This window comes from Kamptonema formosum PCC 10802 (assembly GCF_000332335.1).
Classification (GTDB): domain Bacteria; phylum Cyanobacteriota; class Cyanobacteriia; order Cyanobacteriales; family Oscillatoriaceae; genus Oscillatoria.
Map to the genome: position 1 here is coordinate 3,510,042 of NZ_KB235948.1, position 47,395 is coordinate 3,557,436.

Consider the following 47,395-nt stretch of genomic DNA (forward strand, 5'->3'; position numbering starts at 1 on the left):
TCCCTTGTGGCCCTGATTTGGGGCCAGCCCACCGTTACAGGAAGATTTGTGTACCATTGGTACACAACTTGGGAAGCCAATGTGTCAAGTGAGCGCCGGCTGCCGGTTGAATCCCATCCCTTGTGGCCCTGATTTGGGGCCAGCCCACCGTTACAGGAAGATTTGTGTACCATTGGTACACAACTTGGGAAGCCAATGTGTCAAGTGAGCGCCGGCTGCCGGTTGAATCCCATCCCTTGTGGCCCTGATTTGGGGCCAGCCCACCGTTACAGGAAGATTTGTGTACCATTGGTACACAACTTGGGAAGCCAATGTGTCAAGTGAGCGCCGGCTGCCGGTCGAATCCCATACCTTGTGGCCCAGATATGGGGCCAGCCCACCGTTACAGGAAGATTTGTGTACCATTGGTACACAACTTGGGAAGCCAATGTGTCAAGTGAGCGCCGGCTGCCGGTCGAATCCCATACCTTGTGGCCCTGATTTGGGGCCAGCCAGCCGTTACAGGAAGATTTGTGTACCATTGGTACACAACTTGGGAAGCCAATGTGTCAAGTGAGCGCCGGCTGCCGGTCGAATCCCATCCCTTGTGGCCCTGATTTGGGGCCAGCCCGCCGTTACAGGAAGATTTGTGTACCATTGGTACACAACTTGGGAAGCCAATGTGTCAAGTGAGCGGCGGCTCTCGGCTGCCGGTCGAATCCCATCCCTTGTGGCCCTGATTTGGGGCCAGCCCGCCTTACAGGAAGATTTGTGTACCATTGGTACACAACTTGGGAAGCCAATGTGTCAAGTGAGCGCCGGCTGCCGGTTGAATCCCATCCCTTGTGGCCCTGATTTGGGGCCAGCCCGCCGTTACAGGAAGATTTGTGTACCATTGGTACACAACTTGGGAAGCCAATGTGTCAAGTGAGCGCCGGCTGCCGGTTGAATCCCATCCCTTGTGGCCCTGATTTGGGGCCAGCCCGCCGTTACAGGAAGATTTGTGTACCATTGGTACACAACTTGGGAAGCCAATGTGTCAAGTGAGCGCCGGCTGCCGGTTGAATCCCATCCCTTGTGGCCCAGAGTGGGGGTGAGCCCCGCCCCTAGAAGAAGGACTGGTAAGGGCCATCACCGGCACTGGCGTCAGGGAACCTGGAACGAAAGAATCATATAGCGGCTCAGCCCAAAACGGCTCAGCCACTCTTGACCCGCCGTTACCTTGTCCATCTCTATTTCTCCAGCCTCCCGGTACAGTCGCCGTATGAGTGGGTAAGTCGGCAAAGTATTGCCGGTGATATCCTCTTCCCACAGGGGCAAAAATCCCGCCCCTTTGCCGAGATTCCGGTAATCCGCCAGGGTGCAATAACCTATCACATCGCCGTAGGTGCGAATTACGGAGGCTGTTGCGAATTGACTCCCGAATTTCATCAAAGGCAGAAACGCCCGCACCGGCACAAAGTCGCACAGGGCTAGTCTCCCTCCCTTTCGCAGCACTCGCCGCGCTTCTTGAAAAAAGCGCTCCCGGCTGGGAAAATGAAATATGCACTCCACCGCCAGCACCAGATCAAAGGAACCGTCCTCAAAAGGCAGCTGGCAGGCGTCTGCTTCCACAAACTCTATCTGGTTGCCGGTGCGCGGCTTCACTTGCTCTCTGGCTCTTGCAATCTGGCGGGGATCAATATTCACCCCGACGAGTCCCACGCTGGAAAAACGCTCGTTCAGGCTGGCAATTGTGCCCCCAAAACCGCACCCGCAGTCGAGGATGCGCTGTCCATCACCGGCACCACCGGCATCACACACCCGCCGGCACAATCTCTCCGCAGCCGACGCAAAGTCCGCTACGGTCCCATCCGCCACCGCCGGATAATCCCAATACCCCCAGTGTGCGTGCCGCCCAAATGCCAGCAGCGCGTCTGGGTTGCCTTTGCGGAATTGCTCAAATAGCTTGTCGAAGTACGGCAGCTGAACGTTTGTTTTTGCCATGAGGGTGTTTTAAATTTGAGATGAAAATGGTTAAACCTAACCAAAGAATAACTAATCAATCGGAATTTATGTCATTGCTTAACTTATAAGGCTTACGCGACAGCTTCTATAGGATTAAGTATGATAAAAATTCGGGTTGATTGCTTAAGGAAGTATCTTCGGGTTTTGGCAGGAATAAATTGCCCTATTCCAGCAAAAGGCCCTTGGCCGCCAGCCACTCCCGGCTGTACAGGCGCGACTGGTAGCGCGCGCCGCCATCGCAGAGGACAGTGACGATGGTGTGACCCGGACCCATTTGTTTGGCCAGCGCCACAGCCGCCCCGACGTTAATGCCGACGGAACCGCCCATAAACAGCCCGTCTTTTCGCAGCAGCTGGTAAATTACTCGCACTGCTTCCCGGTCGTCAATCTGGATGGCGTCATCCGCCGGTGCCCCCTCCATATTGGCGGTCACCCGGCTGTTGCCAATGCCTTCAGTGATAGAATTGCCTTCTATTTTAATTTCTCCGGTTTTGACGTAACTGTAAAGCCCACTGCCGGTTGGGTCGGCGACGACGCATTTAATGTTGGGATTCTTTTCTTTCAGGAACATGGCCACACCGGCATAGGTGCCGCCGGTGCCGGTGGCGGCGACCCACCCGTCAACTTTGCCGCCGGTTTGCTGCCAAATTTCCGGCCCGGTGGTTTCGTAATGGGCCTGCCGGTTGGCCAAGTTGTCAAACTGGTTCGCCCAGATGGCGTTCTCCATTTCAGCCGCCAGTCTGCCAGAGAGTTTGACATAATTGTTGGGGTCTCTGTAAGGCACGGCTGGGACAGTGCGCACTTCCACACCCAGGGTCCTCAGGGCGTCGATTTTCTCTTGAGATTGCGTGTCTGGAATCACAATCAGGCATTTGTAGCCCCTGGCGTTGCAGATGTGAGCTAAACCGATGCCGGTGTTGCCGGCGGTTCCTTCCACCACAGTCCCGCCCGGTTTGAGCGTGCCTTTTTCTTCCGCGTCTTTAATAATGTACAGCGCTGCCCGATCCTTGACGGAGCCGCCCGGATTGAGAAATTCCGCCTTACCCAGGATTTCGCAGCCGGTTTCCTCGCTGAAGCTGTTCAGCCGGATCAGCGGCGTGTTGCCAACAGTCCCTACAAACCCATCTTTGATATCCATTTGTATAGCCCCTAAGTGCCTCCCTAAACCAGATTATGCAATTTTAGGGATCAATTCAATCGAATGGGTGGCGCAACATCACCCCACTGCCGGCAGTCCCGCCAGCGCCATCGCCACTTCTTCAGCGCTGTATTCAGTATCGCGCAACTTCCCGGCCTGATAGTCCATATACGCCTGCAAGTCGAAGTGACCGTGACCGCACAAATTGAACAGGACAGTCTTGCTGGTGCCCTCCTCCTTGCAGCGCAGCGCCTCATCGATGGCGGCTTTGACCGCGTGGTTGGCTTCCGGTGCCGGCAAAATCCCTTCCGTGCGGGCAAAGGCCACACCGGCTGCGAAACAGTCCAGCTGGGTGTGCGCTCTTGGCTCTATCAAGCCTAGCTCAACAATGTGGCTGAGCAGCGGTGCCATCCCGTGGTAGCGCAGTCCACCGGCATGAATCCCTTGCGGGACGAAGGAACTGCCCAGGGTGTGCATCTTGACAAGTGGCGTTAAATGTGCTGTGTCGCCATAGTCGTAGGCGTATTTGCCTTTGGTCAGGGTTGGGCAAGCGGCGGGCTCCACTGCGACAAATCGCACCGGCGGCGTCTCGTCCCGCAGTTGAGCGCCGATGAAAGGAAAAGCAATACCGGCTTTCGTTGCTGCCGCCGCCGGTGCACCCGACGATAATATCGGGGCAGTCCCCCGCAAGTTCGAGTTGCGCTAGGGTTTCTAAACCTATGACAGTTTGGTGCAGCAAAACGTGATTGAGGACGCTGCCGAGAGCGTATTTCGCGGTTTCGTCTTGCGCAGCAATTTCAACTGCTTCGCTGATAGCAATTCCCAAGCTGCCGGTGCTGTCGGGATGCTGTTTGAGAATCTCGCGACCGGCAGAAGTTTCGCCACTCGGACTCGCTACGACTCGCGCCCCATAAGCTTCCATAAGAGCGCGGCGGTAAGGCTTTTGCTGGTAGCTTACCTTAACCATATAGACGAGTATTTCTAAATTGAACAGTGCGCCGGCAAAAGCGAGAGAGGACCCCCACTGACCGGCACCGGTTTCCGTGGTCAGGCGCTTGACGCCTTCCTGTGCGCTGTAATAGGCTTGAGGGACGGCAGTGTTGGGTTTGTGGCTGCCGGCTGGGCTAACGCCTTCGTATTTATAATAGATTTTGGCTGGAGTGTCGAGGGCTTTTTCCAGCTGGCGGGCGCGATAAAGCGGTGCCGGTCGCCACTGCCGGTAAATGGATAGCACCGGCTCGGGTATTTCTATCCAGCGTTCCTGGCTGACTTCTTGCTCAATGATGGCGGCGGGGAACAGGGGCGCTAAATCTGCCGGTGCGATTGGCTGACCTGTACCCGGGTGAAGCACCGGCGGCACCGGCGCGGGCAGATCCGCTTGAATATTATACCACGCTGCCGGGATTTTGTCTTCTGGAAGGATGTATTTAACAGTATCTGTTGGCTGTCCCATTTGCGCCGCTCTTTACTCGATGTTCATCTATTTTAAATTACGGGGTGCCGGTCGGAGCCAGTTTATAAAGCAACTGTCAATCCGGATTTAGGCATCAACCCACCAGAACAGGACCGGGCTGCCGTCTGGCGGGCTGCGCCGGACTCAGCATTAGTAGGGCGGGGCTGTCGGAGATGTTGGCGGGAGACAGGAGATCTCGCGGTCCTCAGTTGGAGGAACTGTGGCCCAGAAAGCCGGAGTCTTAAAGAAACGGGGTTTCTCAGTACCTCACTAATAGGAGAAAGGCTATCTTGATAAACTAGCCCCCAGTCTTTTCTGCTATTAATATTATTTATATTTTTTTACGGTCTGAAACGATCAGTCATGTTCCAAATTTTATATCCTCTGATTCGCGCTGTCCAGCCGTTTTTGGTGCCGGTTTGCTTTGTCTCGGCTTGGGTATTAGTGCTTATGTTGGGTTGGGGCCTCTGGTCTGCAGTGGCGGACGGAGTGGCGCGCAGCAAGCGCATGCACCAAATTCCCTGCGCTAATTGCGCCTTTTTTACCAACGACTACCGGCTCAAATGCCCGGTGCGCCCCACGATTGCCCTGACTGAGGAGGCTATCGGCTGTACCGACTACCGGCAAAACAATAAAATTGCCTAAATCTCAAACCTGCCCAGAAACCGGGTTTCTTGTTATTTTGCCTGTTTTCCAGCTTTTCACCTGTCTGTGACCCGGTTTCTGAATCTATCACTCGCTGGCATCTATTGCAAGTAAAACTTTCAACACTCCGGGGCTCCCGGCGAGATCGAAGGCTTCTAGCCCCTGACTCAGGGGGTAGAGGGCGTGAATTAGGGGGTTGACATTTATCTTGTTTTGTGCTAAGAGCTGGAGGGCGGCGGGAAAGGGACCGCAGCGGGAGCCAATTAAGGTGATTTCGTCTACGACGAGGGAGGAGGCGTCGAAGGTGAGATTGCCTTTGTAGGTGCTTTTGAGGACGAGGGTGCCGCGCGATCTCAAGGCGCGGCGGGCGATCGCAAAGCCTTCTGGGTTGCCGGTGCATTCGACTGAGATGTCGAATGCTCTGTCTTGCACTGCGTCTGCAAAGTCGGTTTTGATGCCGAGGGCTTCCAGGTTGGCGAGTTTGTCGCGGTGACGCCCGATCGCTAGCAAGTCGCAGCCGGTTAGCGCTAGGGTTTGGGCGACAAGCTGCCCCAGTTTGCCGTCCCCAACGACGAGCACTCTGTCTGCAGGACTCACCGGGACTTGCTTTTGGATTTCCAGCGCTGCAGCAATGGGTTCAGTGAAGGTGGCTGTGTCTGTATCTATATTATCTGGCACGGGGTGCAGGTTTACGGCGGGCAGGGTGAGATATTCGGCGAATGCGCCGTGCCGGTTGACGATGCCGAGTACGGTGCGGTTGAGGCAGTGGGTGGGGATGCCGGTGCGGCAAAACCGGCACTCGCCGCAGGCGGCGTTGATTTCTCCGACGACGCGCCGGTTGAGCAGGTGTTCGGGTCCGCTTTCGACGACGCCGACAAATTCGTGTCCGAGGATGCCGGTGTAGGGGTAGTATCCTCTGAGCAGTTCTAGGTCGGTGTTGCAGATGCCGGCACGCAAGACTCGCACGAGCGCTTCGCCGGGTGGGGGAACGGGTGCCGGGATGCCGGTGCGCAGTTGCAGTTGGCTGTTTTCTAGCCAGAGTGCTTTCATCAGGGGGTTGGGAGGGGTTATGTGTTTTTTTATTTTAACCGCCAAGACGCAGAGAGCGCCAAGGAAGAAAAGAGGGGGCTGTTTGTTCGGTAGGGGCGGGTTTAGCAGCGATCTTTGCTGTGCGGTTTGTGTTTCGGATGAACCGGCACCTGTAGTTGTGCCAGGGCGGGTTCAGTCATATTTTCTGTTGTGCCGGGGCGGGTTTAGTCATTTTTGACGCTGTGCGGTTTGTCCTTCGGGGGAACCCCTACCTACAGTTTATAAACTGGCTTTCAGTAAAACAAATTAGCTTTTTTTCCCTGTTTTGATAGCCGGCATATTGTTGGAATTTATCGGATAGCCAAGTTTCTTCGCGTCTCGCCTTGGCGTCAAAAAAGGCAAACATCAGAACTGTCGCTATCAAGTGCGACAAGCTGAGTTGAAAGATTGCTCAACTGAATGCCGCCAAAATTATCCGGCTGTACAGCAGGTGGCGCACGACGCTTTCCGATGCCGATTTTAACAAGTTTGCCATCCTCTTTCGGGTGGGGTAAGGGTGTCAGGTTGCTTTATAAATCCAGGAATCCTTTACCGATGAGTGTCAGCGTCCCTAGCCCCAAAACTGCGATAGCGACCCAGATTATATACCACAATTTGGAGTCATCGTCAAGAGTTATAGCAGCAGTCATATTGATTAGAACTATAGAAGCTTCGGGAGCGGAGGAGCAAGGGAGGCCGGAATGTCCGTTTCCTAAATGCTTACTGCTATATAGACGTAGGGCAGGCGTCCCGCCCCCCCTGAAGGTCTAATGTTCTAACCTAAGTGCATACTGCTATAATTGGGCGGGCCGGCACCATAAACCCGATTTCGTAGGGGCGCGTCCCGCCACGCCCCTACCGAGTTTATTCGGAACACACTAATGTGAGAACATCTATATTAAGATTAGTCTGATTGGGAGCTCTGACGACCTGGCAGGTGACGGAGCAAGGTACGACCACCTGGGAAAAGACGTATCTCACCGTCCTTGCGCCTGGGGGCTGCACCGAACTCCCGCCGCTGGTGGGCCGGTACACGCGCACTGTGCTGCTGCTGTTAAGTGGCATTATCTCCTGCCCGTTAGGTGTCGAGGGAAGGTTCGCATAGGTGTTGTTGAGATCGAAGACTTTCATGCAGGTGTCGCCAGCCGGCGGGAGCGTCGCTTTCCCCCTCAACCTGGGCTGAGACGCTGCTTGAGCCGCAACACCGGCATTCAGGGCAAGGATACCGGCAAATAGGGCTGTCAAGGGTTTTAACATATGTCAATATCTGCGCTGTGTGTGAAAATTTGATAGGATTTCTATTATACAGGTACAGGCGGATGATTGCAATCCAAAAGTTCTGGGGGGAAACAATTCTTTCCAGCCGGCAGTTGGGATGGCAGCAGGAGTTGCCATTCCTGATAACTTGGTAAAGGCAGTTTACCCACCCTTAAGTTAAAATCTAGCCTGGTGACGATATTTCTGCTGGGCGTGTTCCAGAAGGGGCTGGGGATGATGTCAGTCCTGACGCTGGGAGTGCTCAACCGGGTGATGATTGCAGAGCTGAGGGTGCCGGCACTAATGGCCACCGCCACTCTGGCTGCCGCTGATTTTGTCGCGCCGGCGCGCGTCTGGTTCGGGCAAATGTCGGACGCTAAACCCCTATGGGGCTATCACCGCACCGGCTATGTCTGGATGGGGGCGGCTGTGCTGTCCCTCAATTCCGTCCTTGCTGTGCAATTTGTGTGGGGGCTGGGAGAGAGTTTGCAAGCCACCGGCAGGACAGGCGAAACCACTGGGTGGGCAGTCCTGCTGGCATTGGTGTTCGCCCTGTACATTTTGGCGGTCTAAACCGGCTCTCAGTACAGCCAAGGAATTAGCTTTTTTACCCGGTTCTGATAGTCCGAATATTCCGGATATTTCTCGGTTAGCCAAGTTTCTTCGCGTCTCGCCTTGGCGTCAAGAAAGGCAAACATTAGAACTGCTGCTATCAGGTGCGACAAGCTGAGCTGAAAGATTGCCCAACTGAAGGCGGCCAAAATTATGCCGCTGTACAGCGGGTGGCGAACGATTCTGTAGGTGCCGGTTTGAACTAATTTGCCATCTTCTTTGGGGTGGGGTAAGGGTGTGAGGTTCTGTCCCAAATCCAGCAATCCTTTACCGATGAGTGTCAGCGCCCCCAGCCCCAAGATTGCGGTCGCACCCCAGATTACATACCACAATTGGGAGTCAATGTCAAGCCTTAATTGGGCGGGCCGGCACACCGGCAGCAAGACAAAGCCCAACAGCAGGGCACCCTGCAGCACCACCCAGTATTCTCCGCGCCGGTTATTGCGCCACCCTTCGCGGGTGAATCCCCAATCTGTGAAAATTTTCATGCTCGTTTTATTGGCTGCAATATTATAGCAGTTTTCCGTTGGATGCAGTACGCCCCAGGAACCGGGTTTCTTAAAGAAACCCGGTTTCTAGCTGTCGGGGTGTTAGGGTGAATTATGCCGGTACACTCATTCCCCTACAAACTACCGGCTGGATTCTCCCAGACGGAGTATTTCTTGGGGGCTGAGTTCCCAGCCGAGGGCACCGGCATTTTCTTGCGCTTGTTTGGCTTTTTTTGCGCCGGGAATGGGAATTACGCCGGATTGCGCCTGCAGCCAGTTGAGGGCGACTTGTGCCGGCGTGCGCCCGTATTTCTCTCCCAGCTGGCGCAGCAGCGACCCCACCGGCTCGATTTTCTGCAAGCCGGCGCGGCTAAAGCGCGAGTCTCACTGGCGCGTACCTGCCGGTGTGGCGTTGGGCTCGATTTACGGGTCGGGGAGAGAGCAGCGCACTGGGTTCGCAGTATAATAATATCACAAGGCGGCGCGGGGTCTATTCGCTCAATCCCGGCAACGGGATTGAAAATCGAAAAAGGTGACACCGGCACTCACCGCCGCCGCTTCCCGCACCCCTCACTTTTCATTCGTTTAACTTGCATTCAAAATTGAGCCGTGCGGGGGTGCGGAAAGTTGGGCGAGTGCTTGAGGCGGCTATATACAGGACAAATCAGCTTTCTCCCCCCTGAAAAACAGGGGAACCAGATTTAAGATTGGCAAATTAAATGCTTAACACCTAGCGCCCGCAAGGCGCGAGAAACTGGCTAAACATGTATCCGGAATCCGTTCTCACCCGGTCCCACTCACGCTCAGCCCAACTCCAGTCCCCAGACTGCGCGTACACATACACTCTGGTGCCGTTTGAAATTTGGGCCACCACCCGCCCATTTGGGGTCTGGCGCATGTTAACATAGGTGTCATTGGGATCTGCAACGACCATGCAGGTGCCGGTGCAAGGTACGAGCAACTGGGAATAGACGTATCCCCCAGTCCTTGCGGCTGGGTACTGCACCCAGCTCCAGCCGCCGGCGCGCCCGTACACTCGCACTGTGCTGCCATTGTTGAGTGGCATCATCACCCGCCCGTTGGGAGTTTCGCGCAAGTTGACATAGGTGTCTTTGGCATCGTAGACTTTCATGCAGGTGCCGCCTGCCTGCTGCGCCGTCGCTGCGCCCCTCCAGTTGGGCTGAGATGCAGCTTGAGCCGCCACACCGGCATTCAGGGCGAGAATACTTATAAATAGAGCGGTCAGACGTTTGAACATGTCAAGACCTCCGCTGTAGGCTATAATTTTTTAAGCCTTTCTCCTTACCGATACAGACGGGCGCTCACCGGAAACAGCGTCTTTCTCGCAACAATTCTTTACAGCCGGCAGCTGGGATGGCAGCAAGAGTTGCCATTCCTGATAACTTGGTAAAGGCAGTTTACATACCCTTAAGTTCAAACCCTATGGCAACCGGTGATTTCTCTGGCACCCAGGGCGCTGGGGCGGAAAAAGACAAGCTCATCCCTAGAATTCCCCTGCTGACGGTGTTTCGGCTGGGAGTCTTCCAGATGGGGCTGGGGATGATGTCAGTCCTGACGCTGGGAGTGCTCAACCGGGTGATGATTGAGGAGCTGAAAGTGCCGGCGCTGATAGCGAGCGGCACTCTAGCTGCCGCTCAGTTTGTCGCGCCGGCACGAGTCTGGTTCGGGCAAATGTCGGACGCTAAACCCCTATTTGGCTATCACCGCACCGGCTATGTCTGGATTGGGGCGGCTGTGCTGTCGCTCAATTCCTTCCTCGCTGTGCAAGTTGTGTGGGGGCTGGGAGAGAGTTTGCAAGCCACCGGCCCGTCAGGCGCAACCACCGGGTGGGCAGTCCTGCTAGCTTTGGTGTTCGCCCTGTACGGTTTGGCGCTCTGCTGTAGCTCCACCCCCTATTCCGCCCTGCTTGTCGATGTCTCGGAAGAAGACAGCCGCTCAAAATTGGTGGGGATTGTCTGGTCAATGCTGATGGTGGGCATTATCCTCGGGGCAATTATTAGCAGCAGTTTGCTCAAGCAAATCTCCCTAAACGCCCCTATTGAAGAGTTGCGGGCTTCTATTAACCGGCTATTTCTTATCGTGCCGGCTGCAGTGTTTGGCATGGCGCTGCTGGCGGTTGCCGGTGTGGAGAAAAAATACTCCCACTACGCCACCCGTTCCTTTTTAGCAGACCGGGAAGATAAAATTACCCTGCGCCGGGCGCTGCGCATCCTGACGGCGAACCCCCAAGCCGGTTTATTTTTCACCTTCCTGCTGGTGATGACGCTCAGCCTGTTCCTGCAGGATGCAATTTTGGAACCTTATGGCGGCGAGGTGTTTGCAATGCCGATTTCCGAAACCACCAGACTGAATGCTATCACCGGCACCGGCACGCTGTTGGGGTTGAGTGCCACCGGCTTTTTGATTGTCCCTCGCCTCGGCAAACAAAAAACGGTCAAACTTGGCTGTATAGCCGCTGCAATTTGCTTTGTCTTGCTAATTTTTGCCGGGTTCACCGGCAATCCGGCACTGTTCAAATCCGCTCTATTAATCTTCGGTTTGGCTAGTGGAATTCTGACCACCGGCGCTCTCAGTTTAATGCTAGATTTAACCGCAGCAGAAACCGCCGGCACGTTTATCGGCGCGTGGGGGCTGGCGCAAGCGCTGGCGAGGGGAGTGGCAACCGTGGCGGGCGGTGCGGTGCTCGATATCGGGCGGCTGCTGTTTGACGCGCCGGTGCTGCAGTACGGGCTGGTGTTTGCAATGCAAGTCCTTGGCATGTCTGTGGCAATTTGGCTATTGCGGCGCGTTAATGTTAAGGAATTCCGCGATAACGCCAAGGCTGCTATTATGGCTGCGATCGAAAGCAATCTAGATTAACCCCAACCCCCTAACCCATGACAGATTTTTGGGACACAGTTTTAACCTTCGCCGAGACGACTGGCGCTAGAGTCGGCACTCAGCTGATGTCTGACTTTGGCGCTGTGCGAGCTTCGGAAAAGGCTGATGGCAGTTTGATTACCCGTTCCGACAAATGGGCGGATGAGGAAATCAGAAATGCCATTACCTCCACTTTCCCGTCACACGGCATCCTCAGCGAAGAGGGAGAGCAGGTTTTTCCGGAGAATGAGTGGTGCTGGATTATTGACCCCTTAGACGGCACCACCAACTTCGCTCGCGGCATTCCTGTCTGGGCAATCTCAATGGCGCTGCTTCACCGCGGGGCACCCGTCTTCGGATACGTTCACCTCCCCCCGATCCGACAGACGTTTCACGGGTTTTGGGGCGATCCCACCGGCACCCCCCCCACCGGCGCTTTCCTGAATCGCCGCCCGATCCATACAAATGAGGATTCTCCCGGAAGCAATCATTTTTTCAGTTTTTGCTCCCGCAGCATACTTTGGATTCAGCATCCGTTCCCTTGCAAAGTCCGGATGTTAGGTGTCGCTAGCTACAACTTCCTGACTGTAGCCGCCGGCTTTACGCTGGGCGGGGTGGAGGCGACGCCGAAGATTTGGGATCTGGCTGGGGTGTGGGCGATCGTGCGCGCTGCCGGTGGGGCTTGGGTGTCGATGCACCCTGAACCCCTGTTCCCCCTTACTGCCGGTAGGGATTACGGGAAGATATCTCTCCCCACCCTCGTCGCCAGCCAGGAAAAATGGGTGCCGGTGTTTCAGTCCAAGCTGGAACCTCTCAGTAAGTCTTCCCCCGGATAGGTGGGGTGAGGGGTAAGATTATAAACAAACAGTGAAGTCACAAGAAACCGGGTTTCTTCTTGTGAGTCAGCCAAAAAATTCTGCTTGACAGCAGCAAGAAACCCGGTTTCTGCCCCCACGCAGGTTTAACACATTATTATATATGCCTCACCGGCACGCACCGCCGCAGACACCTAACCCCACCTGTGCCGAGCTTCCTCGCACTCCCGCCGCGCTTGCAGCCAGTGCTCCTCCTCTTTCCCTTCAGGGCAGCCCTGAGTTTGCCAGATATAATACGCCCTTGTTTTAATATTAGCCTCCTCAATTGGACGGGGCGGCCAGAAGTATTCGCAGCTTTGGCTGGCGAAATTGTAAGGCGGCGAGCCAAAAAAATCCTGCCGGCCTAGCCGCTCCGCCGTGAAGCGATGGCAATTTTCTTTAATCGGGCAATCCCCGCCGGTGCAAACGGTTACGTCATAAGACATCTCTTTCCCCTAAAACCTGTAGGGTTTGGATTCGATTGCTATTTGAATTTTGGGCGGCACACCCGACAAGAAATCCCTATCTGTCTTCGATCCCACCCCACCGATGCTGACAGTATAGCGTTTCCCGTCAGTCTGGCGCACATCCCGCCTCACTGATAAGCAAAACAAATCAATCGAGCGCTTGAGTTTTAATTTTTGAATAGGTCGGGCTCCAGACCCGAAAAATAATTGAGAAAAATTTTTAGCTATCGAACGATTTTGCGCCGTTTGACAATTTTGATAGATTTTGCTATCATATGTTTCACATGATAGAGTGGGGCGGATTCTGTCTTGTAAGGGAAATGGCGAGACCCCTCACCGCACTGTGCAGCTGGAATTCCTATTCTACCGTAACGGCTGCCGGCCTAAACCTGAATTTTTCCTGTAGTGCGGCTGCAGTATGAGATCGGGGTGACGCGCGAGTTTTTTTGGGAGGGGAGAGAAGCATTTCTTGTAGGCTGTTCAAAATCAGTGCCGGTGTGGTATAATCCGCCGCGGCTTTCCCACTTTTCTCGCCAACCCCAATCAACCGCCAACCCCAAACAACCCCCAACCCTAAGCCCTAACCCCCTAACCCCTAACCCCTAAGAGCTAAACCAGAAGAAATCAGCCACCGGCTTATCGGTGCGGCAGGACAGTTCAGGATCGGGATTGAGAAGAACCAGGCGCTGGAGGAAGTTAGCGCTGCTCACCCGTCTGGCGACGCGGCTGGGAATGCCGTAGCCGCAGACGATGTGAGCCTGACCGGCAAGTGCGACAACCTGGTAATCTGGGTTAGCCGCGAGAAACTGGGCAATTTTCTCAGCCATTGTCTCATCCCAGAGGACTTGGGCGAGAAAAAACCGCTCGCTGTCAGCGGCAGAACCGTAACCGGCTCGCTGGTGCGCCTGAAAAGATTCTAGCACCATTTGGCGATATTCGGCACTGCCGGTGAGGATTTCAGAGATTGGGGGGATGTGCTGGCGCTGTTCGGGGGTGAGGCTTGACAGACCGGCGCGGGAGACTTGGCGCGTCACCTCGCTAGGGGTGTTCAGCGCCAGCACCGGCAGCCGGTTTTCCTTGGCAAAGCGGAGAATCGGGGCGTAATACTCCCAGGGAAAGCCCCACCGGCGCTCGTACTCTGTCCGCTCCACCAGCTCGCCTTCGGCAATCTTGCCGGCGAGATAGTCGTCAAGAGCGCCTTGATACGGGCGCTGGAACATTTCCATCGCAATGGCAATTTTAGGGGAAAGCCGGTGGAGTTCTTGGATAATCTGCAATTGCGCCAAGTGGTCTTCTGGGCTGTCGTGGGTTTCCCCCAAGTAGACGACATTTGCCGGCGCGAGGTGCTGTTGAACCTGCTGGCGCGTGAGTGCCTGCTGCGCCAGGGGGCTGGATATCTTTTCGGCGCTAGCCGGGAAGGCGCACAGCAACAGGATGCCGAGGGATGTGGCGCACAGTTTCCCGAACTGGCGGATATTTTTGAGCCAAACGCCAGGGCGAGATCGCTCAATTGCTGTCTGCGTGCGGTTTCCTGCCTTCATGTCGGTGCCGGTGCAATTCCGCTGCCGGTTGGTAATAATACTTCACTATAGCGTTGATCTTCGAGTTGTGAGAGCATAGAAACCCGGTTTCTTAAAGAAACCGGGTTTCTCGCCCCCGTAAAATCCTATCTCTTTTCTTCTCTTGGCGCTGCTTCAGGGGGACGGTTTGCCCAAAACCAGTCGCCTCTCTACAGGCCCCTCTGTGCCGGCTCCCAGTTAAGCGAGATGTCGAAAGCTGGGCAGTCTGTCAAGCGTGTGACATTGGAGCTACCGGCACCTATAAGATAGCTTTCGTAATTGCCATCTCGGTTAGAATAGAAGGCAATTTGCTTTCCGTCGGGGGACCTAGCTGGGGAGCTATCTTCTCCCGGGGAGTTGGTGATATTGGCGGGATTTCCCCCACAAGCAAACAGCACATAAATTTTATAGTTACCCTCGCCGCGAGAGCAAAAAGCTATCCACTAGCCGTCGGTAAATTATGCCGGTTTAATGTCAGGCGCTGGGCTGTCTGTCAGAGCGGGGAGAGAGTTTCGCCACCGGCACTCATCAGGTAGATATCAAAGTTGACGGTGCGGAAAGAAGCGAAGGCAATTCGGGGTGCGGTTGGGGTTTGGGCGATAGCGGCTGTCACTGCCAGCAGCAGCGCCAGCACGCCAAGTTTTACCGGCAGGCATTTCTGATTGAGTCGGGAAAAGAATTTTTTTACTAACCCGCCAAGACGCCATAGACGCGCCAGCGGCTTCCCGCAGGGTAGAGCGCCAAGGAAAGACAAGAGAGATTTTTTCACCTACCATTGAGAGCTGCTATCTATCAGCTAGTAACGCTTATTTAGCTTAATATTTTATCTCCAGCCCCCTCAATTCTCCTCTGATATCAATTTGAGATTGCTAGGATTTCCCCCTAGGGCTGAAAAGGCTTTCCTGCCGCATTTACAATCTAAAATCCATGCTGACAAAATCCATGCTGACAAAATTGTCATGGGGCTACAGCACCGACTTTAAGCCAGAAACGCCTGACGCGCCAGCCGGTGCGACCGCCGTTTGTTTCAAATTGTAAATTTACAATCCCCGGGCGATTAAGCTTCGTCGCGGGAGTCGCCGGTGAAACCGGGAGAGGAGTTGTAGAGGGCGTCCAGCTGCTCGCGGGCGTCCTCTACCGTCATGGAGCGCATCACCAAAAGGGGTTCATTGACAATATTGCCAGAATCGTCTAGAAATTCTGGGTGGGGCACAGCCTGAAGTTGGGAGCGATACCGGTTGGGCGAGGGTGCGCCGGCGTAGGAGCGCTGGGATTCCAAACCGAGAGTCAGCAGGGAGCGGAGTAAATTGCCGACGGCAAGGATTGCCAGGGTGGTAAAGGCAAGAATGTAAAGCAAGTGTAGCATAGGGTTTTCCTCCAGGGAAGACAGAGAATCTGCGTGTTACAAGAGACGTTTAAGAAGGTAATGGCTTGTTAAAAGGCCCAAAAAGCTCTGGTGAGCGAGCGAGTCCAGTCTTATTAATTTAAAGTCTGGCACGCCCTTTGCTCAACCCACCAGAGGGGCTCAGCCATGACCGGACTTCTCCATGCGGTGGCGAGCGGACACCTGCCAGCATTCCGTGAGCAGTTTGTGCCACGGCATCAAGACCTGCATTTCCACACCGGCTTGTCCATCTGTGAGTTTGAGCAGCGTCTGCGCCGCACTCACTTCCTGCTGCGCCAGCACCACCCGCTCTAGCAAGTCCGCTTGCCTCTGTGCCCCCAAGAAGGCGATTTCCTCCGTTTCCAGCAGTGTCCTCGATCGCCCAAACCAATACTGAAAGTCATCTAGCAGCGGCTCTAATACCGTCTTGAGCAGGTTGGGTTCCGGCAGATTTGGATTGAGCATAAATGGAACGTCAGTGTCTGAGCTAACTTAATCTTAACGCGCTTTACAATTTGTAACATTTCGGGGCGCTTATTACAAGAGGCTGTGCCGGTGCTGCTCGCCAAAAGCTGCGGAAAAAACTTATTGACATTCTAACAAAAATGTGCTGGGAGTGGCGCGGCAGAAACAGGGGTGAGGGGCAGCAGGGGGGAAAGCGAACTCGCTAAGATAGAAAAACAGTCCAAACAGATTGATTAGCCATTAAAGGTGATGCGCCAATGGTTCAGCAGCCGCTGCCACCCCAAGACTCTCCCGCTCCTGCCCAACCGCCCGAAAAAATCCACCTGCCCCGCACCAGCGAATCCGAGCAGCTGAAAAAGATCCGCCACACGACTTCCCACGTCATGGCGATGGCAGTGCAGAAGCTGTTCCCCAAGGCGCAAGTCACTATTGGCCCTTGGATTGAGAATGGTTTCTATTACGACTTCGACCATCCAGAACCGTTTGCGGAAAAGGACCTGAAAGCCATTCAGAAAGAGATGGTCAAGATTGTCAGCCGCAAACTGCCGGTGATTCGCGAAGAAGTCACCCGAGAGGAAGCCGAACGCCGGATTAAGGCAATTAACGAACCCTACAAACTGGAAATATTAGAAGGGCTTCAGGAACCGATCGCCATCTACCACTTGGGGGACCAGTGGTGGGACCTGTGCGCCGGCCCCCATGTGGCCAACACCAGCGAGATCGACCCCAAAGCCATTGAGCTGGAAACCCTTGCCGGTGCCTACTGGCGCGGCGACGCCACCAAAGCCCAGCTGCAGCGAATTTACGGCACCGCGTGGGAAACCCCAGCGCAGTTGCAAGAGTACAAGCGCCGCAAAGAAGAAGCCCTCAAGCGCGATCACCGCAAACTGGGCAGAGAGCTCGGCTTATTTATCTTTGCCGATCCCGTAGGACCGGGACTGCCCCTGTGGACGCCCAAAGGGACAGTCCTGCGCTCCCTGCTAGAAGACTTCCTCAAACAGGAGCAGATCAAGCGCGGCTACCTGCCGGTGGTCACCCCCCACATCGCCAGAGTGGACCTGTTCAAAACCTCCGGACACTGGCAGAAATACAAAGAGGACATGTTCCCCATGATGGCGGAAGACGCCGACGCCGCCGCCGCCGAACAGGGGTTCGTCCTCAAACCGATGAACTGTCCCTTCCACATCCAGATTTATAAAAGCGAGTTGCGATCCTACCGGGAACTGCCCCTGCGCCTAGCCGAATTCGGCACCGTCTACCGCTACGAGCAATCCGGCGAACTGGGCGGCTTAACCCGAGTGCGCGGTTTCACTGTGGATGACTCCCACCTGTTCGTCACCCCAGAACAGCTGGATGACGAATTCCTCAGTGTCGTGGATTTAATCCTGTTCGTGTTTAACAGCTTGCAGCTGAAGAATTTTAAAGCCCGTTTGAGTTTCCGCGATCCAGCTTCCGACAAGTACATCGGATCGGATGAGGCGTGGGAAAAAGCCGAAGGCGCTATCCGCCGCGCCGTGCAGCATCTGGGCATGGACTATTTCGAGGCACCCGGAGAAGCAGCGTTTTACGGGCCAAAATTGGATTTTATTTTCCAAGACGCCCTCGATCGCGAGTGGCAGTTGGGAACTGTGCAAGTTGATTACAACTTGCCAGAGCGATTTGATTTGGAGTATGTGCCGGAAGATGGCACCCGCAAGCGCCCCGTGATGATTCACCGCGCACCGTTTGGCTCGCTAGAACGTTTAATTGGCATATTGATTGAAGAGTATGCGGGAGATTTCCCGCTTTGGCTCGCGCCGGTGCAGGTGCGCCTGCTGCCGGTGAGTGACGAGTTTCTGCCCTTCGCGCAAGAGGTGGCTCACCAGATGCGATCGCTCGGAATTCGCGCCGAAGCTGACACCAGCAATGAGCGCCTCGGCAAATTAATTCGCAATGCAGAGAAAGATAAAATCCCCGTAATGGCGGTTGTGGGGGCGAAGGAAGTTGAGACGAAAACCCTCAGCATTCGCACCCGCGCGTCTGGCGAGTTGGGCGCGATGCCGGTGGCTGAGGCAATTGATAGGGTGAAAAACGCTATTTCGGATTACCGCAATTTCTAGTTTATGGGGTGCGTTTCGCTTCGGTGAAACGCACCTTAATGGAGTAATAGTGATGAGTGCCGCCAAAGAAGAAGTTAAATCTCTGCTGAACAAATTGCCCGACGATTGTTTTATTGAAGATGTGCAGTACCACCTGTATGTCATGGAGAAAGTGCGCAAGGGATTGGAAGTAGCCGGTGCTGAAGGAACGATCCCACAAGAGGAAACCGAACGGCGTTTGAGCAAATAGCTTATTAGGTAGTGGGGCATAAGCGGGAGAAAATTTAATAAGAGCGGCGATAATTTATAAGGTGCAAAAATCAGGAAATAATAAACCGCCCCCGAGAAAAATCGCCTAGGAAAGAGAGGGCAAAGCTTTGCCTCATTTAAATTGCTTTTTAAGCTGATAGCTATCGCTCACCAGACCTTCCTATAAAAGCAGTTATGGAGGCTCTGCATCTTATCGCACCTAGCAGATTAAAGGTATAACAGCTTAGAGGTTCTCACAAATGAATGAGAATAATATGTTGGGAATTACGCCGCATAATTAAGTCTTTTTTGCCACCGGATTGCCTGTGGGAGCCGGTTTCGGAAGTAACAAAAGGTTGGGAGGGCTGTAGCGCTGCCGGTGTGATAGAATAGTGAAAAGCACAGGGCAGTAGCTAGACTGCAAGTAAGCTGAACAGGAGGTAAGTCAATGCCCTCTCCTTTTCCCGGGATGAACCCCTATTTAGAAAATTCGGAATTGTGGCCACAGGTACACAACCGGCTCATCGTGGCGATGGCTGATGCCTTGGTTCCACAAGTTCGTCCGAAATATCGGGTAGATATTGAAAAGCGGGTTTATTCGTTCGCCGGCGAAAATCCGATCTTAGTGGGAATTCCAGATGTAACTGTGGTGCGATCGCGCACTCAAACCCCTCCCCGCGAGTCGAATGTCGCTGTCGCCGCACCGGCAGAAACGGCTGTCCAGGTTAAAGTGCCGGTGCCGGTGGAATTTAGAGAGGCGTATTTAGAAATTAGAGACATGGCGAAAGGTGAGGTAATAGCGGTCATTGAAGTCCTATTGCCAGCAAATAAGCGCCCCGGCAAAGGGCGAGAAATGTATTTACAAAAGCGAGAAGTAGTTTTTACAACTCACTCCCATTTGATAGAGATTGACTTGCTGCGTTCTGGGGAAACCATGCCGGTTCGGGGAAATGAAATAGAAGCAAATTATAGAATTCTGGTGAGTCGGGGTGACACCCGACCTAGAGCGGATTTATACTTGTTTAATCTGCCGAATGAGATTCCTAAGTTTGCCCTGCCTTTGCGCTCAGAAGATGTCGAGCCGGTGGTGGATTTGCAGGCGCTGTTACATGGGGTATATGAGCGAGCCGGCTATGATTATACCATAGATTACAGCCGCGAGCCGGTGCCGGCACTCTCAGAAGCAGATGCTGCTTGGGCGGACACCATTTTGCGGGAGAAAGGGTTGCGATAGTGGGCGTGGGGCATGGGGCATGGGGCATGGGGCATTGGGTTAATAATCAGCTTTTCCCCTCAAATCTAGAGCGGTTTTCACCTGAGTGATGTACTGAGAAACCCGGTTTCTTTAAGAAACCGGGTTTCTGGCACTGAAAACCGCTATAACCTCTAAATCCTAAACCCTAACCCCTAAACCTTCTGCGCCTTGCAGTAGATTTTCTTTGGCGCTTCGCTGAAGTATTTAAACAGGGCAGGACACAGCCAGCCTTCCATATTTTTTCCTTCCCAGCGATACCAGTTCCCGCCATACTCCTGCGCCACCCAAACCAACTCCGCCTGATATCCCGGAAAAGGATTGGCTGAAAAACCTGAACCCTTTTTCCGCTTGAGGAATGTCTTTTACCAGTGCGTCAATCATTTCTGGGACCCCACTCACAAAGGGAGCATCCCATTTTTGTAATCCCCCTCACCCCCAACCCCTCTCCCACAAGGGGAGAGGGGAGAATTCTTGATTTTTCCCTCCTCTCCCGCCCTGGGAGAGGGGGGTTAGGGGGGTGAGGGTCACAGTCTTTGCAAAAACGGGATGCTCCCCTCACAAATGGCTCCCGCACCAAACCGGCACTCTCATCGTCAAAGACCCAGGTGCGCTCGTGCCGGTAGGGAAAATCACCATCATGGCGTTAGACATCGCATCTCCCTTTCTCTTTGAAAATAGTGAGATTTTTATCTGCTAATATTATAGCATTTATCAAAGATTTGTGAGAGCCCTCCCTCTTTTCTTTCCTTGGCACATCTTGGCGTCTTGGCGGTTTCTAAAAAAAGTCCTGTTGATTAACTGAAATTAACAGCCAATGCCCCACTCCCGCCGCAATGCCCAGAAAGTAGTTGACATCCTTCCCCTCCCTAATCAAAGATGATTGGGGGGTTCCCCCACGCCCGGTGCTGGGCTTTCCTGCAGGGAGGGTTTCACCAGAAGCGGGGCTTCTGCCACCGGCACCCCCGGTTTTGCCCGATTAGGAATTTTTCATGTGTTCTATCTCTAGTGTTACTGTTACTGTTCCCGCTACCACGGCTAACCTCGGGCCAGGTTTTGACTGCATCGGGGCTGCTTTGACGCTTTATAACCAGTTTAAATTCACCCGTCTCGATTCCACCCAGGCACTGGGGGGGGAGGGAGTCAGCATCAGCGTCACCGGCACTAATGCTGAGCGAGTCCAGACTGATGAGAGCAATCTAGCGTACCGGGCATTTGTAAAGTTATATGAACACACCGGCCAGTCGCCGCCACCGGCACGCATCGAGATTTCCCTCGGATACGCGCTGACGAGGGGGTTGGGGAGTTCGGCGACGGCGATTGTGGGCGGATTGGTGGGCGCAAACCAGCTTGCCGGTGCGCCGCTGTCGCAGCAAGAGGTGATGCAGCTGGCGATATCTATGGAAGGGCACCCAGATAATGTGGTGCCGGCACTGCTGGGAGGGTGCCGGCTGGCGGCAGTGGCGGAGGAAGACGATGCCAGCCAGCCCCATATTAATAAGGAGGGGCGTAGGAGTGGCTGGGAAATCTGCGAGATTCCCTGGCACTCGCATATTGTGCCGGTGCTGGCGATTCCGGATTTTGAACTTTCCACAGCCCAGTCGCGGCGGGCGCTGCCGGCGCAATACACTCGCGCTGACGCCATTTTCAACACCGCCCACCTGGGTTTGCTGGTGCGGGGGCTGGAAACCGGCACCGGTAGCTGGCTGCGAGTGGCCATGCAAGACCGCATCCACCAGCCCTACCGGCAGTCTCTGATTCCCGGGTACTCGGCGGTGCGGAAGGCGGCGCTGGATGCCGGCGCTTACGGAATGGCAATCAGTGGCGCTGGGCCAAGCCTGCTGGCCCTGGCCGATGGGCGCAGCGCACCGGCAGTGGTGCCGGCAATGGCTCAAGCTTGGAAGCAAGCGGGGGTGAGCGCCTCCGTGAGAGCCCTCTCCCTGGACACGCAAGGGGCAACCTGCGCCTAGCAACACTTCTGAAGCACATGCCAGAAACCCGGTTTCTTAAAGAAACCGGGTTGCCCCTTCCATCCCAAGAAACCCGGTTTCTGGCACTGCACAGGGGCAACCCCCGCTTCGTAACAATTCGTTAAGAATGCAGGAGTGGCCCTATTGCCTGCTTAACGGTAGCGAAGGCTACCGTTTTTTGTTGCGACCCTCTGCTTAACAAAACTTAATTTTTAGTTATCCGTATTATTAATTTTTTAAATATAAGAGAAAAATCAGCAGGGGTTTCAGTGGGTTTGGCTTCTAGCTTTGTAGCTGCAGATACATTTAAAAACTAATTAAACGTATAAAAGCAAATGGCCATGCCTGCAAGTCAGGTATTGACTCGCATTTATGGTGGTTGTGTGTTTTTTCTTGGGAAAAGTAGTTTGCAAAAGTTAACGTAACTTAATACAATAGACACAGAAGCAAATAGGTATATATCCTCAACCATGCCTCCCATAGAATTTCCCTGGCTAACGACGATAATCCTGTTGCCCCTGGTGGCAGCCCTGGCCATTCCCGCGATACCGGATAAAAGTGGCAAAACCGTCCGCTGGTACGCCCTGGGGGTGGGGTTAACAGACTTGGCCCTGAGCGTGTGGGCCTTTTGGACTCACTACGACTGGCAAAATTCAACGCTGCAGCTGGCAGAGAGCTATTCCTGGGTGCCGCAGCTGGGGCTGAATTGGTCGGTGGCGGTGGACGGTCTGTCAATGCCGCTGATCGTGCTTACCGGCTTAGTCACCACCCTGGCGACTTTCGCGGCTTGGAACGTCAGCAACAAGCCGCGTTTGTTTTATTTCCTGATGCTGGCAATGTACAGCGCCCAGATAGGGGTGTTTGCGGCCCAAGACATGCTGCTGTTCTTCCTGATTTGGGAACTGGAACTGGTGCCGGTGTACCTGCTGATCTCCATCTGGGGCGGACCGAAGCGCCAGTACGCGGCGACCAAATTCATCCTCTACACCGCACTGGGTTCGATTTTCATTCTGGTTGCCGGTCTAGCAATGGCCTTCTATGGCGATACCGTTACCTTTGACATGGCAGCGATCGGGCAAAAGAACTTCCCGGTGGCGTTCCAACTCCTCGCCTACGCCGGCTTCCTGATTGCCTTCGGCGTCAAACTCCCCATCTTCCCCCTGCACACTTGGCTTCCGGACGCCCACGGTGAAGCTTCAGCGCCAGTTTCGATGATTTTGGCCGGGGTGCTGCTGAAAATGGGAGGCTACGGGCTGATTCGCATGAATATCGAGATGCTCCCCGAAGCCCACGTCCACTTCGCGCCGGTGCTGGTGGTGCTGGGTGTGGTCAACATTGTCTACGGCGCTTTAACCGCCTTCGCTCAAGACAACCTCAAGCGGCGGCTGGCTTGCTCCTCGATTTCCCACATGGGCTTCGTTCTGATTGGCATCGCTTCCTATACAGAACTTGGCCTCAGCGGGGCAATGCTGCAAATGATTTCCCACGGGCTGATTGCGGCGGCGCTGTTCTTCCTCGCTGGCGTTGCCTACGAGCGCACCCACACTCTGGCCATCGAAAAAATGGGAGGTATGGCCAAATATATGCCGAAAGTGTTCGCTCTGTTCACCGCCGGTTCGATGGCATCTCTGGCTTTGCCCGGAATGAGCGGATTTGTCAGCGAACTGACGGTGTTCTTGGGCTTGTCTACCAGTGACGCTTACACCTCCAGCTTCAAAGTCGTGATGATTGTACTCGCTGCAGTGGGGCTGATCCTGACTCCGATTTACCTGCTCTCCATGCTGCGCGAAGTGTTCAGCGGCGCTGAGAATCCAAAACTGATGGCCGATCCTTGGGAGCTGGTGGACGCCAAGCCTCGCGAGATATTCATCACCGCTTGCTTGTTGCTTCCCATCATCGGTATTGGCTTGTACCCCAAGCTGGCCACTCAAACCTATGACGTGAAGACAACCGCAGTGGCTGCGGAAGTTCGCCAAGCCCTGCCCCTGGTTGCGCAGCAGCGCCAAATTATGCACTCTGGCTTTATCGCACCGAAGTTGCCCGCTCCTGAAACTCCCGCGCTGCTCGGCGTTACTGAGCTCGGGAAAGGTGCGTAAAAACTTTAATTTAGCAGAAGTAGGGCGGGCGCAGCTCCGCCCGCGGCCACACCACAAACGAGGGGCGCTCTCTGGACGCCCCTCTAGTTTTTTTCGGGTGGGTTCTGTGGTGGGAACCGCCCCCGTGAAGGGACGCTAAGGTTGAGTTGGTTCTCGGTGGGTTCGTCTGTAGCGGCATCCCGATTTGTGTCGGGACTGAGGCGGAAGGCACCCTACATCTGTCTTGAGGGTGCGGTTGATATGCTAGCCGCGTTAGGGGGTATTCTATAGTTGGTCAAAGCTTTGATGAATTACCCTTTCTTCTCCCTCACCCCTTAACCTTCAACAAGTCCGGCCACTCATGTCAAAAATTCTCGTAATAGAAGATGATGGGGCAACCCGGTTACTTCTGAAAAGAGACCTTCAATTAGAAGGGTATGAGGTAACAGTGGCCAAAGACGGGTTGCAAGGGCTGGAATGTGCGTCTAAAATCGAACCGGCGCTGATTGTTTGCGACTGGGTGATGCCTGAGATGGATGGGGTGGAGGTTTGCCGGCAGGTTAAGGCTGACCCAGAGTTGGCGAGGGCGTTCTTTATTTTGCTAACGTCTAAGGGCACGGTGGCTGACCGTGTGGCGGGACTGGATGCGGGGGCGGATGATTTTCTTTCTAAGCCGGTCGATCCTCTGGAATTGCAGGCGCGGGTGCGAGCTGGGCTTCGGGTTTACAACTACCAGCAGGAATTGAGCCGGTCTAACCAGCAATTGAGTCAAGCCCTGCACGATCTGCGCCAAACTCAGGCTCAACTGATTCACAGCGAAAAGATGTCTAGTCTCGGCAGGATGGTGGCTGGCATCGCCCACGAAATCAACAATCCTGTGAATTTTATTTCGGTGAATTTAACCTATATTCAAGAGTACGTTTCTGAGTTGATAAACTTTGCAGATCTCTCCCTGAAAGAGAGGCACTCACTCAGCCCGCACCTCCAGGCGGCTGCTGAAGAGATAAATCTCGAATTTTTGAGGCAGGATTTTCCTAAACTCCTGAGTTCGATGGGAGTGGGAACTGAGCGGATCTGCCAGATTGTTCTGTCTCTGCGCAATTTTTCTCGGCTGGATGAAGCTCAGAGAAAACGGGTGAATTTGCATGAAGGCATCGACAGCACTCTGTTGCTGCTGCAGCACCGCCTGACTGCCGGTGATGGCAAGGGGGATATTGAGGTGATTAAGGACTACGGGAATTTGCCGCCGGTTGAATGTTTTGCAGGGCAAATGAATCAGGTGTTTCTCAATATTTTGACCAATGCGATTGACGCCCTCAAGGCAAGTCCGAACTCCCCCAAGAGGATATCGATTCGCACTGAAATGGGGCGTGGGCAAGACAAGAGTTCGCATTTGCCCAGCGCCCAGTGCCCAGTGCCCAGTGCCCAATCATCTGTTGTGATTCGGATAGCGGATAATGGAATAGGGATGGTGCCGGCGGTTAAATCCCGCATCTTTGACCCTTTTTTCACGACTAAGCCGGTGGGTTCTGGGAAGGGGCTGGGGCTGTCTGTCAGCTACCAGATCGTTGTGGAGCAACACGGCGGTCAGTTGCTGTGCTCTTCTGAACAGGGATTGGGGGCGGAGTTCGCCATTGAAATTCCCCTGCGCCAAAGCCGGTGATTTTGGATGGGGCATGGGGCATGGGGCATGGGGCATGGGGCATTGCTAATTCGCTCCGCCGGTGCGAGAATTTAGATTAATCAACCGGATATGATACTGGAGTTTAGACCGGCAATTCGCACGCAATCCAAATGCAATCTATCGACGTATATAAATTCTGTTTGAATAGTTTGTTTTTGTTTTGGGCCGGCAGGAGGGGGGCCCTTGCGGTCGCCCTGTCGCGAATTGAGCAGTCTTCGGGAGGCGGAGCCTCCTGCCAGGCGTTCCCGGGCGGAGCCCGGGAACGAGTTTAAAGGTTATTAATCAAACGGATAAGGGAAAATTTATCCGGGGTCAGCCGCCGCTGATTTTGGCTTTGTAGCCGAGGCCGGTGAGGAGCTGGAGGAGTTTCTGGGTGTGATCGCCTTGAATTTCAATGTCCTGGTCTTTAACAGTGCCACCGGCACCGCAGTGGGTTTTCAGCTGTTTGAGAAGGGAGGCGAGGGTTTCGGGTTTGGCTTGAAAGCCGGTGATAACGGTGACGGTTTTGCCGTTACGCCCTTTGCGGGATGCCTGGATTCGGAGATTTTGCCCGGATGGGGGGAGTTCGGGGAGGGAGCGTTCCAGGGCGGCGGGGTTGGTGCTTGCGCCGAATTCTTGGTGGACAACCCGGTTGCCGGTGGGGGTGCTGGTGTCGGTGGGCTTGCGCTTAGAAGTGGCCATAACAGGAGTGAAAAATAAAATAGAATGCAGCACTGGTGGCTGGCGGGTGCCGGCGAGTCAAGTTTGAAGCCCGCTGCCGGGATTCACTGTTACCCGAGCTGAGTGACTGGGAATTTTTATTTGCGCTGTTTGTTTGTTTCAATCGCTGGCTGAGATTAACACAAACGACCGGGACTGCTTGTTTATAGAATAACACATTGCGGCGAAGCCCCATGCCCCATGCCCCATGCCCTATGGAGCGTCAAAGTCCATGACTGGGGCCAGCATGAACCGGCAGTGCGCTCTGTGGCCTGCCGGCGGACATCCGGGCGCGGTAGGCTGTGGGAGTGACACGCACCGGTCAGATGTCGATGGCTTGATTAAAATAAGGAAAAACACTAAGGAAAAACACGGTATGGTCGGCCAGAGAAAACTGAGCGAATATATTTGGATAATAGCAGCATTTCCGATTGCGGGCTTCATCGGAGTTATGGGGCTAGCAACCTTCCACAATTGGAGGGTGTCCGAGGCATTTCAGCGAGTGAGAGCGGCGCAGGAAGCGATTGTGGTAAAGGGAGCATCAGTCCAAGACCGAGAGGTGCTTGCGGAAGAAAACACTCGGGTAGAAGCGGCCCTGCAACTGGCCAGATCGTCGCTGGCAGCCGCCACCGTGTTAGAGCTAGTTTTGATTTGTGTTTCCGTCTATTTGATGGCGGAGGGAATTTCCAAAAAGGTGAGTCAGGTGCTGAGTCAAATTACTGCCTCTTCAACGGAAATTGCGGTGACAATGGAGGAGCAGGAACGGATGGCGTCTCAGCAAGCTATTTCCGTAAATCAAACCACGAGCACAATCGATGAGTTGGGGGCGTCCTCAACCGCTACAGCCCAGCAAGCGGAAACGGTTGCTGGCGGAGCCCGACAGGCGCGGCTGCTGGCGGAGGGGGGAACGCTGGCGGTGGGGAAAACGCTGGAGGGGATGTCGGTTTTAAAAGAAAAAGTGGGTGCGATTGCCGAGCAAATTGTGCGGTTGAGCCAGCAGACGTCTCAGATTGGGAATATTGCCGCTTTGGTGAGCGATTTGGCCAACCAGACGAATATGCTGGCGCTGAACGCAGCGGTTGAGGCTGTGCGTGCCGGCGAGCACGGCAAGGGATTTGCCGTCGTGGCGTCAGAGATTCGCAAGCTGGCTGACCAAAGTCGGAAATCTACAGAGAAGATCAACGCCTTGGTGGCGGATATCCAAATGGCGATTAATTCCACAGTGATGGTGACGGATGCCGGCACGAAAACAGTGGAGGAGGGATCTCGAATCGCTCAGGAAACAGCGGAAGCCTTCCGGGGGGTGACGGAGGCTATCAACGAGATTTCTCTGAGCACTCAGCAAATTTCCCTGAGTGCCAAGCAGCAAGCGCTGGCTGTTCAGCAGGTAGTGGATGCGATGAATGCGCTAAACCAAGTAGCGGCGGAGACGGCTAAGAGTATCAGTCAAGTTAAGGTGGGCACCCAGAAGCTCAACGAAGCGGCGCACAGTCTGAAGAGCATTTCCTAGAGTGCCGGCGGGTGAGAGCCCGGAAGCTTAAGTTGACACCGGCAGGCGGAGCGCCTGCCTGCGGGGGGGTGGGGGCTGTGACAGTTTCAATCCCCTTGCCGGGATTGGTGCTGGCCAAAAATCTTCTCCTCCTACCCCCTCCTGAAATCATTGTCGCATTGATATGGGCTTCTTTGCACAATCGGGATCTTCCCCGGCACGAACGCCGATAATAATCTAAAGTGAATCAAAGTGAATCAAACAGACCTCGTGGGAGCGGTGGCAGATGGAAGCGAAACGAAACCCAATGCAGCAGCAGGTAGAGGAGAGCAGACAGCAGGCGAAGGTTCATGCTGAGCGAATCAATCAACTGGCAGCCGAACTGGCAGAGGAAATACAGGCACTCAAGGGGCTGGCTGATGAAATCAGCCCCAGCTACTGGCAGGTCTATTACAAACCTTTCATCACCGGCTTCAAAAGCATCTCAGTGCCTTACGTCCGCTCGGATGGGGATGTTTGGACGATTTTCAACCGGGTGGTATAGCTGCTATGCGTGGGGCAGCGTTAGTAGTTGGGCTTTAGCCCAAAAGTTCGCAGTTGGGCTAATGCCCAAAGGTTAGTAGTTGGGCTAATGCCCAACCGCCGCCTATCCCCTAGCCAACCCCATCCAGGGATTAATTTTCACATCTCAAGAGGAGTTATACCTCTCATCCGATTAAAAGGTCTTTGGAAAACACGCCTGGAGACGGGTTTTGTAGGTATGCTTTCTTTCGGATCTTATAGCAATAGACAGCTCAGTAATGGAGAAGGCATCTCACTTGGCAGTCGGGATAGGGAAGGACGCGCAACGCGATCCCGCTTCGCTATCGGAGGGAAGGCCTGTCCAACGTCCGTGCCCTAAGCAGATCCTAAGGGCAGGCGAGACGCCTGCCCTACGCCTATACTTCGTAGGAATTGTTTTCCCTCCAACGAGCGTGTCGATTACTGAGCTGTCTGTTGCTATAACCCGTAACCCCTAACCCGTAACCCCTAACCCGTAACCCCTAACCCCTAACCCCCAGGACATATAATGAACGGTGTCCACTAATTTTCCTGCTGTCGTGACCACCACTCCCCTGCCTCGCAGTCCGCAAGCGGCTGCTACTAGCACTTCAGGCCCCGACGCCCTGGGACGCTTTGGGCGTTTCGGGGGCAAGTATGTGCCAGAAACCCTGATGCCGGCTCTGGCTGAGTTAGAAGCGGCGTACCAGCAATACCGCAACGACCCAGCTTTCGGGCAAGAACTCCAGCAGCTGCTGCGGGACTATGTGGGACGCCCCAGCCCCCTGTATTTCGCTGAGCGCCTCACCGCCCACTACGCCCGCCCGGACGGCACCGGCCCGCAAATATACTTAAAGCGGGAAGACCTGAACCACACCGGCGCTCACAAAATCAACAATGCCCTGGCTCAGGCACTGCTCGCTGTGCGGATGGGCAAGCAGCGGATTATTGCGGAAACGGGTGCCGGCCAGCACGGAGTGGCCACGGCAACGGTTTGCGCTCGCTTTGGGCTGCAGTGTGTTATATATATGGGCGTACACGACATGGATCGGCAAGCTCTGAATGTGTTTCGCATGCGGCTGATGGGGGCGGAAGTGCGCCCAGTGGCAGCCGGCACCGGCACGCTGAAGGACGCCACCTCAGAAGCGATTCGCGACTGGGTGACTAATGTGGAAAACACCCACTACATCCTGGGCTCAGTGGCTGGCCCTCACCCCTACCCGATGATGGTGCGGGACTTCCACGCAGTGATTGGCCAGGAAACCCGGGCTCAGGCTCTGGAAAAATGGGGCGGAGTGCCGGATATCCTGCTGGCGTGCGTAGGGGGAGGGTCCAATGCGATGGGACTGTTCCACGAGTTTGTGGGCGAGCCGGCGGTGCGGCTGATTGGCGTTGAGGCGGCGGGTGAGGGCGTGGATACGGAGAAGCACGCCGCTACCCTGACGCAGGGGCGAATTGGCGTGCTGCACGGGGCGATGAGCTATTTGCTGCAAGATGAAGATGGGCAGGTGGTGGAGGCGCACTCGATCAGTGCCGGTTTGGACTATCCTGGCGTGGGTCCGGAACACAGCTATTTGAAGGATGCCGGTCGGGCTGAGTATTACAGCGTCACTGACAAGCAGGCATTAGAAGCGTTTCAGCGGCTTTCGCAGTTGGAGGGGATTATCCCAGCGCTGGAGACAGCTCACGCGATCGCTTATCTGGAAACGCTCTGCCCGCAACTTGCCGGCAGTCCGCGCATTGTGATTAACTGCTCTGGGCGCGGCGATAAGGACGTGCAAACCGTGGCTAAGCTGTTAAATTCAGGTCAGTGAATCTCTCGTAACTCCCCCTCCCCGTGTGCGGGGAGGGGGTAGGGGGGGGTGGGGTTCCCAACTTGTGCGACGCTGTGAAAAGAGCAAAATTTGTATTAGGTTTGACGTTTTTACTGTTGGCAGCAGGCGCTGGCGGCTGCGTTTTTGTGATAGACACCGGCTCTCTGGTGCGACCGGCAAAACCGGCTGCAACGACAGAGCAAAGGGCAGAGCCGGTGCCTGCCGAACCGAAATCCAATCCGCCTTCGGAGACTGTGGCGGCTTTGGAAAAGTCAGTTCACGAACAGGTGAATCAGTATCGCGCTCAGCGAAATTTGCCGGCGCTGAAACTTGACCCCCGGATTAGCGAGCAGTGCCGCGCTCACAGCGCAGCAATGGCCAGCGGTGGCGCTCCTTTTAGCCATGACGGATTTGAGCTGCGAGTCAAAGCAATTGGCAAGCAGATTTCCTACCGCTCGGCGGCAGAAAATCTCGCCTACAATTTTGGGTACAGCGATCCGGGGAAGCAGGCGGTTCAGGGCTGGATAAAGAGTCCTGGGCACCGCAAGAATATGGAAGGGCAGTTTGATTTAACCGGCGTTGGCATTGTTCAGAATGCCAAGGGGGAGTATTACTTTACGCAAATTTTTATCCGCCGGTGGTAGGGAAGAAGCACTGCTGCTGCACACTTCTATATTCTTACCTGTGCGAGAAATATCTCGGCGCTCACCCGCCCCTACAGCGTCCCGCCCCAACAAGGATAGATAGGGCGTCTAAATCATGTAAATTTCAAAACCCCGGTTTCTTAAAGAAACCGGGGTTTTGGGGCACCAGCAGTTGCGCAAATCATTTAGAATTGATATATGCAAAAATGATGCAACAACAGAAGATATAGCAGTATGCACTTAGGTTAGAACATTAGACCTTCAGGCTCGGCGGACGCCTCCCCTACGCCTATATAGCAGTAAGCATTTAGGAAACCTACATTCCGGCCTCCCTTGCTCCAGAGCTTCCGAAGCTTCTATTGTTCTAACCAATATGACTGCTGCTATATCCGATTAAATGAGATTTGTAAAACACGCCTTCAGACAGGTTTTGTATATATGCTTTCAACCGGAGATTAGATAATTTGACCTGCCGGCACCCCCTTCTGTGGGGCCAATCGGCTGTTCGTGGCCCACTTTCGGGTGCCGGTGGCCGCTTTTCGGCAGGAAATTGCCGTAAATGAGAGGGTTTCCGATTAAATGAGATTTGCAAAACGCGCCTTCAGACCGGTTTTGTATATATGCTTTCAACCGGATATTAGATAAGTTGCCGTGCGTGGGAACGGGCTGCGGCGGACAGATATCCTTCTTCTGTCACGTTGAGGCAATTTGACGAATTTGCGTCATTTCAGGCAACGAGAGATGGGGCTTTCACCCCGGTTTGACAGAAGAGGGATATAGCAGTATGCACTTAGGTTAGAACATTAGACCTTCAGGCTCGGCGGACGCCTCCCCTACGTCTATATAGCAGTAAGCATTTAGGAAAGCTACATTCCGGCCTCCCTTGCTCCAGAGCTCCCGAAGCTTCTATTGTTCTAACCAATATGACTGCTGCTATAATATTGCGTAGGCGTGTCAGGTTTTTTTATAAACCGCCCCCGTGAAGGAACGCCAAGGAAAGAAAAAAGAGAGGGTTTGACACTCGGTGGCGAGGATTATCCACCGCAGCTCCCAAAATCCAGGACACTGCAATCTGGAGCCGTACAATCCATCGCCCCACAGTCAATGCCATGCCAACCGGCACAGCCCTCGCCGGCACATCCGTCACCAGAGCTTCCCGCGCAGTCAATCGCTTCACAGCCAGCACTGGGGAAATCAAGGGGGGTGACAGGACACTGAGAGTTCGAGCTGTCGTCCGAGCTGTCCCCCCGGCGTTCTGGATCTTTTTCTGGATCTTCTTGTGTCTCCATCTGGCTCTTTAGCACAAGACTTGCGGATTTACAAGCTTGCAGCCGGTGGCGGGAAGTGCGGACAGCCTCAATCAAACCCACCTCCAAGATGGTGCGTTTTATAAATTGAGAGCAGGACTCGCCCCCATGCAGCACCCGATACGCGCAGGAAAACCCTTTTCTGGGGGAGAGATGCTGCTGGTAGCCGGCAATCAAAGCGGCGGCTGACCGGCGAGTCAGGGCGTCAAAAGCTGTCATAGGAATTGGCGAGGGGAATTGGCGAGGTTGAGGAAAAGCTGTTCATCCAGCCGGCACCGCAGTCCGAGGTACTTTTAACAGAACGCTCGTCTTTTATAAAAACTATCAATAGATTGCAACTCTTGCCAATCCGGGAAGGCACCGAATTTAAAGGCTATTGCAATCCGGGGGAATCGCCGGCTCGAAGAATTGACCTCTGCGCCGGTGCGCCGGTGCCCCAAACCAGCCTTTGCTCAAGGGCGGTGTGGGGACACGGGCATGTCACGTCTCCCCACAGCCAGAGATCCCTCATGCAAAATTTCTAGTAGAGGAGTTGCGCCGGCGCTGTAGAGACGGGACCTCTAGCGCAACTCACATTAGTGAGTGCTGTTAAGCCCCTGCTTTCAAAGGGCGCGCCTCACTCAAATAATAATCGCTAGACCTGCTGGAAGCAATGCGGTGTTTGCGCAAGTCCTGTACTGTAAACTCTTTTGGAGAGGCTCGGTGTTCAATAGAGATATACTCCTGATTTTTGCTTTGGGTTTAACGCCGCCGGTGCTGTCTTGGTGGCTGCGGCGTCAAGCCGAGGCGCGAGCTGCAGCCCGCTTGAGGGCGGCGAGGGAAGCTGCGGTATCCCGAGGACTGCAAAACCTTCCGCTCCCCCCAGACCTCTATGACTTCTCTCGTGGGGAGGGAGAAACAATAGGCGACCCAACCTGCCGGTTTAATGCCCGCTCTGCTTTAATCCGCTGTGCGGTCAATCCCCAGGGTCCGTGTCAGGGGTGCCCGCACTACCAGCCACGGGAGTGAGCGCCATTTCGTGAGATTTCGATTTGGAATTCAGCTATTGCGGGCGTTACGCTTTGAGATTCAATATTTTCAGGCAATGTAAAGTTTATTTTAAAACGATGCCATCAAACGTAAGTGAGCTGTAGCGCGGGCCGAGATGCCTGTGCCGTGCGGCAAGGAGTGCCGGGTGCCCCGCCCGCCCATTGGCCACACAGGAGAAACCGGCAGCCCGGAAACTCCAGAGCCAGACCGCTTGACAAATAGCCTGCCAGTTGGCAACAATGGTAGATTGGCTGTCTGTAATGGCTCGGATCAGGTATGGCCCATTTGCCGGCTGCGCTAGCCGGCGCGGCAAAAGCTGGCAATCTGCGCATGAGCGGTAAGCCAGCTACCTGTACGGCAACTCACACAATAAATCCATGACTTACGCAATTATCGAAACCGGCGGCAAGCAACTGCGGGTAGAACCGGGTCGCTTCTACGATGTGGAACTGCTTCCTGTGGAAGCCGAAGAGACAATAACAATAGACAAGGTGTTGCTGGTTGAGCACGACGGTGGCGTCAGTATTGGCCAGCCGTTTGTGGAGGGGGCGACGGTGGAAGCCCAGGTGTTGCGGCACCTGCGAGGGCGCAAAGTTATCATCTACAAGATGCGCCCCAAAAAGAAAACCCGCAAAAAGCGGGGGCACCGGCAGGAAATTACTCGCCTGATGATTAACTCCATCAGTCTCAACGGTTCCGCGCTCGGAGAGAAACAGCAGTCGCAAGCGGCTGCGCCGGAAGCTACAGCAGAAGCAGCCCCCGAGACTCCTGCAGAATAATAAGTGGGGGCGGGCTCGCCGGCAGCAAAAGCTGACCGCAGATAAGGGGACGGAGAAATCCGGTTTCTTTAAGAAACCGGGTTTCTGGGGCGCACCTCACGCAACGGAAACTCCTATATATGAGCGAAAGCCGCCCCTAACAAGACCCGAACTGGGCAAAACCGGCGCAACCGGACAGCATATCAATTGAATTTCGGGAAGATCTCTCAGGAGGACACAGGAAAATGGCTCATAAAAAAGGTACGGGCAGCACGCGCAACGGTCGCGACTCAAATTCCCAGCGCTTGGGCGTCAAGCGTTTCGGTGGCCAGGTTGTGAGAGCCGGCAATATTTTGGTGCGCCAGCGGGGCACCAAGCTTCACCCGGGCAACAATGTGGGAATTGGCAGTGACGACACCCTGTTTGCCCTCATCGATGGCGTTGTCACATTCGAGCGCAAGGGCAAAACCCGCAAGAAGGTGAGCGTTTACCCCACCGCTGCGGCTGCACCGGCTGTTGCTGCAGCTGAACCCGCTGTTGCTTCGGCTTAACCTTTAGAAACCGGGTTTCTTAGAGAAACCCGGTTTATCAAGAAATTTTACATAACGTTACTAAACTGTTTAGCCGAAGGGCAGTGACAGGTTTTAGACTGGATTTTGATATTTTCGATCCTTATTAGCCGCCATGTTCCCAATCCACCGCCCCCGCCGCTTGCGCAGCCATCCCCAGCTTCGCCGTATGGTGTGCGAAAATCTTTTGACCGCCAGCGACCTGATTTACCCCCTGTTTGCCGTACCGGGAGAGGGCATCGCCAAAGAGGTGAAGTCCATGCCCGGGGTGTACCAGCTGTCGGTAGACAAGATCGTGATAGAAGCGAAGGAAGTCTACGATCTGGGGATTCCGGCGATTATCCTGTTTGGCATTCCAGACGTTAAGGATGGGGATGCCACCGGCGCGTGGCACGATTGCGGAATTGTCCAGAAAGCCACGGCTGCAGTCAAAGCAGCGGTGCCGGATCTGGTTGTGATTGTGGATACTTGCCTGTGCGAGTACACCAGTCACGGACACTGCGGCTATTTACAGACCGGCGATTTGACGGGTCGGGTTTTGAATGACCCGACGCTGGAGTTGCTGAAGAAAACTGCGGTGTCGCAAGCAAAAGCCGGCGCTGATATTATTGCGCCGTCGGGGATGATGGACGGGTTTGTGGGGGCCATCCGCGCGGGGCTGGATGAGGCGGGGTATCAGGAGGTGCCGATTCTTTCCTACGCGGCGAAGTACGCTTCGGCTTACTACGGGCCATTTCGGGATGCGGCTGAGTCCACGCCCCAGTTTGGCGACCGCCGGACTTATCAAATGGACCCGGGGAATGCGCGGGAAGCCCTTAAGGAAATTGAACTGGACATCGCCGAAGGGGCGGACATGCTGATGGTGAAGCCGGCTCTGGCTTATATGGATATTATCTGGCGCGTCAAGGAAGCGAGTAACCTGCCGGTGGCGGCTTACAATGTCTCTGGCGAATATTCTATGGTCAAGGCTGCGGCCCTCAATGGCTGGATTGACGAGAAGCGGGTGGTTCTGGAAACGCTGACCGGCTTCAAGCGTGCCGGTGCTGACTTGATTTTGACCTACCACGCCAAAGATGCCGCCCGCTGGCTGCAAGGGTGAGAGCAGGATTTAATCCTGGATTCTTGACGCAAAGCAGTAGGACACGGTATAATGAGATACGTTAGCGAACCGTGCCGACCGATCGAGTTGAAAATAGTGCTTGATTTCTTATCCGTCTTTGAGACTTCCGACACGGTTGCCAAGCGAAACAGGAAATTGAGCTTAAAGCAGCTGTCATCGGCGCTGAGCGTGAAAGCGCTCTGGGTTTAAGTAGTTGCCAAAACACCGACCTGAAACGTTCGCGTTCATAGTGCTTTCGGGATCTTCCTGAAAGCTTTGCGGGATACCGCCTCTATCACTTTTACGGGTGATAGTGCTATCGTTGCGTTGTCCGGGGTTATCCCGGATAATGTCGCGTAAATGTATCAGCTAAGGCTAGCAGCTCCTGACCGGATCGATCCCTGGCCACAGGGGCGACCGCTGCGGTGGCCCTAAACAGGGAGCGAATCAGGGAAAAAGAGGGGAAAATTGCATCGATTGGCAGTTGAGGGGCGTGTTGCCATGCGCCAGGGGCTAGGGCAACACGCCCCTTGCTGTTTGCGCTTAAATGTCAGGAAATCCTAACAAAAATGTGGGAAAAAACCCTAAAAAGTATTGTGCGTCTCTACGAAAACTTATAATATTTGATATTAGGCCGGCCCCTGCATCTAACGTTGGAGCCAAGGCGACTGACAGAGCAAACAGGGAGCGGCCACGGTTGAAGCTTTTGCTAGAAAGAAATGCGTAAAACGCATGATATGGGTCTTTTTGGGCCGCTCCCACTCTCAGATTCAAGAGGGCACCGGCACTCTTCGACGACGGTTTCACGAGTGAAACCTACAAGAATTTCCCCCTAAAAATTCACTCTTTAGGGGGATGTGCGGATCGCTATTTGGTGTAAATTAAAGTTATCTTCGGCGCAGATTTAAGGAACAATGAATTCAAAAACCACAGATTGCCGCCACATTCGGTTTTGCGACCGAAAGTCTGAGATTAACCTCAAGCAGCTGCAAGAACTGTTTCATTTAGCAGCGTTTTGGGCGCAGGACAGAAAGATTGAGGATTTGGCAATCGCTATCGCCAACAGCGAGCCGGTAATCAGTGTCTGGGATGGGGAGCAAATGATTGGGTTTGCTCGCGCGACTTCTGACGGGATCTACCGGGGTGCGATTTGGGATGTGGTGATTCACCCGGACTATCAAGGTGCCGGTTTGGGGCGCAAGCTGGTGCAGACAGTGCTCAGCCACCCCCGGATGAGCCGGGTGGAGCGGGTTTACCTGATGACGACTCGCCAGCAGAAGTTCTACGAGCGGATTGGGTTCGAGTACAACGCCTCTACGACGATGGTGCTGTACAATCCGCTGCTGGTGAGCCAGGTGCAGGAGAGCGAATTGCCACTGGAAGCGTACATTGAAGCCTGACGAACTCGCTGCCGGCTGCCGGCACCGGCACGATTTCCAAGATTTCCAAGCGCCCGCGCATCAGTTCGAGGAGCCGGCAATCCATCAGCAGGATCATTCCTGAGGACAGCTGGGGGTTCTCGTTAATCTGCCGCCCTTGAGCCACCGGCACTTGCTGCAATAAATCCACCGGCTCGCTCCAGGTAAAGGTGGGAGAGGGGACATCAATCCAGATGTGGCAGCACACATCCCCTCCTCCGTCTTCGGGGGAAAGGGGAAAAGTTGCGACAGAAATGCGGATGCTGCCCTCTTTCATATTGGCAAGGGCGGTGTCGGTGAGATTCACCAGCACCTGTAGCAGCCGAGGCCGGTCTGCTCGGACATACATTGCGGCATCTGGGGGATCTATTTGGAGGCGCAGGTTGCGATCTGCAGCTTGCAGGTGGGTGAGGCGATAGACTTCCTCGAAGATTTCGGCGAGCTGGATTGGCTCAAGATTGATGCGCTGTTTGCCGTGCTCTATTCTGGCAACCTTGAGGATGTCATCGATCATGTCCACCATTTTGAGCGCCGAGGCGTGGGCTTTGGCGACAAATTCTCGCTCTTCGGCTGGATCGTCACACAGGTCCGCGAGGATTAACTGGTGGGCACCGATGATGCCATTGAGGGGGGAGCGCAGTTCGTGGCTCACCCGCGCCAGAAAACCGCCTTTGAACTGGCTGATCTGGGATGCCATCTGGTAAGCGAGCTGGGTTTCCTGCTGCGGCTGTGAGAGGGTTGGCGTGTCTGGGGTGGCGTCTGCTGGCGCGAAAAGCCGGCGGCGCAACCTGTCGGAGAGCCAAGTGCTCCCCACGCCCAGCCCCAAACCCACTGCTAAAGACACCCAATTGCTCCAGTCCATATTAAAGCTCAAACCTCTAATTTTGCCTGCGGGGAACCCCACCCCGCAACCCCTGCCCCGCTAGCGGGGAGGGGGGGAAGAGAAGAAAGGTTGATCCAACGGGCTGTGCGACTCTAATTTAACCGCTCCCTCCCGCAAGATTGCCCACCGGCTCTCTGTCCATTTTGCCACGGTGGAAGGGACGCCGGTGGCTGGAGGAGCAGGCGAGTTCTCGTCTGGCAGAAGTGTCAGGACTTCTGGAAACTGGGCGGCAATTTCTGCCAGCGACAGCACTGGCGGCTGTCCGCTGCGGTTGGCGCTGGTGGTGGCCATCGGGCCGGTGATCGCCAGGATTTGCCGCGCCACGGGGCTATCGGGGACTCGCACGCCGATGGTGGTGGGGTCCAGGGGGTTCATGGCCGGCGGGACAAGGGGGCTGGCCGGCAGGACGAGGGTGAGGGCACCGGGCCAGTATTTGCGGGCCACTTGCTGCCAAATTTGCAACTCTTCCGGGGTGCCGGTGACATAGGGCCACAGGTCTTCTGGGGAGCCGGCCATTAAAATTAAGGGTTTGTCGGCGCTGCGCCCTTTGGCGGTGAAGATAAGCTCGGATTGGTCGGGCCGGCTGGCCAGTGCCGGCACGGTATCGGTGGGAAAGCTGACCAGTTTGCCTGCAATTGCGCCGGCGATTAGGGCGTCGGGGGAGACTTGTGGCATGGAGAAGCTGTTAGGGGAATTAATTTTATTTTATTTTTACAAGACGTAGCACAGGCGAGACGCCTGTGCGTTGGGCTTTAGCCCAAAAGTTGCGCAGTATGGGCTTTAGCCCTATCTTAGTTCGTAGTTGGGCTTTAGCCCTGAATTTATTAGTTCGTATTGTACCAGATTTTATGGGAGAGAACTTTAGCTAACAGGAATTCCCCTATCTATGTCTTTTAAAAATAATTCTGTCATCTTTCTGGCTGTCCTAATTTTCACATCCATATCTATAGGATTGGGAAGTGGATTCAATCCCTCCAGAACAAACGCCCAAACCAAGAGAGGCCAGTTTTGTAATGTCCAAACCAATAGTGGGGGCTGGTGGTTTTGGAGAACTACCGACTTATCCACCAATCCTTGTGCCACTCTTCTCAGCCAGTATTGCACCTATCCCGATTGTAGGGTGGCGAGTTCCGGTACATACCTGTTAAACGGGAGAAACCAGGTTCAAGTTTCTTGTCAAAATTTTCAGGCTTCCTTTTCCGGGTTTGGTGGCGAGCCGTTCGATCGGGCATATGAAAGTGCAGCCACCCCATCCAAAGCTTCATGTCTTTTCACGGTGGCTAGTTCGGCGTCTGTTCCTACTCCCACATATATTCCTCTATTTCAGAAACCCTTTTCAGGTAATTTTGCTGCTGGGAACTCCTTCGATCACGACTTACCCGGCGCTCAGAACGGCTATGTGCTTACTTGGCAGGGAAAGAAACTGCGAGCAGGTATTCCCGGTGCCTACATTGATGGTCACTATGGTTATGATTTCGGTATGCCTATTGGAACTCCACTTTTAGCTGTTGCTGATGGGGTAGTGGATTCTGCTGGTTGGCAGTCTTTTAACTGCCCCCCAAGAGGAATTGTACATCAATTAGATGTATTCATAACCCATACCGCACCTGATGGCTCTCGTTTTAAAAGTATATATGGTCATCTCGAACGTGTGGATGTCAGCCAAGGACAGAGAGTGTATTCAGGACAGGTAATCGGACGATCGGGAAACACTGGCTGTAGCAGCGGCCCTCACCTACACTTTGGCGTTCACAGATTAACAGATACTAATAACGGTCAAGCGACTGCGATCGATCCCTATGCTTGGTCTGGCAATGGAGTAGATCCTTGGTCTGTTCATCCTGACGGTGCTGTTAGTGTCTACCTGTGGCGAGAAGGACAAGCTCCGAGACTTATTGCCAAATAACCTCAAAGAACCCTGAAAAAACAGTTATTAAGGTAGGAATCGTTAGCATAATCAGTGAAGCTGGCGTCTCTTGTCCCAATTTGTTTGTGGGGGCAATTCACTCATTGCCCCCACAAAGGACAAATAACCAATGACAAATGACAACCAATTACACCGCGTCGGGGTCAATAGCCAATTCCCGCAGTTTTTCCGCGCTCGCGTTGGGCTCGTTGAGCTTCCATTTCGGCTCGCTGTTCTGCCATCTTTCGCTCGTTGTCCAATTCGATATAGGTGGCGAATTTCCGACCATCGGGGTAATAGATTTCTAAGCCTCTGGGACGCCTGTCCTACGCCTGGTTTAAATGGACATCTGGGACGCCTGTCCTACGTCGGGTTCAAATTCGATAAGCCAAGGCAAATCTCTGGACACCGGCTAAATCGGGCAAAATTTGAATACCGGCGTAACTCCCCTGCCGGCGCAGCAACTCAGCCACACTATCGGCTTGTCCCGCCATCATCTCAACCAGCCAGAAGCCACCGGCTTGCAGGTATGCCGGCGCGATTTCCACCAAATGCCGGATGCAGTCCAGCCCATCCTCACCACCGGCAAGGGCCAGGTGCGGCTCGTGCAGGGCCACTTCTGGCTGCAGGTGCGGCACTGTGCCCGTGGGGATGTAGGGCGGGTTGGACACCACACCGGCAAGCTGCCCTTTCAGCGCTTCCAGTGGCTCAAACCAGGAACCGCGATAAAACTGAATTCTCTCGGCAAACCCCAGATCGCCGGCATTCTGCTGGGCAATCGCCAAAGCATCCGGGCTGCAATCTATAGCATGAATTGTTGCTTTTGTCAATACTTCTGCCAGACCAATCGCAATTGCGCCGCTGCCGGTGCCCAAATCCGCCCAGTGTCCGGTTTCTAGCTTGCTGTTGCCATGACAGGCGGCTTGGGCAAAGTCAACAATGGACTCGGTTTCGGGGCGGGGGATGAGGACTGCCGGCGTTACCGCCAGGGAAAAACGACGCCAGGGTGTGCGCCCAGCGAGGTACTGCACCGGCACCCGCTCAGAGATGCGCTTGCGCCACAGTTCGGAGAGTTCGGCAACAGACCGCTGCAGTGGGATGTGGGGCTGGTGTTTGAAGGACTGGAAGCGCAGCGCCAGCCGGTCCAAACCGGCAAGCTCAAGCAGCAGCCAGTCCACTTCTGCCGGTGCGATGCCGGCAGCTTGCGCTGAGGCTATCGCTTCAACGCGCCACTGCCACAGTTCTAACCCTGAAACTTGCATGGAATTTTTTTGGGCATAGGGTATGGGGCATGGGGCATAGGGCATGGGGCATGGGGCATTGCGCATAGGGAATTGAAGACAGCAATCAATCCAAAATCCAAAATCTAAAATCCATGCATCCATGCATCCATGCATCCATGCATTCCCATGCCCAATCCCCAATACCCCTTAAGGCTTGGGTTGAGCGGAGCCTGGTGGGAGAGTGCGCAGGAATTCTACGGTTTCGCGGGGCGGAACCAGCACAATTTGGTTGAGTTCCTGGTCGTTACTCTTTTGCAAAGTGTCAATCACACCTTCCAAATTCACAACTTTAATTTGCACCTTAGCAGCTAAATCTGGCTGCTGCTGCTTAAACTTATCCAGCATCGCTTGCAAATCTTCCTTTTTGAAGAAGACAGGAATGACTTGCTCGTTACCCCGCTGAATCGTCAAGAAGCCATTTGCCGGGCCGCCGGTGGCCATAAACATGGGAACGCCATTAAATTGGTTCACTTGCTGGCCCTGCTGGCGCAGCAGCGCCACGGCTGAATCAACCTGCTGCTTCATGGGCACATAGGTGAAGTCCACACCTTCTGCCTTGCCTTCGTTGGCTTTATCCATCTTGTAGACCTCAGCCAGGGACACCGGCACCACCTTGACGGCTTGTGCCAGCTGGGGATTTTTCGTCTTCAGCTGCTCGACAAATGCCTTAGCGTCTTGCTGGCTGATAAAAACGCCCGCCACCGAAGTTTGCTTGCCCCCATTGGCCACGGACGCAATCAGTGGCGCTCCCTGAGCGTCTGTAATGGTAAACACCGGCACCGGTCGCAGCTTTTGCATGATTTGCTCCTCGGTCAGAGCCAGCGCCTGCATGTTCCCGCTCAGTGTTGGGCCCAGCAAGGCGCTCCCCACCAGACCCAGCATAGCGCCCCAGCGGATTAATGATTTCATGGTTCCTCCCAGTACGGTCTTGCAATAAACTTAGACGAAAAATGAGGCTAAGATCGTCTCAAAAACTGATTATTTTTTCTGGATTTATCTTGTCGCTCTCATGCAGGCCAATTCCGCCCCATTCCATCGCCGGTGGCAAATTCATCCTGACGCAGTACCTTGAGAGTTCTGCAATGTTGATTTACAGACCGGGCTGGCTTCCAGAAGTGCTTTCAGGGGAATGAAGCTTGCCGAACCGTGACAGAACAGTCTGATTTAGCGTGCCGCAAGAGAGCCCCTCTTTCCCCGCCCTACTAGCTTAGCCTGCAGGAGAGGGTTGTGTGGCAATCTCGAACAGTTTCGAGTCTGGGCATGGCGCATGAGGCATGGGGCATGGCCCCAGGCGCATGGGGCATGGGGCATGGGGCATGGCCCATTGAGCCAAATAATCAATCCAAAATCCGGGCATCCAAAATCCCAGATCCCCAGCGCCCAATGGCCCTGGGGTGAGACATGTAAATCGGGATGACAGGATTTGAACCTGCGGCTCCCGCATCCCAAATGCGGTGCGCTACCAAGCTGCGCTACATCCCGTTGCCGTAGTGTTCTATTCTATGGCAGTTCGCGCCACGACACTACTTCTCGATTTCTCTTCTTATCTTAGCAGACGATGCGCCTCTGGAGACAAAATCTGCCACGGAAGATTTTTTTCCCCGGAGGGAGGTGATGGAAGTCCAAGGCGGGACAGTAGGCTTTGCCGCACCTCCCATGACAGTATAGCTTGCCGTGGGGTGAGAGGGGGCGACCGGCGGATCTGCAGGATCTGCCCCTATTTCCCCATTTCCAGCGAAACTGCCTTCAGCAGAGGGTTTCAGGCGTTTTAGCCATGCACTTTGATGCGCTTTTCCGGCTTCTGCTTCCTCACCCAAGAGAGGAATTTGGCCATCTGGGGCTCAGCTTTGAGCTTTTCCAGGGTGTTGAGCTCTTGGGCGAGGCGGGTGTTGTCGAACAGGGTGTGGACTTGCCGGTGGCAAGCTGAGCAGATGTCAATCGTGGGCCCGTGAGTGCCCTTCTTCTGTTTCGGGATCAGGTGATGGACGGTCAAAAGTTCCATCTCTCTGTCACAGAGTTCGCACGGCATGATGTTCTAAGTTACTTTCCTGTACTATTGTATAATACAAAATTCTGCTGCGCCACCTATATCTAAGCCCCCCAGAAACCGGGTTTCTGCGACAACTTTTGCCTCCCACCCGAAAGATTTATTCAGAAACCCGGTTTCTCCTCCCCCCAGAAACCGGGTTTCTTTATTGAGAAAGCCGGTTTCTCCTCCCCCCAGAAGATCGAGCGATCTAGATTAACCTGTTATTCCAGAGGCCAACTCGGAATCAGCCGGTCGATTTCCGCCATAATCTGCAGAGTTTCCTTGAGAGCGACCGCCACTCGCTGATAGTGCAGTATATCATCAAAAGACAAACAGCGACCGGCTTTTTTGCGGTCTTTCAGCCATTTCTCCAAAACTTGATAGCCCCCAACTAGAAACGCCCAGACTTCCGGGGGAATCCCTTCAAAATATTGCTGCGCATGGATATAAACCCGCTGCAGCACCGGCTTGTAGGTGACTGAGGTAACGGCATTGTCCCCACTCACCGGATATTTCGTGATGATCTTGTTAAGTTTTTTCGACTTCATCAGGTGCAGTCCCACCAATTCCTGCCCTTTTTCCGAGAGCGCTTGGAACAGCCGGCTATTGCTGGTTAAAGGCAAGCGGGGAAAGTCGATTTTCAGGAATTCAGCATAGCGCTGCCGGTAGGTGGGGCTGTGAAAGATGGCGTAGGCGTAGTAAAATATGTCTTCTGAGGTGGGTGTCGCGCTCAGCTTCTTCCGAATCGCACTCAGAAAATCTGGAGACAGGTTGGGGGTGCGGTGCGCGAACAAGTTCCCCTGCTCGTTCTCGGTGTCAGGATAGAGGTAGAGGGGGAAGATATAGCAGTTATCTTTACTGGAGAGGGCATCTTTATTCACCGGCAGGTCAGAAACGAGGAAATGCTGGAATCTCTCCTCTCTAATCCCTCTCATCGTTAATAGCGCCAGATTGGGTTTCAGGAGGTGGCGCATTACTTCGATTCGCAATCTATCCGAGCAAGACGAACTGAAAAAAATATACCGCACATCAAAAGGCCGGTGCAGGACTCTCTCAATCAGGGATTCTATGTTGAGACGCGCGACAGCCTTTCTTGCCGGTTCAACCTGCCAAGATGCGGACTCTTTTAACTTGTAGCGTTCCTTAATTTGCCGGTCGCTGATTGTTAAATCCGCAAATCTTTCAATCCTTTCTTTCAGGGATTGCCGGTCAGCGTCAATCACAAACGCATCTCTGTGAGTTTTGATGCCGCTGGACTTGACCGGAAAAATATCAGCAACAGACCAGGCGCTGCTATACTCCTCACTCAACTGAAATTGTTTAGGAGTGAAGAAATAATTCGGCGGAGATGGGCGCAGTTCTGACCACGCAACCGAATTCACATCAGAAGTATTCAGGAACTCATATTTAGCCTGCCGGCTGCCCCAGATATCATAATGAAAAACCTTTTTGCCGGCATTTTCTTTTCGGCGGGACACCGGCTCGCCCCGCTCCCCCAAATCTTTGACCGCTATCAAGATAGCTACACCTTGCTTAATATCAAACACATTTTGGTCAGCTCTCCCATCAGGAGGACTTTCCTGTAGCAAAGAGTTGCCGCGCAAATCCATCACATAAAGCCGGTCAAAAGTCTTGAGGAGATCCTCTCGCATCCCTCGGTGGATTAACCCATTAAGATAAGAGTGATTGGTGATAAATCCAATAATACCACAGCCGGTCTGTTCAATCCGGTGATGGGCAAAGCGGATAAACTTGATGTAATCGTCGCTGAGAGGCTGGAGATTTTTTTCCGCTCGCACAGCTTCCTTGTAGCGCTGCATCAAGGCTTCGATACATTCGCCCTTATTTGATGAGCTAACCGCATAAGGCGGATTCCCAATCACCACCATCACCGGCACATCCCGCTGAATTGCTGAAGCTTCACTGGCTTCCTGCGCGACAAACGGCGCGAACAGTACCTCTGATTTTTTCAGCGCTTCGTCTAAACTGCAGGTGAGATAAATTCCCAGCCGCTGTTTTTCCGCAAACTGATATCCCAGATTTTGCAGCTGCAAGCCGAGTTTCAGATGCGCGATGGCGCAGGGAGCCATCAGCAGCTCGAAGCCAAACAAACGCCCCAGCAAACTATCCCGCACATACTGATTCCAAGCGCCAGCCATCCCCATCTCTTCCAGATTTTGGTAAATCTGATTTACTCCCCTATAAAGAAACGTGCCGGTGCCGGCAGCCGGATCGAGAATCCGCACCCGTGGCTGCAGGGTGACTGCATCTTTGCTACTGTCTGCTAATCCCAGGGGCAAATTAAAGCGCTCTTTCAGAATAGCATCCACAGAGCGGACAATAAAGGAAACCACCGGCTCAGGGGTGTAATAAACGCCCCGACTCTTGCGCAGCGCCGCATCATAAGCCGTCAGGAAGGTTTCATAAAAATGCACAACCGCATCTTCTTGGCGGGTGCGCCGGCCAAAGTTTTCCAAAATGCCGCCCATATCGGCAAGCCCCAGCAATCCCACTAAATCGTCAACAGCCCAATTTATCTGGCTGATTGAGTCTGTGTCAGCAATGCTGTTAAACAGCCGGTTCAAAAATGAATTGGTGGCTGGAATGTACGTTCCTGCTGTGCGCCGGTGGAATGCGAAACCACGCGGATTTTGAGCGTGACCTACTCTCGCCGCAAATAACCCATAAGATACAGTCTGGGCGTACATATCTGCAAACTCTGAGTCATTGAGATCCGGGAGTAACATCTCATTAAACTCCCGTTTCAGCTGGCGAAGTTCCCCTCGCTCAGTTTCGGCTTTTAATGCTTCCTCAGTGGCGAGCCGGATTGTTCGCGTTCGCCGCGCCATCTGCTTGGCTAAGCCTTGGGGAGTGCTGATAGGGGTGCCGGTGGTGTTGAGAAAGCCCTGAATTAATGCCGCCACACCGGCAGTGTCACTGACTTTAATCTCATCTCCCCCCCGCTGAGCTAAGACGGCTTTTCGCCTTTGCTTACCCTCAACATACCAGCGAAACTCCAGATAATTTGTTAAAATTAGATTCCCATTTAAGGATTCCCGATAGCGCTGTAGCTGCTCTGTTTTTTCAGCCCCATCCAGATCCAGCCCAACATCTTTGGCTTCAATATAGCCAACCAGCAAATCCCGCCGCCTCACAGTCAAGTCGGGGATGCCTGCCTTGTTGCCTTTCTCCTCAATGGCAGCTTCTATCCCTACAGCCGGCTCATCCAGTAGCGCCTTGAGTGCGGGATAGTGGAGTAGCTCACAACCCCGTTTCAGGTTTTTCTGGAGTGCCCTGATGTAAGCCTCAAAACGCATCGTTTCACGGTAATTTTTATCTATTTTACCGCCTGAGAGCCGCTATGAGTTACTTAAAAATATAAACTTATGCTAAGTAAAGTTAAGCGCACAGCTCCCACCGGCACCCGCGCACCGCCCAGATCCCAAGGGCGAGCCGGCGCAACAAAAACTCCCACCCGGTCAACCCTGGCACCGGCTGGGAGATGCAAGATAAGCTTTCATACATTATAAATTGAATTTCGTCAATAAGTAATCCTCCGTCAGGGGGATGGCAAACTGGCCAGCTCAATGCAGATTAAATTCATATTTATCCGGTTATTCACTGCATAAAACTTATCAGTTTTTACTTCAAATATAGGCTCTTAATTATACACTATACAAACGTATTTTATATGAAAGCTCTCCGAGAGTTGCGGCCCGCCCCACATCGGGCCATCTCAATGAAAAACCCGCCGATTGGGAGGGTTGCCAGTAGGGGATTGGCGGGGGCGGGTTTTGGGGGCGGGTTTTGCGGGCGGGTTTTGCGGGCGGGTTGGTCGATCCGCTGAGTTGCGCCACTGTCGGCTGAACCGACCCCTACAATTCACCGGCAGTCGGGGGCGGGTTTGTGGCAATTTCTAGCACCTTAGAAACCCGGTTTCTTTAAGAAACCGGGTTTCTCTGTATCTTTTTGTAATCCCCTCACCCTCACCGCCCGCACTTTGGGGAGAGGGGAGAATTCTTTATTTTTCCCCCCTCTCCCTTTATGGGCTATCCATTACCCACATTTTTCTTAACATAAAGTACATATTTCTTAAAAAATCCTGGAACATTGATGGGCTATAGTTTTAAGCATCCTGGGGCTAGAAGCGGGGAGCAATTAAGTTATGCTTGAATGGGCCAGTAGTGAGCTACAATACGCTCAACTAGGAGATCAGCGACGCCACAAGCGCTTCATTCGGATTGTGGACGATTTGGTGAGCCAACCTGGGGCGAGCGTGCCACAGGCATCAGGAGATAAAGCGGCCACTACCGCCGCCTATGATTTTTGGAAGTCTCCCTATTTTAGTCCGGCTGATATCCGTC

The 47,395-nt window shown here is 54.1% G+C and carries 53 protein-coding genes, 1 tRNA gene and 2 pseudogenes; 24 read left to right on the forward strand and 32 right to left on the reverse strand.

The features are described 5' to 3' along the window. Window positions 1-150: 150 nt before the first annotated feature. The 7 genes from OSC10802_RS54490 to OSC10802_RS40265 all read right to left on the reverse strand — a co-directional run bounded on the left by OSC10802_RS54490 (window position 151) and on the right by OSC10802_RS40265 (window position 4,577). A complete protein-coding gene (locus OSC10802_RS54490) occupies window positions 151-405 on the reverse strand; it encodes a hypothetical protein (protein ID WP_232731683.1) in 255 nt (84 codons plus the stop codon). Window positions 406-498: 93 nt separating this feature from the next. Next, window positions 499-759: a hypothetical protein gene (locus OSC10802_RS49930; RefSeq protein WP_155967822.1), complete on the reverse strand. Its 261-nt coding sequence runs from the start codon at window positions 757-759 to the stop codon at window positions 499-501. Then, window positions 737-991 (reverse strand): hypothetical protein, encoded by a 255-nt coding sequence (locus OSC10802_RS49935; protein WP_155967826.1) that lies wholly within the window; start codon window positions 989-991, stop codon window positions 737-739. The genes OSC10802_RS49930 and OSC10802_RS49935 overlap by 23 nt, the downstream gene beginning before the upstream one ends. 134 nt (window positions 992-1,125) lie before the next feature. Continuing rightward, window positions 1,126-1,965 (reverse strand): class I SAM-dependent methyltransferase, encoded by an 840-nt coding sequence (locus tag OSC10802_RS0115000; RefSeq protein ID WP_017717588.1) that lies wholly within the window; start codon window positions 1,963-1,965, stop codon window positions 1,126-1,128. A 184-nt stretch (window positions 1,966-2,149) separates the two neighbouring features. Next, window positions 2,150-3,124: a cysteine synthase A gene (locus OSC10802_RS0115005; RefSeq protein ID WP_017717589.1), complete on the reverse strand. Its 975-nt coding sequence runs from the start codon at window positions 3,122-3,124 to the stop codon at window positions 2,150-2,152. A 78-nt stretch (window positions 3,125-3,202) separates the two neighbouring features. Then, a complete protein-coding gene (locus tag OSC10802_RS54495) occupies window positions 3,203-3,535 on the reverse strand; it encodes a PALP domain-containing protein (protein WP_232731684.1) in 333 nt (110 codons plus the stop codon). Further along, the gene (locus OSC10802_RS40265) at window positions 3,507-4,577 is read right to left on the reverse strand and encodes a TrpB-like pyridoxal phosphate-dependent enzyme (RefSeq protein ID WP_232731685.1); all 1,071 of its coding nucleotides are present in this window, start codon (window positions 4,575-4,577) and stop codon (window positions 3,507-3,509) included. Before OSC10802_RS40265 ends, OSC10802_RS54495 begins: the two co-directional genes overlap by 29 nt. Window positions 4,578-4,940: 363 nt before the next feature. Between OSC10802_RS40265 and OSC10802_RS0115015 the strand changes: the two genes are divergently transcribed. After that, window positions 4,941-5,222 (forward strand): hypothetical protein, encoded by a 282-nt coding sequence (locus tag OSC10802_RS0115015; protein WP_017717590.1) that lies wholly within the window; start codon window positions 4,941-4,943, stop codon window positions 5,220-5,222. A gap of 87 nt (window positions 5,223-5,309) precedes the next feature. On the opposite strand, the gene OSC10802_RS0115020 is transcribed toward OSC10802_RS0115015, so the two are convergent. Next, window positions 5,310-6,272, reverse strand: coding sequence for an MDR/zinc-dependent alcohol dehydrogenase-like family protein (locus OSC10802_RS0115020; protein ID WP_017717591.1), 963 nt, complete (start codon window positions 6,270-6,272; stop codon window positions 5,310-5,312). A gap of 882 nt (window positions 6,273-7,154) precedes the next feature. Next, window positions 7,155-7,547 (reverse strand): hypothetical protein, encoded by a 393-nt coding sequence (locus OSC10802_RS0115025; protein WP_017717593.1) that lies wholly within the window; start codon window positions 7,545-7,547, stop codon window positions 7,155-7,157. A gap of 192 nt (window positions 7,548-7,739) precedes the next feature. Between OSC10802_RS0115025 and OSC10802_RS0115035 the strand changes: the two genes are divergently transcribed. Beyond that, window positions 7,740-8,120 (forward strand): PucC family protein, encoded by a 381-nt coding sequence (locus tag OSC10802_RS0115035; protein ID WP_017717595.1) that lies wholly within the window; start codon window positions 7,740-7,742, stop codon window positions 8,118-8,120. Between the two features lie 8 nt (window positions 8,121-8,128). On the opposite strand, the gene OSC10802_RS0115040 is transcribed toward OSC10802_RS0115035, so the two are convergent. From OSC10802_RS0115040 to OSC10802_RS0115050, 3 genes are all read right to left on the reverse strand, one after another. After that, window positions 8,129-8,647, reverse strand: coding sequence for a methyltransferase family protein (locus OSC10802_RS0115040; RefSeq protein ID WP_017717596.1), 519 nt, complete (start codon window positions 8,645-8,647; stop codon window positions 8,129-8,131). A gap of 141 nt (window positions 8,648-8,788) precedes the next feature. Continuing rightward, window positions 8,789-9,007 carry an aldo/keto reductase gene (locus OSC10802_RS0115045; RefSeq protein ID WP_017717597.1) on the reverse strand — a complete coding sequence of 73 codons (219 nt, stop codon included), beginning with the start codon at window positions 9,005-9,007 and terminating at the stop codon, window positions 8,789-8,791. A 370-nt stretch (window positions 9,008-9,377) separates the two neighbouring features. Then, on the reverse strand, window positions 9,378-9,905 hold the full coding sequence (locus OSC10802_RS0115050) for an SH3 domain-containing protein (RefSeq protein WP_017717598.1): 528 nt from the start codon (window positions 9,903-9,905) through the stop codon (window positions 9,378-9,380). A gap of 185 nt (window positions 9,906-10,090) precedes the next feature. Between OSC10802_RS0115050 and OSC10802_RS0115055 the strand changes: the two genes are divergently transcribed. Together OSC10802_RS0115055 and OSC10802_RS0115060 are read left to right on the forward strand one after the other, a co-directional pair. Continuing rightward, the gene (locus tag OSC10802_RS0115055; protein ID WP_017717599.1) at window positions 10,091-11,527 is read left to right on the forward strand and encodes a BCD family MFS transporter; all 1,437 of its coding nucleotides are present in this window, start codon (window positions 10,091-10,093) and stop codon (window positions 11,525-11,527) included. Window positions 11,528-11,544: 17 nt separating this feature from the next. Further along, window positions 11,545-12,363: an inositol monophosphatase family protein gene (locus tag OSC10802_RS0115060; RefSeq protein ID WP_017717600.1), complete on the forward strand. Its 819-nt coding sequence runs from the start codon at window positions 11,545-11,547 to the stop codon at window positions 12,361-12,363. A 173-nt stretch (window positions 12,364-12,536) separates the two neighbouring features. On the opposite strand, the gene OSC10802_RS40275 is transcribed toward OSC10802_RS0115060, so the two are convergent. The 7 genes from OSC10802_RS40275 to OSC10802_RS0115090 form a co-directional block, all read right to left on the reverse strand. Next, window positions 12,537-12,827, reverse strand: a complete 291-nt coding sequence (locus OSC10802_RS40275) for a DUF2934 domain-containing protein (protein WP_017717601.1) — start codon at window positions 12,825-12,827, stop codon at window positions 12,537-12,539. Window positions 12,828-12,836: 9 nt separating this feature from the next. Next, window positions 12,837-12,995: a hypothetical protein gene (locus OSC10802_RS49945; protein ID WP_155967829.1), complete on the reverse strand. Its 159-nt coding sequence runs from the start codon at window positions 12,993-12,995 to the stop codon at window positions 12,837-12,839. Between the two features lie 455 nt (window positions 12,996-13,450). After that, window positions 13,451-14,389 carry a ChaN family lipoprotein gene (locus OSC10802_RS0115070; RefSeq protein WP_017717602.1) on the reverse strand — a complete coding sequence of 313 codons (939 nt, stop codon included), beginning with the start codon at window positions 14,387-14,389 and terminating at the stop codon, window positions 13,451-13,453. A gap of 188 nt (window positions 14,390-14,577) precedes the next feature. After that, the gene (locus OSC10802_RS46285) at window positions 14,578-14,805 is read right to left on the reverse strand and encodes a TolB family protein (protein ID WP_071593307.1); all 228 of its coding nucleotides are present in this window, start codon (window positions 14,803-14,805) and stop codon (window positions 14,578-14,580) included. A 95-nt stretch (window positions 14,806-14,900) separates the two neighbouring features. Then, window positions 14,901-15,161 (reverse strand): hypothetical protein, encoded by a 261-nt coding sequence (locus OSC10802_RS49950; RefSeq protein ID WP_155967832.1) that lies wholly within the window; start codon window positions 15,159-15,161, stop codon window positions 14,901-14,903. A 303-nt stretch (window positions 15,162-15,464) separates the two neighbouring features. Then, entirely contained in the window at window positions 15,465-15,773 is a 309-nt protein-coding gene (locus tag OSC10802_RS0115085) for a DUF2973 domain-containing protein (RefSeq protein WP_017717605.1), read from the reverse strand. A 159-nt stretch (window positions 15,774-15,932) separates the two neighbouring features. Beyond that, entirely contained in the window at window positions 15,933-16,256 is a 324-nt protein-coding gene (locus OSC10802_RS0115090; protein ID WP_017717606.1) for a DUF2605 domain-containing protein, read from the reverse strand. A 257-nt stretch (window positions 16,257-16,513) separates the two neighbouring features. Here OSC10802_RS0115090 and thrS point away from each other — a divergent pair, with 257 nt between their 5' ends. The 3 genes from thrS to OSC10802_RS0115105 all read left to right on the forward strand — a co-directional run bounded on the left by thrS (window position 16,514) and on the right by OSC10802_RS0115105 (window position 19,817). After that, complete coding sequence (gene thrS, locus OSC10802_RS0115095) at window positions 16,514-18,355, forward strand: threonine--tRNA ligase (protein WP_017717607.1); 1,842 nt, start codon at window positions 16,514-16,516, stop codon at window positions 18,353-18,355. Window positions 18,356-18,407: 52 nt separating this feature from the next. Then, window positions 18,408-18,584: a hypothetical protein gene (locus OSC10802_RS52960; RefSeq protein ID WP_017717608.1), complete on the forward strand. Its 177-nt coding sequence runs from the start codon at window positions 18,408-18,410 to the stop codon at window positions 18,582-18,584. 447 nt (window positions 18,585-19,031) lie between these two features. Continuing rightward, complete coding sequence (locus OSC10802_RS0115105) at window positions 19,032-19,817, forward strand: DUF4058 family protein (protein WP_017717609.1); 786 nt, start codon at window positions 19,032-19,034, stop codon at window positions 19,815-19,817. A gap of 173 nt (window positions 19,818-19,990) precedes the next feature. Here the strand turns inward: OSC10802_RS0115105 and OSC10802_RS56495 are convergent, their stop codons facing one another. Continuing rightward, window positions 19,991-20,122, reverse strand: coding sequence for a DUF6717 family protein (locus OSC10802_RS56495; protein WP_017717610.1), 132 nt, complete (start codon window positions 20,120-20,122; stop codon window positions 19,991-19,993). A 233-nt stretch (window positions 20,123-20,355) separates the two neighbouring features. Between OSC10802_RS56495 and OSC10802_RS52965 the strand changes: the two genes are divergently transcribed. From OSC10802_RS52965 to OSC10802_RS0115125, 4 genes are all read left to right on the forward strand, one after another. Continuing rightward, the gene (locus OSC10802_RS52965; protein WP_198525122.1) at window positions 20,356-20,535 is read left to right on the forward strand and encodes a hypothetical protein; all 180 of its coding nucleotides are present in this window, start codon (window positions 20,356-20,358) and stop codon (window positions 20,533-20,535) included. 292 nt (window positions 20,536-20,827) lie between these two features. Beyond that, window positions 20,828-21,805: a homoserine kinase gene (thrB, locus tag OSC10802_RS0115115; RefSeq protein WP_017717611.1), complete on the forward strand. Its 978-nt coding sequence runs from the start codon at window positions 20,828-20,830 to the stop codon at window positions 21,803-21,805. Between the two features lie 470 nt (window positions 21,806-22,275). Next, the gene (locus OSC10802_RS0115120; protein ID WP_017717612.1) at window positions 22,276-23,901 is read left to right on the forward strand and encodes an NAD(P)H-quinone oxidoreductase subunit 4; all 1,626 of its coding nucleotides are present in this window, start codon (window positions 22,276-22,278) and stop codon (window positions 23,899-23,901) included. 340 nt (window positions 23,902-24,241) lie between these two features. Then, window positions 24,242-25,543, forward strand: a complete 1,302-nt coding sequence (locus tag OSC10802_RS0115125) for a response regulator (protein ID WP_017717613.1) — start codon at window positions 24,242-24,244, stop codon at window positions 25,541-25,543. Between the two features lie 333 nt (window positions 25,544-25,876). Here OSC10802_RS0115125 and OSC10802_RS0115130 read toward each other — a convergent pair whose 3' ends face one another. Further along, the gene (locus OSC10802_RS0115130; protein WP_026098497.1) at window positions 25,877-26,245 is read right to left on the reverse strand and encodes a translation initiation factor; all 369 of its coding nucleotides are present in this window, start codon (window positions 26,243-26,245) and stop codon (window positions 25,877-25,879) included. A gap of 250 nt (window positions 26,246-26,495) precedes the next feature. Between OSC10802_RS0115130 and OSC10802_RS0115140 the strand changes: the two genes are divergently transcribed. From OSC10802_RS0115140 to OSC10802_RS0115155, 4 genes are all read left to right on the forward strand, one after another. After that, the gene (locus OSC10802_RS0115140; RefSeq protein ID WP_017717616.1) at window positions 26,496-27,773 is read left to right on the forward strand and encodes a methyl-accepting chemotaxis protein; all 1,278 of its coding nucleotides are present in this window, start codon (window positions 26,496-26,498) and stop codon (window positions 27,771-27,773) included. 265 nt (window positions 27,774-28,038) lie between these two features. Further along, window positions 28,039-28,296, forward strand: coding sequence for a hypothetical protein (locus tag OSC10802_RS40290; RefSeq protein ID WP_017717617.1), 258 nt, complete (start codon window positions 28,039-28,041; stop codon window positions 28,294-28,296). Between the two features lie 556 nt (window positions 28,297-28,852). After that, window positions 28,853-30,106, forward strand: a complete 1,254-nt coding sequence (gene trpB / locus OSC10802_RS0115150; protein WP_026098498.1) for a tryptophan synthase subunit beta — start codon at window positions 28,853-28,855, stop codon at window positions 30,104-30,106. A 101-nt stretch (window positions 30,107-30,207) separates the two neighbouring features. Further along, window positions 30,208-30,750: a CAP domain-containing protein gene (locus OSC10802_RS0115155; RefSeq protein ID WP_232731687.1), complete on the forward strand. Its 543-nt coding sequence runs from the start codon at window positions 30,208-30,210 to the stop codon at window positions 30,748-30,750. Window positions 30,751-31,784: 1,034 nt separating this feature from the next. On the opposite strand, the gene yidD is transcribed toward OSC10802_RS0115155, so the two are convergent. Next, entirely contained in the window at window positions 31,785-32,276 is a 492-nt protein-coding gene (gene yidD, locus OSC10802_RS0115160) for a membrane protein insertion efficiency factor YidD (protein WP_017717620.1), read from the reverse strand. 5 nt (window positions 32,277-32,281) lie between these two features. Between yidD and OSC10802_RS0115165 the strand changes: the two genes are divergently transcribed. Continuing rightward, on the forward strand, window positions 32,282-32,581 hold the full coding sequence (locus OSC10802_RS0115165) for a hypothetical protein (RefSeq protein ID WP_026098501.1): 300 nt from the start codon (window positions 32,282-32,284) through the stop codon (window positions 32,579-32,581). A 178-nt stretch (window positions 32,582-32,759) separates the two neighbouring features. After that, window positions 32,760-33,065, forward strand: a complete 306-nt coding sequence (locus OSC10802_RS0115170; protein WP_026098502.1) for a DUF6464 family protein — start codon at window positions 32,760-32,762, stop codon at window positions 33,063-33,065. 85 nt (window positions 33,066-33,150) lie between these two features. Here OSC10802_RS0115170 and OSC10802_RS49955 read toward each other — a convergent pair whose 3' ends face one another. Next, complete coding sequence (locus tag OSC10802_RS49955) at window positions 33,151-33,399, reverse strand: hypothetical protein (protein ID WP_155967835.1); 249 nt, start codon at window positions 33,397-33,399, stop codon at window positions 33,151-33,153. 64 nt (window positions 33,400-33,463) lie between these two features. On the opposite strand from OSC10802_RS49955, the gene rplU reads away from it, so the two are divergent. The 5 genes and pseudogenes from rplU (at window position 33,464) to OSC10802_RS0115200 (ending at window position 36,912) form a co-directional block, all read left to right on the forward strand. Beyond that, the gene (gene rplU / locus OSC10802_RS0115180; protein WP_017717623.1) at window positions 33,464-33,865 is read left to right on the forward strand and encodes a 50S ribosomal protein L21; all 402 of its coding nucleotides are present in this window, start codon (window positions 33,464-33,466) and stop codon (window positions 33,863-33,865) included. Window positions 33,866-34,089: 224 nt separating this feature from the next. Beyond that, window positions 34,090-34,395: a 50S ribosomal protein L27 gene (rpmA, locus tag OSC10802_RS0115185; protein WP_017717624.1), complete on the forward strand. Its 306-nt coding sequence runs from the start codon at window positions 34,090-34,092 to the stop codon at window positions 34,393-34,395. A 133-nt stretch (window positions 34,396-34,528) separates the two neighbouring features. Beyond that, window positions 34,529-35,512: a porphobilinogen synthase gene (gene hemB / locus OSC10802_RS0115190; protein ID WP_026098503.1), complete on the forward strand. Its 984-nt coding sequence runs from the start codon at window positions 34,529-34,531 to the stop codon at window positions 35,510-35,512. 246 nt (window positions 35,513-35,758) lie between these two features. Beyond that, window positions 35,759-35,872 (forward strand): annotated as a pseudogene (locus OSC10802_RS56500) (RNA-guided endonuclease TnpB family protein); the annotation flags it as partial. Window positions 35,873-36,426: 554 nt separating this feature from the next. After that, window positions 36,427-36,912, forward strand: coding sequence for a GNAT family N-acetyltransferase (locus tag OSC10802_RS0115200; RefSeq protein WP_017717626.1), 486 nt, complete (start codon window positions 36,427-36,429; stop codon window positions 36,910-36,912). Here the strand turns inward: OSC10802_RS0115200 and OSC10802_RS40295 are convergent. Together OSC10802_RS40295 and OSC10802_RS0115210 are read right to left on the reverse strand one after the other, a co-directional pair. Next, window positions 36,827-37,792, reverse strand: a complete 966-nt coding sequence (locus OSC10802_RS40295) for a sensor histidine kinase (protein ID WP_017717627.1) — start codon at window positions 37,790-37,792, stop codon at window positions 36,827-36,829. The two genes, OSC10802_RS0115200 and OSC10802_RS40295, sit on opposite strands and share 86 nt — an antisense overlap. A gap of 60 nt (window positions 37,793-37,852) precedes the next feature. Beyond that, window positions 37,853-38,488 carry an L-threonylcarbamoyladenylate synthase gene (locus tag OSC10802_RS0115210; RefSeq protein ID WP_017717628.1) on the reverse strand — a complete coding sequence of 212 codons (636 nt, stop codon included), beginning with the start codon at window positions 38,486-38,488 and terminating at the stop codon, window positions 37,853-37,855. 211 nt (window positions 38,489-38,699) lie between these two features. Here OSC10802_RS0115210 and OSC10802_RS47670 point away from each other — a divergent pair, with 211 nt between their 5' ends. Then, window positions 38,700-39,719 carry a M23 family metallopeptidase gene (locus tag OSC10802_RS47670; RefSeq protein WP_082218295.1) on the forward strand — a complete coding sequence of 340 codons (1,020 nt, stop codon included), beginning with the start codon at window positions 38,700-38,702 and terminating at the stop codon, window positions 39,717-39,719. 148 nt (window positions 39,720-39,867) lie between these two features. On the opposite strand, the pseudogene OSC10802_RS54500 reads toward OSC10802_RS47670, so the two are convergent. From OSC10802_RS54500 to OSC10802_RS55640, 7 genes and pseudogenes are all read right to left on the reverse strand, one after another. Continuing rightward, a pseudogene (locus OSC10802_RS54500) lies at window positions 39,868-40,030 on the reverse strand (Uma2 family endonuclease); the annotation flags it as partial. Window positions 40,031-40,093: 63 nt separating this feature from the next. After that, entirely contained in the window at window positions 40,094-40,981 is an 888-nt protein-coding gene (gene prmC, locus OSC10802_RS0115220; RefSeq protein ID WP_017717630.1) for a peptide chain release factor N(5)-glutamine methyltransferase, read from the reverse strand. Between the two features lie 168 nt (window positions 40,982-41,149). Next, window positions 41,150-41,911 carry a Tic22 family protein gene (locus OSC10802_RS0115225; protein ID WP_026098504.1) on the reverse strand — a complete coding sequence of 254 codons (762 nt, stop codon included), beginning with the start codon at window positions 41,909-41,911 and terminating at the stop codon, window positions 41,150-41,152. A 499-nt stretch (window positions 41,912-42,410) separates the two neighbouring features. Continuing rightward, window positions 42,411-42,484 (reverse strand) — tRNA-Pro (locus OSC10802_RS0115235). Between the two features lie 286 nt (window positions 42,485-42,770). Continuing rightward, complete coding sequence (locus OSC10802_RS0115240; protein ID WP_026098505.1) at window positions 42,771-43,031, reverse strand: HNH endonuclease; 261 nt, start codon at window positions 43,029-43,031, stop codon at window positions 42,771-42,773. A 221-nt stretch (window positions 43,032-43,252) separates the two neighbouring features. Further along, the gene (locus tag OSC10802_RS0115245; RefSeq protein ID WP_017717633.1) at window positions 43,253-46,348 is read right to left on the reverse strand and encodes a type ISP restriction/modification enzyme; all 3,096 of its coding nucleotides are present in this window, start codon (window positions 46,346-46,348) and stop codon (window positions 43,253-43,255) included. Between the two features lie 82 nt (window positions 46,349-46,430). After that, complete coding sequence (locus tag OSC10802_RS55640) at window positions 46,431-46,556, reverse strand: hypothetical protein (RefSeq protein ID WP_017717634.1); 126 nt, start codon at window positions 46,554-46,556, stop codon at window positions 46,431-46,433. Window positions 46,557-47,196: 640 nt separating this feature from the next. Here OSC10802_RS55640 and OSC10802_RS46300 point away from each other — a divergent pair. After that, window positions 47,197-47,395: IS4/Tn5 family transposase DNA-binding protein (locus OSC10802_RS46300; RefSeq protein WP_198525123.1), on the forward strand; the 199-nt coding region annotated here is incomplete at its 3' end.

Excerpts from the sequence above, each read along its gene's own strand:
- OSC10802_RS54490 (WP_232731683.1), bottom strand. The coding sequence starts at position 405 with ATGGTACACAAATCTTCCTGTAACGGTGGGCTGGCCCCATATCTGGGC.
- OSC10802_RS49930 (WP_155967822.1), bottom strand. The coding sequence starts at position 759 with ATGGTACACAAATCTTCCTGTAAGGCGGGCTGGCCCCAAATCAGGGCC.
- OSC10802_RS49935 (WP_155967826.1), bottom strand. The coding sequence starts at position 991 with ATGGTACACAAATCTTCCTGTAACGGCGGGCTGGCCCCAAATCAGGGC.
- OSC10802_RS0115000 (WP_017717588.1), bottom strand. The coding sequence starts at position 1,965 with ATGGCAAAAACAAACGTTCAGCTGCCGTACTTCGACAAGCTATTTGAG.
- OSC10802_RS0115005 (WP_017717589.1), bottom strand. The coding sequence starts at position 3,124 with ATGGATATCAAAGATGGGTTTGTAGGGACTGTTGGCAACACGCCGCTG.
- OSC10802_RS54495 (WP_232731684.1), bottom strand. The coding sequence starts at position 3,535 with ATGGCACCGCTGCTCAGCCACATTGTTGAGCTAGGCTTGATAGAGCCA.
- OSC10802_RS40265 (WP_232731685.1), bottom strand. The coding sequence starts at position 4,577 with ATGGGACAGCCAACAGATACTGTTAAATACATCCTTCCAGAAGACAAA.
- OSC10802_RS0115015 (WP_017717590.1), top strand. The coding sequence starts at position 4,941 with ATGTTCCAAATTTTATATCCTCTGATTCGCGCTGTCCAGCCGTTTTTG.
- OSC10802_RS0115020 (WP_017717591.1), bottom strand. The coding sequence starts at position 6,272 with ATGAAAGCACTCTGGCTAGAAAACAGCCAACTGCAACTGCGCACCGGC.
- OSC10802_RS0115025 (WP_017717593.1), bottom strand. The coding sequence starts at position 7,547 with ATGTTAAAACCCTTGACAGCCCTATTTGCCGGTATCCTTGCCCTGAAT.
- OSC10802_RS0115040 (WP_017717596.1), bottom strand. The coding sequence starts at position 8,647 with ATGAAAATTTTCACAGATTGGGGATTCACCCGCGAAGGGTGGCGCAAT.
- OSC10802_RS0115050 (WP_017717598.1), bottom strand. The coding sequence starts at position 9,905 with ATGTTCAAACGTCTGACCGCTCTATTTATAAGTATTCTCGCCCTGAAT.
- OSC10802_RS0115055 (WP_017717599.1), top strand. The coding sequence starts at position 10,091 with ATGGCAACCGGTGATTTCTCTGGCACCCAGGGCGCTGGGGCGGAAAAA.
- OSC10802_RS0115060 (WP_017717600.1), top strand. The coding sequence starts at position 11,545 with ATGACAGATTTTTGGGACACAGTTTTAACCTTCGCCGAGACGACTGGC.
- OSC10802_RS40275 (WP_017717601.1), bottom strand. The coding sequence starts at position 12,827 with ATGTCTTATGACGTAACCGTTTGCACCGGCGGGGATTGCCCGATTAAA.
- OSC10802_RS0115070 (WP_017717602.1), bottom strand. The coding sequence starts at position 14,389 with ATGAAGGCAGGAAACCGCACGCAGACAGCAATTGAGCGATCTCGCCCT.
- OSC10802_RS0115085 (WP_017717605.1), bottom strand. The coding sequence starts at position 15,773 with ATGCTACACTTGCTTTACATTCTTGCCTTTACCACCCTGGCAATCCTT.
- OSC10802_RS0115090 (WP_017717606.1), bottom strand. The coding sequence starts at position 16,256 with ATGCTCAATCCAAATCTGCCGGAACCCAACCTGCTCAAGACGGTATTA.
- thrS (WP_017717607.1), top strand. The coding sequence starts at position 16,514 with ATGGTTCAGCAGCCGCTGCCACCCCAAGACTCTCCCGCTCCTGCCCAA.
- OSC10802_RS52960 (WP_017717608.1), top strand. The coding sequence starts at position 18,408 with ATGAGTGCCGCCAAAGAAGAAGTTAAATCTCTGCTGAACAAATTGCCC.
- OSC10802_RS0115105 (WP_017717609.1), top strand. The coding sequence starts at position 19,032 with ATGCCCTCTCCTTTTCCCGGGATGAACCCCTATTTAGAAAATTCGGAA.
- thrB (WP_017717611.1), top strand. The coding sequence starts at position 20,828 with ATGTGTTCTATCTCTAGTGTTACTGTTACTGTTCCCGCTACCACGGCT.
- OSC10802_RS0115120 (WP_017717612.1), top strand. The coding sequence starts at position 22,276 with ATGCCTCCCATAGAATTTCCCTGGCTAACGACGATAATCCTGTTGCCC.
- OSC10802_RS0115125 (WP_017717613.1), top strand. The coding sequence starts at position 24,242 with ATGTCAAAAATTCTCGTAATAGAAGATGATGGGGCAACCCGGTTACTT.
- OSC10802_RS0115130 (WP_026098497.1), bottom strand. The coding sequence starts at position 26,245 with ATGGCCACTTCTAAGCGCAAGCCCACCGACACCAGCACCCCCACCGGC.
- OSC10802_RS0115140 (WP_017717616.1), top strand. The coding sequence starts at position 26,496 with ATGACTGGGGCCAGCATGAACCGGCAGTGCGCTCTGTGGCCTGCCGGC.
- OSC10802_RS40290 (WP_017717617.1), top strand. The coding sequence starts at position 28,039 with ATGGAAGCGAAACGAAACCCAATGCAGCAGCAGGTAGAGGAGAGCAGA.
- yidD (WP_017717620.1), bottom strand. The coding sequence starts at position 32,276 with ATGACAGCTTTTGACGCCCTGACTCGCCGGTCAGCCGCCGCTTTGATT.
- rplU (WP_017717623.1), top strand. The coding sequence starts at position 33,464 with ATGACTTACGCAATTATCGAAACCGGCGGCAAGCAACTGCGGGTAGAA.
- rpmA (WP_017717624.1), top strand. The coding sequence starts at position 34,090 with ATGGCTCATAAAAAAGGTACGGGCAGCACGCGCAACGGTCGCGACTCA.
- hemB (WP_026098503.1), top strand. The coding sequence starts at position 34,529 with ATGTTCCCAATCCACCGCCCCCGCCGCTTGCGCAGCCATCCCCAGCTT.
- OSC10802_RS0115200 (WP_017717626.1), top strand. The coding sequence starts at position 36,427 with ATGAATTCAAAAACCACAGATTGCCGCCACATTCGGTTTTGCGACCGA.
- OSC10802_RS40295 (WP_017717627.1), bottom strand. The coding sequence starts at position 37,792 with ATGGACTGGAGCAATTGGGTGTCTTTAGCAGTGGGTTTGGGGCTGGGC.
- OSC10802_RS0115210 (WP_017717628.1), bottom strand. The coding sequence starts at position 38,488 with ATGCCACAAGTCTCCCCCGACGCCCTAATCGCCGGCGCAATTGCAGGC.
- OSC10802_RS47670 (WP_082218295.1), top strand. The coding sequence starts at position 38,700 with ATGTCTTTTAAAAATAATTCTGTCATCTTTCTGGCTGTCCTAATTTTC.
- prmC (WP_017717630.1), bottom strand. The coding sequence starts at position 40,981 with ATGCAAGTTTCAGGGTTAGAACTGTGGCAGTGGCGCGTTGAAGCGATA.
- OSC10802_RS0115225 (WP_026098504.1), bottom strand. The coding sequence starts at position 41,911 with ATGAAATCATTAATCCGCTGGGGCGCTATGCTGGGTCTGGTGGGGAGC.
- OSC10802_RS0115240 (WP_026098505.1), bottom strand. The coding sequence starts at position 43,031 with ATGCCGTGCGAACTCTGTGACAGAGAGATGGAACTTTTGACCGTCCAT.
- OSC10802_RS0115245 (WP_017717633.1), bottom strand. The coding sequence starts at position 46,348 with ATGCGTTTTGAGGCTTACATCAGGGCACTCCAGAAAAACCTGAAACGG.
- OSC10802_RS55640 (WP_017717634.1), bottom strand. The coding sequence starts at position 46,556 with ATGTATGAAAGCTTATCTTGCATCTCCCAGCCGGTGCCAGGGTTGACC.